Genomic DNA, 56,152 nt, shown 5'->3' with positions numbered 1-56,152 from the left:
TTCGCCGTCGTGACTCTGGAGCAGTCGGTCGCGCAGAGCCGCGACCGCGTCATCTTCTCGATCGGCTACGGCCGGACGCCCCACGGCCGCCTGCTGTCGAACTTCGGCGCGCTCGCGGAGCCGGGCGGAGAGCGTCTGCTAGCGGTCGGGATGACCCGTGCCCGCCGCTCGATGGACATCGTCTCGTGCTTCCGCCCGGGCGACATCGACGAGTCGCGCATGCGCTACGGCATGGTCGCGCTCGCGCAGGTGCTGCAGGAGGCGGAGGACCGCGTCCAGCCGAGCGACCGCGACGACTACTCGGAGCCGATGCTGGTGGATCTCGCCGCGCGCCTCGAGCGCCGTGGACTCCGGGTCAACATCGGGCACAAGGGCAAGCTGGCCCTCGTCGCCGCGCACGGGACCCGTGCCGTGGTGGTCGAGACCGACCGCGACGTGAGCACGCAGAGCCTGCGCGTGTCGCTGCGCCTGCGTCCGGAGCTGCTGCGCCGGCTGGGCTGGCACTACCTGCGGGTGCACAACTTCGAGCTGTTCGCCGACCCCGAGGCCGTGGCCGCGCGGGTGGCCGGGCTGATCGGTGCGACCGCGGGGGAGGAGCAGACCCCTGCTCCCGCCGCCGGCGAGGCTGCTGCTCCCACCGCTGCTGCTCCCGCCGCTCCTGCTGCCGCCGCCGCTCCGGCGTCGGGGGAGACGCAGCCCGTCGAGCCGCTGCCGCGCGACTGATCGTGGCGCAGGATCCCGACGCCCCCGCGGGTGCCGACCGCCCGTTGCGGCGCACCCGCGGCGGTCGGCGGGCGACGCTCCCCGCGAAGCCGGGCACCGATCCGTCCCCGCACGACGCTCCGATCGCCGACCCCTCCGCGCCGCCCGCGCGCCCCGACACCGGCCCGAACGACGCGCGCCTGCGCCAGGACGTCCCCCCGCACTACTGATTCCACCCGCGCGGCTGGCGGTCCGCGAGTCGACGCCGGTCCCGTCGACGACCTCGGGCCTCACCCCGGCACGCCCCCGCTCGACGAGCGGACACGTCACGCGGACGTCTGGCGACCGATCACGTCGGGCCCGTCCACGGTGGCCGACCGCTTCCCGACCGATGCCCGCTGACGACCGCACCCGTCCGGTGCCCGTTGACCGACCGCTTCCCGCCCGGTGCCCGCCGGTATCGAGGAGCGCGTGGAGACAGGGCCGATCAGCCCCCGTCGGAGACGCCGAAGGTCCCGTTCGGCGACCTCCCGAAGGTGCAGGCGCCGTCCGAAACGCGTGCCGACGTTTCGGACGCACCGTTCGCACAACGCTCTGCGAAGCATTCCCCGATCGGGAAGCCGACCGCGGTCCTCTTCCGCCTCCGGCGGAAGGAGACAGAGCGACTCAGTCGACGTGCTTGCCGGAGTTCGCGGTGGTGGCGGTGCCGTTGTTGGCGAGCAGGTCGCGGATGTCGGAGAGGAGCTCGAGCTCGGTGGGGGCCTTGTCCTCCGCGGCGGGGGCGTCGGCGGCCTTCTTGGCGAACGCGGCGTTCTTGAGGTGGTTGATCGGCAGGACGAACGCGAAGTAGAGGACGAAGGCGACGATCACGAACTGGATGAGGGCCGAGATGACCGAGCCGTAGGCGATGACGGTCGGGTCCTCGCCGTTCTCTCCCGGTCGGATGGGCCAGACCAGGGCCTCGAGGGAGGAGGCGTCGAAGATCACGCCGATGAGCGGGTTGAAGATCCCCGTCACGATCGCGTTGACGATGGTCGTGAAGGCGGCGCCGATGACCACGGCGACAGCCAGGTCGATGACGTTGCCGCGGAGGATGAACTCTTTGAAGCCGTTGATCATGATGGTTCCGTTTCTGCCGTGAGCGGTGGGTGGCGGGTCAGCTCCCGGAGGAGGAACCCGAGGAGGAGGACCCGGAGGAGCCCGAGGACGACGAGGAGGAGGACGATCCGGAGCCCGAGGACCCCGAGCCGGACGAGGAGCCGCCCGAGCCCGATGAACCCGAGGATCCGGAGGAGGAGCCGCCCGATCCCGAGGAGCCCGACGACGAGTCGGATGAGCCGGAGCCGGATGCGCCCGAGCCGGACGAGCCGGCACCCGAGGAGGAGGAGCCGCCCTCGCTCGACTTCCCGCCGGAGCGGGAGTCGGTGCGGTAGAAGCCCGAGCCGTTGAAGGTCACGCCGACCGCGCTGAACACCTTGCGCAGCGCCCCCTGGCAGCTCGGGCACTCGGTGAGCGTGTCGTCGGTGAACTTCTGCTGGATGTCGAAGGCGTTGCCGCACTGCGTGCAGCGGTAGGAGTAGGTGGGCACAGGGGGCTCCTCGGAGGCGGGTGGGGGAGAAGGAGGACGGGGTCAGTGGCGCAGGTCGACGATGCCGGAGGGAGTGACGACTCCGTCGACGGCCTGGTCGTGGACCTCGCTGGGCACCCGGTCGACGAGCTCGCTGTCGAAGACGACGGCGTAGACCGGCGGGCACTTCTCCATCGAGCCGAGGGTCTTGTCGAAGTAGCCGCGCCCCCAGCCCATCCGCATCCCCTGCCGGTCGACGGTGGCGGCCGGGACGACGATGAGGTCGACGTCGTTGATCGCGATGGGGCCGAGCAGCTGCCCGACGGGCTCGGGCATGCCGAACAGGCCCTGGGTCTCGGTGTGGCCGTCGCCGACCGCCCAGTCGAGCAGGCCGTCCTGGCGCGAGACGGGGAAGAGGACGCGGATGCCGTGGCTCTCGGCCCAGCCCAGGAACGGCCGGGTGCTCGGCTCGTCCGGAGCGGAGAGGTAGCACGCGAGGGAGCGGGCCCCCACGCGGGTGGCGAGCTCGATCAGGTGGGCGGTGATCTGCTCCGCGGCCTGGTCGCGAGCGGTCGAGGTCTGCGTGCGGCGGCGCTCGCGCAGCTCGGCGCGCAGCGCCCGCTTCTCGTGCGTGATGTCGGCTGGCATGCGCTCAGTCTAGAACCGGGCCCCGCGCCGGCCTCCGCACGGACGACCCTGAGGGACGCTCGTCCCGGACCGCCCCGGAACGGGGTCCGGCGCCTTCTGTCGCCGGTCCTGGCGCGAAACTCCCGCGACTTCCCCCGCCGCTAGGATGGCGCCCCATGGGCACTCGAATCCGCAAAGCAGTCATCCCCGCCGCAGGTCTCGGCACCCGCTTCCTGCCGGCGACGAAGGCCATCCCCAAGGAGATGCTGCCGGTCGTCGACAAGCCGGCGATCCAGTACGTGGTCGAGGAGGCGGCGGACGCCGGCCTCCAGGACGTGCTCGTGATCATCGGGCGCAACAAGAACGCGCTCGCCAACCACTTCGACTCGGTGCCCGAGCTCGAGCAGAACCTGTCCCAGAAGAAGGACGACAAGAAGCTCGAGCACGTCAAGTACGCCAGCGACCTCGCCGACGTGCACTTCGTCCGTCAGGGCGAGCCGAAGGGCCTCGGCCACGCGGTCTCCCGCGCGCAGCGCCACGTCGGCGACGAGCCCTTCGCCGTGCTCCTCGGCGACGACCTGATCGACGCCCGCGACCCGCTGCTCTCGCGCATGATCGACGTCGCCGAGCAGCGCGACACCACGGTGGTCGCGCTGCTCGAGGTCGACCCCGACCAGATCCACCTCTACGGCTGCGCGGCGGTCGAGGCGACCGACGAGGACGACGTGGTGCGGATCACCGGCCTGGTCGAGAAGCCCTCCAAGGAGGACGCCCCCTCGAACCTCGCGATCATCGGCCGCTACGTGCTGAAGCCCGACGTGTTCGGCGTGCTCGAGCACACCGCTCCGGGCAAGGGCGGCGAGATCCAGCTGACCGACGCGCTGGAGCGCATGGCCCAGGATCCGGCCGAGTTCGGCGGCGTCTACGGCGTCGTGTTCCGCGGCCGCCGCTACGACACCGGCGACAAGCTCGACTACATCAAGGCCATCGTGCAGCTCGCCTCCGACCGCGACGACCTCGGCAAGGACCTCAAGCCCTGGCTGAAGGACTTCGTCGCCGGCCTCTGAGCCCCGGCGAGCGCGCCTCCGGAACGGACGGGACCCCCTGCTGAGGCGGGGGATCCCGTCCGTTCCTCCGTTCCACGGAAGCACGGAATGCCCCGGAGTCCAGTCCCCCTCCCGCAGTGCGGCGGAGCAGTAGGGTCGCATCATGCCGCTCCCGATCCCGACGCTCACCGAGGGTCGTGTCACCGTCCGCCCCATCCGCGTGCGCGACGCCCGCCCTCTCGAGCGGGAGCTGATCGCGAACCGGTCGTGGCTGCGCCAGTGGGAGGCGTCCGACCCCCGGGGAGGCGCCGCGTTCGACGTGCGCGCCAGCATCCGCTCGCTGCAGCAGAACGCGCGGGCCGGCGGCGGAGTGCCGTTCCTCATCGACTGGGACGGCGAGCTCGCCGGGCAGCTCAACATCTCGAACATCGGGTACGGCTCGCTCTCCTCCGGGTCGATCGGCTACTGGGTGTCCGAGCGCTACGCCGGGCGGGGGATCACTCCGATCGCCGTGGCCCTCGCGGCCGACCACGCCTTCCTCGACCTGGGCCTGCACCGGATCGAGATCTGCATCCGCCCGGAGAACCGGCCGAGTCTGCGCGTCGTCGAGAAGCTCGGCTTCCGCTACGAGGGCCTGCGGCGGCGCTTCATCCACATCAACGGCGACTGGCGCGACCACTTCTGCTTCGCCCTCGTGGCGGAGGAGGTGCCCCGCGGCGTGCTCCGCCGCTACCTCGACGGGCAGGTCCCGTCGGAGGTCGGCGTGCCGACCGACGCGGACCTCCGCGCCTCCCGCCGCTCGGGTCTCTCCGGACCCTCCGACGGCGCCGGTGTCCCTCCGACGGGGCCCCGGCTGATCCGCGATCCGCACGGACACACCTACCCGTAATGACGGACGGGAGTGCCCGGTGCTCCTAGCGTTGTCCGCATGAGTAGCGACTGGCTGGGCGGGGGCGTCGTCTGGGCGCTCGCCGCCGTTCTGTGGGTCGCCTACCTGATCCCCACGTGGATGCGCAGGCGGTCGTACAACGCGACCGAGCGCAACGCGGTGAGGCTGCAGCAGACGCTGCGGATCCTCGCCGAGACCGCGGAAGTGCCCGAGCACGTGCGTGCGGAGGCGACGGCCCGCGAGGTGGCGCTGCAGCAGCGCCGGCTCCGGGTGACCGAGACACGACGACGAGCCGAAGAGAAGGCACAGGCGATGGAGCTGGCACAGGCGGAGAAGGCGGCGCGCGACGCGCTGCGACGGGCGACCGCGAGCGCACGGCGGAGCACGCGGTCAGGGCCCTCGGTCCTGCGCTGGCGCCAGGGCGCCGCGCTGGCCGTGCTGGTCGGGGCGGTCGCCGCGCTGGTCGGGCTCATGATGCTGCCCTTCGGCGGCACGGGTGCGGTGCCGCTCGTCGGCCTGCTCCTCGCCGTCGCGGGGCTCGGCACGCTGATCCTGCTGGCGCCGGGTCGCCGCCGCGCGGCCGCTCCGGCCGCGGCAGCGACGACGGCCGCCGCGACCGAGCGCCGGCGCGCCGAGGTCTTCGAGGCCGAGCTCGCAGAGGAGGCGGCGGACGACGCCTCCGAGGAGCTCGCCGAGGACCGTGCGAGCTGGACGCCGCAGCCGCTCCCCAAGCCGCTGTACCTCTCCCGGGGCACGGTCGCCGCCTCCGCGATGGCGTCGATCGACGCCGTGGAGCGCCTGCGCACCGCCGCGGCGGAGGCGGAGCTCGCCCAGCGCGCCGCCGCGACCGCTCCCGAGGTGGCGCCGCTGCGCGTCCCGCGTGCCGCCGCTCCCGCTCCCGAGGCTCCGCGTCCCTCCTCCCGCTTCGCCGCGATGGGCGTCGTGGACGGCGTCGACGCGATCGACCTCGACCAGGCGCTGCAGCGCCGCCGCGGGGCCTGACCCGAGTGCGAGGCGCCTGCTCGTCCGTGCTAGTGTGGACGAGTTGTTCGGGCCGGTGACGGCTCGGAAGGCACGGGTCCGTGGCGCAGTTGGTAGCGCGCTTCGTTCGCAATGAAGAGGTCAGGGGTTCGAATCCCCTCGGATCCACCACCACGGAAGGCCCGCTCGAGAGAGTGGGCCTTCTCCGTTCTCCCGGCGGCCCGCTCTGCGAGAACGTGCTGGTCGCGCTCGCCGTCTGCCCTGCCGTTCCCGCCCTGCGGCCGAAGGCCGGTCCTCCGCGGTGAGCAGCCGTCGTGCTCGCGGCCGCCCGCCTCTCCCCTCCCGGATCGCTCCCGCCCGACCGCCGACAGACGTCCTCCGCGTCCCCCATCCGGGCCGCGCCGGACGGGAGCCGTTCTCCTCCGGTCCGTCGGGGGATCCGCGGCGACGTACGCTCGCCCCTCGTGCTCTCGCAGCACGCGAGGCACTCGAACGATGGACGACCAGGGGACGGGACGACATGGGGACCACAGCACACAGGGCACGGCGGAGAGCGGCAGGGGTCGGCGCGGGGGCGATCGCGCTCCTGGCGGGGCTCCTGGCGGCACCGCCGGCGCAGGCGTCCGGGACGCAGACGCTGCTCGCGCTCGGCGACTCGATCACGCGCGCGGCGACGACCTGCGGGGTGAACCGCGACTGCGTCGAGAACTCCTGGGCGACGGGATCGGCGCCCGCGGTCGACTCGATCGCGAGCCGGATGGCGGCGGCGGATCCGCGGACGGCGGTCCGCGCGGTGAACTACGCGAAGTCGGGTGCGGTCATCAGCGGAGTCGAGTCGCGGATCGACGCCGCGGTCGCGGCCGGGGAGAAGCCGGACGTGGTCACGCTGCTGATCGGCGGCAACGACCTCTGCTCGCTGAGCCTCTCGCCCGACTCCCGCGACGGCTACGCGATGACGCCCGCGGCCTCCTTCGCCGCGTCGGCGACCCGGATCCTGCGCTCGATCGGCGAGGAGTGGCCGGAGGCGACGGTGCTCGTCGGCTCGGTCCCGGACATCGAGTCGGAGTGGGACGCTGTGAAGTCGACGCCGGGCGCCGCGATCTGGGCTCGGGGCGGGGTCTGCCGGACCCAGCGCGGAGTCGACGCCACGACCGGAGCCTCTCTGATCGGCTCGGCCTACACCGCCTCGCTCGCGGCGGCGGAGGACCGGGAGGCCGCCTTCAACGAGGCACTGGAATCGGCCTGCGCGTCCGCCGCGAACGACTGCGTGTGGGACGGCGGCGCCCTCACGGCGGCTCCGATCTCGCTCGACCAGCTCTCGACGGACGTCGACTACTTCCACCCGAACGTCGCCGGCCAGGCGATGATCGCGGAGGAGCTGTGGACGGCCTGGGGCCTCGGCGACGAACCGACTCCGGCTCCGACTCCCACCTCGGCGCCGACCGCGGCTCCTGCTCCGGCACCCACGGGCTCGCCCGCGCCGTCGCGCGACACGACGGCTCCGAAGACCGTCATCACCGCGCCGACGAGCGGATCGACGGTGCGCGGCTCTGTCACCCTGGTCGCCACCGCCAAGGACGACGTCGGCACGACGAAGCTGAGCTTCTGGAGCGGAGCCACGCGGCTGGGCGACGCGACGAGGGCGTCGGACGGCACGTGGCGCCTGACCGTCTCGGCCTCCTCCTACCCGGCCGGGCGGTACGCGATCGTCGCGCACGCCTCCGACGCCGCGGGCAACCTCGGGCGGAGCTCTTCGATCACCCTCAAGCGCTGAGCGGCTGAGGGGGCCGTCCGTCACCGGCCCCCTCAGCCCCGCGCGACGAGCAGCACGTCGGGACGATCCCAGTTCTCGACGGTCTGCAGCACCCAGAAGACCCCGAAGAGGGCGAGCGCGACGGCCTCGCCGAGCAGGAGCCACTGCTCGCCGAGCAGCTCCGCTCCCCGCCCCGTGAGCAGCAGGAGCACCAGCGCCGCATCGACCGCGGCGATCAGCACCGCGAGAACGGCGTAGCAGCGGGAGTAGAAGCGCGGCGTCCCCGGCCCGCTCGCTCCCTCCTCGCGCACCGCGACGGCGTGCAGACCGGCGGTGACGGCGATGAGGAGGAAGAAGACGCCGGCGGCGGCGTAGTGGCCGAGCCGCAGGAACGACGGGAGCGTGCTCCAGGCCGCCAGCGCGATCAGGAGGGCGGCGGCGATCGCGGTGCGGACGAGCGCCCAGCGGTCGAGGACCCGGTCGAGGGCGAGCAGGATCACGGAGGCGACGAGGACGGCCGCGGCCGTGACCAGGTAGGCGGGCAGGGAGGCGGCGACCTCATCCGCGGCCGTCGCGGGAAGGCACGACGCCCCTCCCGCCGGGCACGCCGCTCCCTCGAGGCGCTGCAGCTCCTCCGAGGCGAGGGGCACCGGCACGATCGCGATGACCGGCGCCGTCATGCCCGCCAGCAGCAGGAGGAAGCGCCGCACGCTCCTCCCGGCGAGGACGACCAACGCGACGCCGACCGCGAAGAGCACCCCGGTGAAGAGGGAGCGGACCGGGGTGTAGTACGAGGCGCTGATCGAGCGCAGCGGGCCTCCGACGACGAGCTGGTGGACGAGGCCGGCCGTGAGGAGCACCACGGCCGCCACCAGGGAGAGGCGGACATAGCGGTAGGTGCGGAGGGAGGAGACGGCACCGCCCCCGCCCAGCGCGTCGCCGCGGGCCACCCGGCTACTCCGCGCGCAGGCCGGAGGAGGCGAGGGCGAAGTCGACATCGATGCGGATGGCGACGCGGAGGGAGTTCGGGCGCGGGGTGCGGTAGCGCTGGGAGTAGAGCTCGACGGCGTGCTGCACGGCGTCCGGCTCCTCCTCGATCGTCGCCGGACCGCCCAGGCTCAGCCACCGGATGCCGTCGACCTGCCCGACCGTCGCGGTGCCGCCCCGCCGGACGTTGAGCACCTTCTGGCTCTCGCGGGAGGTGATGACGCGGACGACACCGTCCTCGTAGGTGAAGCCCACGGCGACCACGTGCAGGCGGCCCTGGCGGCCGGGGGTGGAGAGGGTGGCCAGGTGGCGCTCGGTGACGAAGGCGAGGCCGTCGGCGCTCAGGATGCTCATCCCGCGAGCGTAGCCGGAGGCGCCGACGCGCTCCTGGGGGCGGACCGCCGGTCAGCCCTCGAGGATCAGCGCCTCGCCCTGGCCGCCTCCGCCGCAGAGCGCGGCGACGCCCAGACCGCCGCCCCGGCGCCGGAGGGCCAGCGCCAGGTGCAGGGCCAGCCGTGCTCCGGAGGCGCCCACAGGGTGGCCGAGCGCGATCGCCCCGCCGTCGGGGTTGACCGCCTCGGGCTCGACGCCGAGATCGTCCGCCGACTGGAGGACGACGGAGGCGAACGCCTCGTTGATCTCGATCAGGTCCAGGTCGGACACCGCTGCACCGCGGCGGCCGAGCGCCCGGAGGATCGCCGCCGACGGCTGTGAATGCAGGGAGTTGTCCGGTCCGGCGACCTGCCCGTGCTCGGCGACGGTCGCGAGCCAGGGCAGTCCGCGCTCGCGGGCCCAGCCGCGGGACACGACGACCAGCGCGGCGGCGCCGTCCGTGATCGGGGACGAGCTGCCCGCCGTGATCGTGCCCTCGGGCGAGAACGCGGGGGCCAGCCGGGCGAGCGTCTCGACCGTGCTGTCCTCCCGGATCCCGTCGTCGGCGGACACGACGAGGTCCGGTCCGCGCCGCTGCGGAACCGCGACCGGCACGATCTCCTCGGCGAGCACGCCCGTGGACCGTGCCGCGGCGGCCCGCTGGTGCGAGAGCGCGGCGAAGGCGTCCTGGCGCTCGCGGCGGATGCCCCGTGCGGCGTTGCCGTCGTCGGTCACCCTCCCCATCAGGCGGCGGTCGAACGGATCGAGCAGGCCGTCGTGGAGGAGTGCGTCCTCGAGCGGACGCGGACCGACACCCAGGCCCGAGCGGGATCCGAGCAGGAGGTGCGGCGCGTTGGTCATCGACTCCTGCCCTCCGGCGACGACCACCTGCGCCTCGCCGAGCCGGATCATCCGCGCCGCGTCGATCACCGCGGTGAGACCCGACAGGCAGAGCTTGTTGATCGTGACCGCCGGGACGTCCCAGCCCAGGCCCGCGAGGACCGCGGCCTGCCGGGCGGGGCCCTGACCGGCTCCGGCCTGGATCACCTGGCCGAGCACGACCGCGTCGACGTCGGCCGCGGAGGCGCCCGAGCGCTCGAGACCCCCTCGGATGGCAGCGGCGCCGAGCTCGACGCCCGAGAGCGGCGCGAAGGCTCCGGAGAAGCGGGCGAACGGGGTGCGGGCGCCCCCCAGGATCACGGGGGTGGTGTCGTCAGTGGACACGGGGACTCCTTCTCGACGGTGAGAGCGGGGGAAGCGGTGGGGAGACGGATGCCGGGAGCCGGCCCGGCTCAGGGAACGAGAAGGATCTTCCCGCGGACGTGGCCGTCCTCGCTGAGCCGGTGCGCCTCTGCGGCCTGCTCGAGCGGGAGGCGCGGACCTGTCGCGACCGCGAAGCGCCCCTCGCTCGCCAGCCGGGCGGCCAGCGGCACCCCCTCGCGGCGGAGGCGCTGCTCCTCCTCGGTCAGCGGCACGGGACTGCCGCCGCTCCAGGCCCGGATGCCCAGCTCGGCCGCCCGAGGACCGGCGACCACCGTTCCGACGTGCTGCGGATCCTCCACCAGCGCGAGCGAGGCGGCGAGCGCCTCGTCCGTCCCGGCCGCGTCGAGCACGCGGTCGACGCCCTCGGGCGCCGCGGCACGCAGCCGCTCGAGCAGTCCGGGCCCGTAGGCGACCGGCACCGCTCCGAGCGCGCGCAGCGCCTCGTGATTCGCCGGGCTCGCCGTGGCGATCACCCGGGCTCCGCGGTCGACGGCGAACTGGATCGCCGCCCGGCCGACCGCTCCGGCGCCCGCGTGGACCACGAACGTCGATCCCTCCGCGACGCCGAGCGAGACCACCGCCTGGTGGGCGGTGGAGACCGGGATGCCGAGCGCGGCCGCCTCCTCGAAGCCGAGTCCGTCGGGGAGCGGATCGAGGGAGTCGGGGGAGACCGCGACGGCGGTCGCGTAGGTGCCGGTGGCGCCGCTGACGATCACCCGGTCGCCGACGCTCCAACCGGTCACTCCCGGACCGACGGCGGAGACCACGCCGGAGCCGTCCGACCCGAGCCTCCGCGGACCGTCGAACGGCGGGCTCGGGCGCAGGCCGGAGCGCACCTTCCACTCGATCGGGTTCACACCGGCCGCGCGGACGGCGACCACCACGATTCCGGGCCCCGCCTCGGGCTCCGGCGCCTCGACGGTCTCGAGCACCTCGGGCCCGCCGATCCGCTCGTACTGCACGATCCTCGCCATGTCGTCCTCCTCCTCGCGGGCCACCGCCCGCTCCGGTCGCCTCAGTCCAGCAGACTCTCGCGCACCTGGCGGCGCAGCACCTTGCCGATCAGCGAGGTCGGCAGCTCGTCCACCGGGACGATCCGCCTGGGCACCTTGTAGGGCGTCAGGTGCAGCCGGCAGAAGTCGCGCAGCGCCTCCGGATCCACGGCCGTCCCGGCCCGCAGGACCACGGCCGCCGCGACGCTCTCGCCGCCGTCCTCGCGGGGGAGCCCGACGACGGCCGCGCGCGTCACGTCCGGGTGCGACTCCAGCACTCCCTCGACCTCGGAGGGGGAGACGTTGAAGCCGCCGGTGATGATGAGCTCCTTGGCCCGGTCGACGATCGTCACGAAGCCGTCGGCCGAGACGGTCGCGATGTCACCCGTGCGCAGCCAGCCGCCGGGGAGGAGGGCCTCGGCCGTCTCCTCCGACCGCTTCCAGTACCCCTGGAACACCTGCGGCCCCCGGAGCAGGAGCTCGCCGGACTCGCCCGGGCCGCGGTCGACCGACGGATCGGCGGGGTCGACGAGGCGGATCGTCGTGCTGGGGAACGGCACGCCGACCGTGCCGGGCCGGCGGGTCGGGCCGACCGGGTTGCCGAGGGCGACCGGCGAGCTCTCGGTCATTCCGTAGCCCTCGACCAGGAGTCCCCGGCTCGCGCGCTCCCAGCGGTCGACCGTCGCGACCGGCAGGCTCATCGCTCCCGAGATCGCGAAGCGGATGCCGCGCAGGTCGAGCTCGTGGCGCTCGGAGGCGCGGGCCAGCGCGTCGTACACGGGCGGCACCGCGGGGAGGAAGGTGGGCGGCGACGACTTCGCGGCCGCCTTCACGAGGCCGACGTCGAAGGTCGGGAACAGCACGACCTTCGCGCCGATGCTGATCGCGAAGGTCAGGCACAGCGTCAGCCCGTAGGCGTGGAACAGAGGGAGCACCGCGTAGAACGTCTCGTCGCCCTCGCGCAGGCCCGGCACCCAGGCGCGGCCCTGCAGGGCGTTCGCACGGAGGTTCGCGTGCGAGAGGATCGCGCCCTTGGGCGTCCCGGTGGTGCCGCTCGTGTACTGCAGCAGGGCCGTGTCGCCGAGGACCGGGCGGGGGTGCGAGCGCGCGATGCGGCGGTTCTTCAGCAGCGACGCGAAGGGCACCAGGGAGCGGCTGCGGGGGGTCGCGGTCAGCTTCTCGCGCGACCGGCGCACCGACGGCAGGGGGAGCCGGAGCGCCAGGCGCTTGCCGAGCGGGAAGGAGCGGGTGAGGTCGACGGAGACGACGCGCTCGATGCCCAGGTCGGCGGGCATGGTCGCGACGACGTCGGCGATCTTGTCCCAGACGACCGCGAACCGGGCGCCGTGGTCCTCGAACTGCCGCCGCAGCTCGCGCGGCGTGTAGAGCGGGTTGTGCTCGACCACGATCGCTCCGAGGCGGAGAGCGGCGTAGAACGCCACCACGTGCTCCGGGCAGTTCGGGAGCACCAGCGCGACGCGGTCGCCGGCGCGCACGCCCAGGCGCCGCAGGCCCTCCGCCGCGCGCGCGACCTGCTCGCCGAGCTCGGCGTAGCTGGTCTCGGCGCCGAAGAACTCGAGGGCGGTGCCGCGGCGGTACCGCGCGACCGAGTCCTCGAGCAGGTCGACGAGGGTCTGGGTGGGAGGGTCGATCTCGGCGGGCACGCCCTCCGCGTAGGAGGTCAGCCACGGCTTCGTCGCCAGGTTCGAGGATCCGGAGGTCACGGGCCGAGTATCGGGCACCCGCCTCCGCACTTCCTCCGAGGCGCGCGGAGGGGGTGCCGCACCGGGCGCGGGAGCGGCAGGCTGGCGGCATGAGCGCAGCCATCGACCTCCTCCGCGACGCCTTCGGCCGGGTGCACGAGAACGTGCACGCCGTCCTCGACGACAGCACCCCCGATCAGCTCGTGTTCCGCGCGGACGCCCGCTCGAACTCGCCCGCCTGGCTCGTCTGGCATCTCGTCCGGGTGCAGGACGACCACCTCGCCCCGCTCGCCGGCCACGAGCAGGTGTGGACGGCCGACGGCTTCCACGGCCGGTCCGGCCTGCCCTTCGGGCCCGACGAGACCGGCTACGGGCAGGAGCCGGCCGAGGTGGCGGCGCTCGCCGCGGTGCCGGCCGCGCTGCTCGCGGAGTACGCCGACGCCGTGCACCGGCAGACGCTCGCCCTCCTCGACACGCTCGGCGACGAGGACCTCGAGCGCGTCGTCGACGAGCAGTGGGATCCGCCGGTGACCCTCGGGGTGCGGCTGGTCTCGGTGATCGACGACGACACGCAGCACGTCGGCCAGGCCGCGTACGCGAAGGGTCTCGCCGAGCGCTCGGCGCGCTGAGCCCGGCCTCTACGCTGGCGTGATGCGCGCGCTCCGGACCCTGCCCGCGAGCGCGGTCCTCGCCCTTGCCACCGCGCTGACCCTCGTCGGCTCCTGGATCCCCTCCTACTGGAACGACGAGGCCGCGACCCTCCGCCTGGCGCGGCTCCCGGTGGGGGAGCTCCTCGCCTTCGTGCAGGAGAAGGACGCGGTGCACCTGGTCTACGGCCTGATGATGCACGGCTGGATCGCGATCGCCGGGGAGTCGGAGCTCGCGTTGCGGGCGCCGTCCGCTCTCGCCACGGGAGCGGCGGCGGCGGGCGTCGTCGTCCTGCTGCGATCGTTCGACCGGCCCCGGGCGGCACTCCTCGCCGCCGCGGTGCTCGTGCTGCTCCCGCGGTCCTCGTTCTCGGGGACCGAGGCGCGGTCCTCCGCTCTGGCCACCGCGCTCGTGGTGGGAGCGGCGGTCCTCGTCGTGCGGGCGGCCCGCTCCGGAGGAGCCCTGCGCTGGATCGCGTTCGCGGCCGTCGCGGGTCTGGCGGACGCGGTGTTCCTCTACTCCGTGCGGGTGCTGCCGGCTCTCGTCGCGCTCGCCGCGGCCGCGGCGCCCCGGGGTGCCGTGCGGGCTCTCCCGGCGAGCGCCCTCTCTGCACTGGGCGCCGTGCCGGTGCTGCTCCTCGCCGCCGGGCAGAGCGGCCAGGTCGGCTGGCTCCGCTCGCAGCCGGTGACCGCGTTCACCGTCCTGGTCGAGCCGTTCTTCGGATCCGCGTGGTGGCTGGCCGGGATCGCCGTCGCGCTCCTCGCGGTCGCCGCGGTGCGGGGCGGCCTGCGCGGGCCGCTCCTGCCGGCCCTCGTCCTCTGGATCGTGCTGCCGACGGCGGTGCTGGTGCTCGGGACCCTCCTCGTCGAGCCGATGTTCACTCCGCGCTACCTCGCGTCGAGCACGCCCGCTCTTGCGGTCCTCCTCGGCCTCGCGCTCGACTCGTTCAGGGCCCGGACGGGCGTCGCCCTCCTCGCCCTGATCGCGGTGGCCGCCCTGCCGGTCCTGGTGCAGATGCGCACGGTCACCGGGAAGCCGGCCGGGCAGGACCTCCGCGGTCTGGCGGCCGCCGTCGAGGAGCGGGCCCGTCCGGGCGACGCCGTCCTCCTCGGCTCCTCCGGGACGGTCTCGCTCCGGCCCCGCCTGGCGCTCGCCGCCTACCCGGAGGCGTTCGCGGGCGTGGACGACGTCGCCCTCGCCGCTCCGTACGGGACGACGGGCACGTACTCCGACGTGCTCCTGGAGGGCGAGGCCCTGCTCGCCGCGCTCGCCGGGGAGGACCGGGTCTGGCAGGCGCTGCCGGAGGGCGAGGCGGACACGGTGCTCGCTGAGGCGGGGTTCGTCACGCGCGAGCGGATCCGGGTGCCGACAACGGTGCTGACGCTGTGGGAGCGCCCGGAGGGCCGCTGATCCGGAGCGCTCGGGGCGTCGCAGCCCCGGAGTGGAGAGACGCCGGAGTGCCCGGAGCCCCGCCGACGGGGAGCCGCTACCCTTGTCCCCGGCGCCGTCGCAGAGCGGTGGCGTCCGCGGAGCGAGGACCGCGCCACCGAGAGGACCCGAACGTGACGTTGCCCGAGACCACCACCACCGCCATCGCGAAGCGGAAGGGGCGCGACGTCGCCCCCGAGATCGCGCGCTCCTGGCTGCTGGTGAACGCCACCCGCACCGAGACGTTCGACGCCGCGCACGCGTCCCGCGCCGACCAGATCGTCCTCGACATCGAGGACGCGGTCGACCCCAAGGCGAAGCCCGACGCGCGGACCGACGTCGCGGAGTGGCTGACCGGCGAGAAGCGCGCCTGGGTCCGCATCAACGACCACTCCACCCCGTTCTGGTCCGACGACGTCGACGCGCTGAAGGGCCTGCCCGGCCTCGCCGGCGTCATGCTCGCCAAGACCGAGGCCGCTGAGCACGTCACCGAGACCTTCGATCGCCTCGGCGGCTCCACCCCGGTGCTCGCCCTGGTCGAGTCCGCCCTCGGCATCGAGGAGGCGGTCTCGATCGCCCGCGCCCGCGGCACCTTCCGCCTCGCGTTCGGCAGCGGCGACTACCGCCGCGACACCGGCACCAGCGCCGACGACCTCGCGATGGCCTACCCGCGCTCGCGCCTGGTCGTCGCCTCGCGCATCGGCGACCTGCCCGGCCCGATCGACGGCCCGACCGTCTCGAACAGCCACCCCGTGCTGCGCGAGCAGTCCGCGCTCACGGTCTCGCTCGGCCTCACCGGGAAGCTCTGCCTCGACACCGAGCAGCTCGCCGTGATCAACGAGGTCATCAGCCCGACGCCGTCCGACGTCGCCTGGGCCCGCGACTTCCTCGACGACTTCGAGGCCCGCGGCCGCGTCATCCGCGACGGCAGCGACCTGCCCCGGCTGGGCCGCGCCAAGAAGATCGACAAGCTGGCCACGGCGTTCGGCGTCAACCCGCTGTGATCCGTCGCGGGGAGCGCGCCTCCGCGGCACACTGAGGGAGCCGCGGAGACCCTCCCGCGCAGGACGGAGACTCCGATGGGCGCGGTCAGCACCTTCCTCTGGTTCGACGACGGCGCGGGGGAGGCGGCGCGTTTCTACACGGAGCTGGTGCCGAACTCGCGGATCACCGGAAGCCAGGTGCTGCCGGAGGGCTCCCCGTCGCCCGGCGAGGTGCTGTCGGTGACGTTCGAGCTCGACGGGCAGCGGTTCCAGGCGATCAACGCCGGGCCGCGGTTCCCGTTCACCGAGGCCGTCTCGATCGTCGTGACCGTCGGCGGCCAGTCCGAGCTCGACCGGCTGTGGGACGCCCTGATCGCGGACGGCGGCGAGGAGAGCCGGTGCGGCTGGCTCCGCGACCGCTCGGGGCTGTCCTGGCAGATCGTGCCGGAGGTCCTCCCGCGTCTGCTCGGAGGCGCCGACCCCGAGGCGTCCGCGCGCGCTCTGCAGGCGATGCTCGCGATGAGCCGCCTCGACATCGCGGAGCTGGAGCGGGCCCATGCCGGCGCGTGACTCCGCCCGCCCGCGCCGCTCGACCTCGCTGCGGCGCGCGTATCTCCGCGACTACCGCTACGCCTACGGCTCGCGCTTCGTGCACCTCCGGGAGGGCTGGGACGTGTCGCGGTACGCGTCCGGCGACGGCGCTCCGGTGCTGCTCATCCCCGGGATCTACGAGACGTGGCAGTTCCTCCGGCCCATCGCCGAGAGGCTGCACGCGGCGGGCCATCCGATCCACGTGCTGCCCGCGCTCGGCTACAACACGCGGCCGATCGTCGCGTCGGCCGGACTCGGCCAGGACTACCTGCGCGAGCACGATCTGCGCGGAGTCGTCGTCGTCGCGCACAGCAAGGGCGGCCTGATCGGCAAGCACATGATGGTCGTCGACGACCGCGAGGACGGGCGGATCGAGCGCATGATCGCCGTCTCGACCCCGTTCAACGGCTCGTCGCTCGCACGGATCGCCCCGGCGCGGGCGCTCCGGGAGTTCGCGCCCCACCGCCCGCTGATCCGCACCCTGCTGGCCGAGCGCGAGGCCGACGCGCGCATCACGTCGATCTACGGGATGCGCGACCAGTACATCCCCGGAGGGAGCCGCCTCGCCGGGGCGCGCGAGAACATCGCGGTCTCGGTGGTCGGCCACTTCGCGCTGCTCTCGAGCCCGAAGGTGCTCGACCTCATCGCGGCCCGGGTCTGAGGCCGGACCGGATCCGCTGGGCTCGCCGCCCGTGTGAGGTGCCCGCCGTGCGGCGCGACCTCGACCGGAGGACGGCCGCCTCAGCGACGGGCCGAGCCGCCCGCCGCGCTCAGGACCAGGGAGTGAGCAGCACGAGCGGGATCTGCCGCTCGGTCTTCGTCTGGTACTCGGCGTAGTCCGGCCACGCGGCGACCGCGCGCTCCCACCAGGCCGCGCGCAGATCGCCCTCGAGCACGCTCGCGGCGTAGTCCTTCTTCACGGGCCCGTCCTGCAGCTCGACGTGCGGCTCCTTGAGCATGTTGCCGTACCAGACGGGGTGCTCGGGCGCGCCGCCCTTGGACGCGACAACCACGTACTCGCCCTCGTGCTCGACGCGCATCAGCGCGGTCTTGCGGAGCTTCCCGCTCTTCGCGCCGACGGTGGTCAGGACGATGATGGGGCGGCCGCGGAGGAGGTTCCCCTCGGCTCCGCCGGTCCGCTCGTAGAGCTCCGCCTGCTCGCGGGCCCACTCGGACGTGCTGGGTTCGTACTCTCCGGTCAGCGGCATGCCTCCGATCGTACGGCCGCGGCGGCCCCGGTGGCCGACCCGTGTGCAGGAGGATGGAGCGGTGTTCTCCGCAGACCCGTTCGACCGAGCCCGTATCGCCCTCCTGCGCGACGACCTGATCCGCGCCCGCTACGGCGTGGACGCCGTGCGGGGGCTCTGGGGCGACGAAGCGGCCGAGGCGCTGCACCGCGGCGACCGGGTCCCCGCCCGCCGCGCCCTCGAGCGCAGCGGCGACCACGACGCGCTGGCCACCCTCGCCCGCCTGTTCCTCCTGGCCGATCCCGTCTCGGCCGACGACGCGGACGAGGCGTTCGGCGCTCTCGCGCTGGAGGGGGCGGTGGAGCTCGGCCTGGTGCGCGTCGAGGCCGGAGCCGTCGTCACCGCGGCCCTCGACCTGCGCCCCTACGACGTGGTCGACCAGCGCGGCGCTGCCTCCTGGTGGATCGCCTCCGACCTCGGGGAGCTCGCCCTCGGCCGCGCGCTCGACGAGGACCACGTGCTCGGCGTCGGCGGCGCGAGCCTCACGCTGACCGGCCTGATGATCCAGCGACCCGTCGGCCGCGTGCTCGACCTGGGGACCGGCTGCGGGATCCAGGCGCTGCACGCCTCCCGCCACGCCGAGCAGGTGGTCGCCACCGACATCTCCGAGCGCGCGCTCGCGCTCGCCTCCTTCACCGCGGCGCTCAACGGGATCGAGAACATCGAGTTCCGCCTCGGCAGCCTCTACGAGCCGGTCGCGGGGGAGCGCTTCGACCACATCGTCACGAACCCGCCGTTCGTCATCACGCCGCGAGCCGAGGGCGTCCCCTCCTACGAGTACCGCGACGGCGGGCTGGAGGGCGACGAGATCGTGCGCCGCGTGATCCTCGGAGCAGCCGAGCACCTGGTGCCCGGCGGTATCGCGCAGCTCCTGGGGAACTGGGAGTACCGGGAGGGCGCGGACGCCTTCGACCGGATCGCGGACTGGCTCGCCGACGCCCGCAGTCCGCTGGAGCAGGCGCTCGAGGCGGGGCCCGAGGGGCTCGACGCCTGGATGGGCGGGACCGCCTCTCCGCTGGACGTCTGGGTCGTGGAGCGCGAGCGTCAGGATCCGGCGGTCTACGCCGAGACCTGGATCCGGGACGGCGGCACGACCCGCGGCCCCGCGTTCGACGCGCTGGTCGACGCCTGGCTGACCGACTTCGAGCGGCGCGGGGTGACCGGCGTCGGCTTCGGCTACGTCACGCTCCGCCTGCCCGAGCAGCCCCGCCCGCCGATCCGCCGCCTCGAGCGCATCACCACGCCGGTCGCGACCGCGGGCCTGGGCGGCCACCTCGCCGCCTGCCTCGACTCGGCCGAGGCCCTCGCGTCGCTCGACGATCGCGCTCTGGCGGGTCTCGCCCTGGTCGTCGCCGGAGACGTCACGGAGGAGCGGCACTACTGGCCGGGCAACGACGATCCGACGGTGCTGCGGCTGCGCCAGGGCGGCGGCTTCGCCCGGGTCGAGGAGGTCGACACGGCGCTCGCCGCCGTGGTCGGCGCCTGCGACGGCGAGCTCTCGGTGGCGGCGATCGCGGCGGCGGTCGCCTCGCTCCTCCAGGTCGAGGAGGAGGCGGTGTCCGACTCGGTGCTGCCGCGGGTGCGCGAGCTGGTGGCGACGGGGCTGCTGCGGCTGCCCCAGGGGGAACGCGGCTAGAAGAGGGTGGCGGAGTCCTCGACGGGGGGCGCAGCGGCCGCGGCGGGCGCGGCGGCGGCCGTCGGCCATCCGGGTCCGGCGTCGACGGGCTGCCGGCGCTGGTAGGCGGTCGCGGCGCTCCGGGCGCGGACGTCGGCGGCCTCGTTCATCCGGTGGTTGGCGTGCCCCTTCACCCACTCGAAGGTGACGGCCCGGCCCTGCAGCTCCTCGTCGAGCGCCTTGATGATCTCGACGTTCATCACCGGCTTGCCGTCGGCCTTGCGCCAGCCCTTCCGCTTCCAGCCCGGCAGCCACTCGGTGCAGGCCTTGATGGCGTACTGGCTGTCGCAGAGGATGTGCAGCGGCTCCTCCTCCTGCGCGGTCGCGCGCAGCAGCTCGAGCACCGCGGTGAGCTCGCCGATGTTGTTCGTGCCGTGCGACCAGCCGCCCGCGGCCCAGCGCTCGTCGTCGACGTACCAGGCCCAGCCGGCGGGGCCGGGGTTGCCCAGTGCGGACCCGTCTGCGGCGGCGATGATGCTCACGTGCGTCTCTCCTCGTGCTCTCGGTGCTCGCGCCGGTGCGGCGCCCTCCGAGGGTAGTCGGCGGGCGGGGCGGTCCGCGGCGGGCAGCGCGGAGTCAGGCGGAGGAGGAGCGGCGCGCGATCGTCACGCGCGTCGAGTACGGCATCGCGACGGTCCCGCTCCCGCCCGACTCCTCGTCCACCACGGCGTCGACCGCCGCGAGGACCGCGGCGCGCTCCTCGTCGGGCATCGCGATGACGGAGCTGCGGGACGCGAACATGTCCCGCACCCCGGCTCGGTCCAGCTCGAAGGACCACTCGAAGGCCGCGAACGCCACCCGCTCGAGAGCGGAGCCGAGCGGCGGCCGGAGCGTCTCGAAGCGCTCGGCGGTGGAGGCTCCGGCGACCTCGCCGAGCCGGCGCACCCAGGGGACCGACTCGTCGCGGATGTTCCACACCAGCGCGAGCACGCCCTCCGGCACCAGGACGCGGGCGACTTCGGCTCCCGCGCGCTCGGCGTCGACCCAGTGCCACGACTGCGCGGCGGTGACGAGCTCCGCGGAGGCGTCCGCGGCGGGGATCGCCTCGGCCGTCCCCTCCTCGGGGCGGACCCCCGGCAGATTCGAGGCGAGACGCGCGAGCATCTCCGCGTCGGGCTCGACCGCGGTCACGGCGAGGCCGCGGGACGCGAGCGACGCGGTGAACTTGCCCGTTCCCGCGCCGAGGTCCACGGCGCGCAGCCGATCGGAGGCGTCGGCTCCCGCCGCGCGGGCCCGCTCCGGGACGAAGGCGCCCGCCACCCGCGCGGGGGCGTGCCCCACGATCCAGTCGACGGCGTCGTCGGGGTAGCCGGGCCGCCCGCGGTCGTAGGCGTCGACCGCGCTGCCGAAGGAGCGTCCGAGGCCGCTCATCGCTTCTCCGCCGCTCGCGCGAGCACGTCCACCGCGTAGCCGTAGCCGGCGATCCCCGCGCCGACGATCACGGCGATCGCGACGTCCGAGAGGTAGGAGTGCTGCCGGAACGGCTCGCGCCGGTGCACGTTGCTCACGTGGACCTCGACCATCGGCAGCTCGGTCGCGAGGACGGCGTCGCGGATCGCGATCGACGTGTGCGTGTACGCCCCGGCGTTGAGCACCACTCCCGAGACGGAGCCGCGAGCCGCGTGCAGCCGGTCGACGATCGCGCCCTCCGAGCTGCTCTGGAAGGTCTCGACCGTGAAGCCGTGCCGCTCGGCCGCCTCCGCCGCCAGCGCCTCGGCGTCGACGAGGGTGTCCGAGCCGTAGAGCTCGGGCTCGCGGGTGCCGAGCAGGTTCAGGTTCGGGCCGTTGAGGACGAGGATCGGCAGCTTCACGCTCCGACCCTAGCGCCGGCCGTCCCCGCGAGCGGGAGCGGCGGCAGCGCCGCGCGCAGGAGGATCAGCTCGCGCGCATGGGCGTCCAGACGCCGGTCCTCCTCGGTCCGCAGCTCGAGAGGCGGGACCGGCTCGGCCGCCCCGTCGGAGCCCCGCACCACGAAGACGCTCCGGCACTGCGTGGTCAGCTCCAGCTCGCCGGTCCGCGGGTCCCCGGAGCGCACGTGCACCGCCAGGTGCATGCTCCGGGCGCTCGTGTGGATGAGGCGCGCCTCCACCTCGACGAGGTGCCCGATGCGCACCGGACGGTAGAAGTGGATCCCGCCGGAGTAGACGGCCACCGCGTCGCGGCCGGTCCAGCGCTGCGCGACCGCGTCGGCCGCCTCGTCGATCCAGCGCATCACGATCCCGCCGTGGGCGTTGCCGCCCCAGTTGACGTCGCCCGGCGCCGCGAGGAAGCGGAACACGATCCGCGGACCGGTGCCCTCCTCGGTGTACTCCTGGGCGCGCATCACGTCGTGCAGCCGTCGGCGGCCCTCGATGCGCGCGGCGGCGCCCTCGGCGAGGGACAGGTCCTCGATCGAGCGGGGCCGCCACTCCGGGACCGACCGCGGCCTCTTCTCGTCGTCGACGGCCACGAACACGAGGAGGCAGTGCGTGGCGTCCTCGTAGAGGCCGGTCCGCGGATCCGCCTGCGCGACCTGCACCAGCACGTGCATGCTCGTGCGCCCGGTGTGGATGACGCGGGCGGTCGCCTCGATCAGGTTGCCGACCGAGATGGGCCGGGTGAAGTGGACGTTGCCGACGTACGCCGTCACGCAGTAGCCGCCGCTCCAGCCCACGGCGCAGGCGTAGCCGGCCTTGTCGATCCACTCGAGGACGCGGCCGGCCTGGGCGCTGCGGCCGTCGGCGGTGGCGTCCTGCGGGGCGGCGAGGAAGCGGAGCGTGATGCGGTCGGTCATGGTGCCCGTCGTCGTGGGAGCGGAAGGGGGGAGTGGACCCGCGGGGGTGCGAGGAAAGGGGGATGATCCGCCCGCGGGCCACAGGGGTGTCCGGCAGGAGCCGGCTCGGTCAGGGGGATCAGGCCGCCAGCGGCAGCTTCTCGGCGAGGAGCCGGAGCCGCAGGGCCTGGAGCTCGGCGGTCAGCTCGGGCGGCAGCCGGTCGCCGAACCGCGTGAAGAACTCCTCCGTGAGCGCGCACTCCTCCAGCCACGCCTCCACCGGGACGGAGAACAGCTCCTCCTTCTGGGCCGCGGAGAGCAGGAGCCCGTGCGTGTCGATCGCGACCGGCAGGTCGCCGAGGGGGCTCCGCTGCGCCTCCGCCAGCCCCTCCAGGCGGCGGACGAGCCACTGCAGCACCCGCGCGTTCTCGCCGAAGCCGGGCCAGAGGAACTCGCCGTCCGCGTCCTTCCGGAACCAGTTGACCTGGAACACCGCCGGCGCCGCATCGCCGAGCTCAGCGCCGATCGCGAGCCAGTGCGCGAAGTAGTCGGCCATGTTGTAGCCGCAGAAGGGGAGCATCGCGAACGGATCGCGGCGCATCTCCCCGACCGTGCCCTCCGCGGCCGCGGTCTTCTCGGAGGCGACGGTCGCACCCAGGAAGACGCCGTGCTGCCACGAGGTGGCCTGCGTGACCAGCGGGACGTTGCTCGCCCGTCGGCCACCGAAGACGATCGCGTCCAGCGGCACGCCTTCGTGGGCGTCCCAGTCGGCGGAGAGCGACGGGCACTGCGCGGCCGGCGCGGTGAAGCGGGAGTTGGGGTGCGCGGCGGGCGTGCCGGACGCCGGCGTCCACGGCTGCCCGCGCCAGTCGGTCAGCCGCTCCGGGACCTCGTCGGTCAGGCCCTCCCACCACACGTCGCCGTCCTCGCGGAGCGCGACGTTGGTGAAGATCGTGTTGCCCCAGAGCGTCTGCACGGCGTTCGGGTTCGAGCTCTCCCCGGTGCCGGGAGCGACGCCGAAGAAGCCCGTCTCGGGGTTCATCGCCCAGAGGCGTCCGTCCTCCCCGCGGCGCATCCAGGTGATGTCGTCGCCCAGCGTCTCGACCCGCCAGCCGGGGATCGCGGGCTGCATCATCGCGAGGTTGGTCTTGCCGCACGCGCTCGGGAAGGCGGCGGCGACGTGGTAGCGCCGTCCCTCGGGCGAGACGATGCGGATCAGCAGCATGTGCTCGGCGAGCCAGCCCTCCTCGCGCCCCATCGCCGAGGCGATGCGCAGGGCGAAGCACTTCTTCGCCAGCAGGGCGTTGCCGCCGTAGCCGGAGCCGTACGAGACGATCTCGCGCGTCTCCGGGAACTGGGTGATGTACTTCACGGGGCTGCACGGCCAGGCGACGTCCTCGCGGGTGACGCCGTCCGCGTCGCGGAGGGGCATCCCCACGGTGTGCACGCCGCGGACGAACGGGGTCTCCTCGGTGAAGGCGGCCAGCGGCTCGGAGCCCACGCGCGCCATGATCCGCAGGTTCAGCACCGCGTAGGCCGAGTCGGTGACCTGGACGCCCAGCTGCGAGAGCGGACCGCCGACGGGCCCCATCGAGAACGGGACGACGTACATCGTCCGTCCGCGCATCGCTCCGTCGAGGAGGGGAGCGAGCTCGGCCCTCATCGCGGCGGGCTCGCGCCAGTTGTTGGTCGGTCCCGCGTCGGCCTCGTCGGTCGTGCAGATGAAGGTGCGGTCCTCGACCCGGGCGACGTCGTCCGGGTCGGTGCGGGCCAGGAACGAGCCGGGCCGCCACTCCGGATTGAGCGGGAGGAGCGTGCCGGAGGCGACGAGCCGCTCGGTCAGGCGGTACCACTCCGCGGGGGAGCCGTCGCTCCACTCGATCACATCGGGCTGGAGGATCGCGGCGGTCTCGCGCACCCAGCGGCGGAGGGCGAGGGGCGCCGGCGGCACGACGGGCGCGGGGACGGACGTCGGCGCGGTCATGGTGCTCGGCTCGAGTCGGACGGTGTTGCTGTAGATGCTCATGCTGGCTCCGCTTTCGGTGGTCGTCGTCGACGGGGGTGGGGAGTCGCCGGCCGCAGCCGGGAAGAGGCCGGCCGGGGCGGGAGGGGCGCTCAGTGGCGCCTGAAGCCAGGATGGAGGAGGATCAGGAGGTATTCCCGGCGCTCAGGCGGTCAAGAAACCGCGTTTTTGCGCTTCCGTCACAACCGACCGCTGGAGCTCGCCGTGACCGATCCCTCGACACCCGCCCCAGGCTCCGACGCCGTGCTGCTCGGGCAGCGCCTGCGCCACTTCCGCACCCGCCGCGGACTGACCCTCGGGCAGCTCGCCGAGCGCGTCGACGTGTCGGGGAGCCAGCTCTCGCTGATCGAGACGGGCCGCCGCGAGCCGCGCCTCTCCCTCCTGCAGCGCCTCGCGGCCGCGCTCGGCGTCGAGCTGGCGGCGCTGCTCTCGGACGAGCCGCCGAGCGAGCGGGCCGCGCTCGAGATCGAGCTGGCGCGCGTGCAGAAGGGATCGCTGTACCGCTCGCTCGGCCTGCCCGAGTTCAAGGTCAACAAGGGGCTGAGCACGCCCGTGCTGGAGGCGTTCCTCGGCGTCTACCGCGAGCTCGCCCGTCGCCGGAGCGAGGCGAGTGCCACACCGGAGGAGGCGCGCCGGGCCAACACCGCCCAGCGGCTCCAGCTGCGCGAGCGCAGCTCCTACCTGCCCGAGATCGAGGAGGTGGCGGGCGAGATGCTCCGCACCGTCGGGCACCGCGGAGGAGCACTGACCCACAGCTCCGTCTCGAAGATGGCCCGGCACCTCGGCTTCGAGATCATCCACGTCGGCGACCTGCCGCACTCCGCCCGCTCGGTGATCGACCTCGCGAACGGCAGGATCTACCTCCCGCCCGCCTCGATCCCCGGGGGCCACGGCCTGCGGGCGCTGGCGCTGCAGGCGATGGCGCACCGCCTCCTCGGGCACGAGCGGCCGGTGACCTACGCCGACTTCCTCCGCCAGCGCCTCGAGATCAACTACTTCGCCGCCGCGTGCCTGATGCCGCTGGAGCCGGCGGTCGCGTTCCTCCAGGAGGCGAAGCGCGAGCGGGACATCTCGGTGGAGGACTTCCGCGACGGCTTCGGCGTCACCCACGAGGCCGCCGCCCTGCGCTTCACGAACCTGCTCACCTCGCACCTCGACATCCGGATGCACTTCCTGCGGGTGCTGGGAGACGGCTCGATCCAGAAGGCCTACGAGAACGACGGGCTGCCGCTGCCGACCGACGTCACCGGGGCCGTCGAGGGCCAGGTCGTCTGCCGCTACTGGTCGGCGCGCTCCGCGTTCACCCGGACCAACCGGACGACGGAGTACTACCAGTACGTCGACACTCCGGCGGGCACCTTCTGGTCGGCGTCGCAGACCGGCACGACCGCCACCGAGGAGTTCTCGATCACCGTGGGCGTCCCGTTCGCCGAGGCCCGCTTCTTCCGAGGCCGCGACACCGACCGCCGCGAGCTCTCCCGCTGCCCCGACGAGTCCTGCTGCCGACGCGCCCCGTCGGAGCTCGCCGCGCGCTGGGACGGCAACGCCTGGCCGAGCGCGCGCCTGCACGCGCACGTGCTCGCGCCGCTGCCGTCGGGGACCTTCCCCGGCATCGACGACGCCGAGGTCTACGAGTTCCTCGACGCGCACGCTCGCGAGTCCTGACCGCTCCCGCGAGACGCCGCTCCGGTGCGCCTGGGTCGGCGTGCCGCGTACCCGAGCGCGTCCCGCGGAAGGGCGGGAGTCGTCAGTCCGAGATGAGGGCGCGGGCCGTTCCCTCGTCGAGGATGAGGTCGGTGATGAGGCCGGCCGCCAGGGCGCCGCGCAGGCCCGGCAGCTTCGAGGCGCCCGACACGACGCAGATCCGGCGCGACGCGCGGCGCACCGTGGAGAGGTCCGGACCGCTTGCACGTTCGTTCATGGGGATGTCGTCCCAGCTGCCGTCGGACCGGTAGAACACCGTCGCGACGTCGCCGACGACCCCGGAGCCGCTGAGCGAGGTGAAGTCGCTCGGCTCCAGGTAGCCGCCGATGTAGACCTTCGAGGGGACCGCCGCGAACGGCGACCCAAGCCCGAACAGCGCCACGTCCATCCGCTGCTGCAGCTCCAGGACCCGTCGGGTGGAGCGCTCGCGCCACACCGCCTGCTTGGTGGTCGGGTCGTCGAAGAACGCCGGCACCGGGAACTGCTGGACCTTCGCCGCGTAGGCGTCACCGAAGCGGCGGAGGATCTCGCTCGAGTAGTTGATGCCCGTGGTCTCGGTGTTGCCGGCGCCGTTCAGCTGCACGATCTGCGTGTTGTGCGTCTCCTTGGCGATCAGGTGGCGGCTGATCGCGCTCATCGTGGAGCCCCAGGCGATGCCGACGATCATGTTCGAGTCGATGAACTGCCCGAGGATCCTCGCTGCGGACAGGGCGACCCGCTCGAGCCGGTCGATCTCGCTGGTGTGGTCCGGCACCGGCACGATGTGCGCCGTGATGTCGAAGTGGGACCGCACCTCGGCCGAGAGGGCGCTCGCCCGGTCGAGGGGGGAGCGGATCTGGATGTCGACCAGGCCGGTCGCGCGGGCGTGCGAGAGCAGGCGCGAGACGGAGGAGCGCGACGTGTGCAGCTCGTGCGCGATCGCGTCCATCGTCAGATCCTGCATGTAGTACAGCTGGGCCGCACGCAGCGCGTCCCGCGTCTTGTCGGGATGGGTCGCGTGGGTCGTCTCGTCGAGTTCGACGACCGGTCTCACCGGGGTCATAGCGCTCCCTGCACGGATTTCCACCCGTCTTGACCGGATGTGTTGTCGGGTCAAGGATGGCTGTATTCCTCCGCGAAATCAATCGGTCATCTCCCCGGTGCACGCTGGTGCGGAGGCCTCGACGACACCCCTACGACACGAAGGCGAGTACGAAGTGGCACAGTCCGACGGAACTCCCGGAAACTCCGCTCTGCGCGAGAGCGTCGCTGCTCTCCGCGACAACCCCCGCGCCACGGTCCTGGTCATCGGCGGTGGCATCAACGGCATCGGGACCTTCCGCGAGCTCGCGCTCAACGGCGTCGACGTCGCCCTCGTCGAGCGCGGCGACTACGTCTCCGGTGCCTCGAGCGCCTCGAGCCACATGATCCACGGCGGCATCCGCTACCTCGAGAACGGCGAGTTCCGACTCGTCAACGAGGGCGTGCACGAGCGCAACGGCCTGCTGAAGATCGCTCCCCATTACGTGAAGCCGCTGCAGACGACGATCCCGATCTACTCGACGTTCTCGGGCATCCTCGCGGCTCCGCTGCGCTTCCTGACCCACAAGTCGGGCAAGCCGCAGGAGCGCGGTGCGCTGCTGATCAAGGTCGGCCTCACGATGTACGACTTCTTCTCCCGCGACGGCGGCACGGTCCCGCGCCACCAGTTCCACGGGCGCAAGCGCTCGCTGAACGAGCTCCCCAAGCTCGACCCGAAGATCAAGTACACCGCCACCTACTTCGACGCCTCCGTGCACGAGCCCGAGCGCCTCGCGCTCGACGTGCTCCACGACGCGCTGATCGGCGGCAGGAAGGCCCGCGCGGCCAACTACGTCGAGGCCGTCGGCGCCGACGAGAAGGGCGTCGTCCTCCGCGACCGCGAGTCCGGCGAGGAGTTCACCTTCGCGGCGGACGTCGTCGTCAACGTCTCCGGACCGTGGACCGACTTCACCAACACGGCCCTCGGCACGTCCACGAAATTCATGGGCGGCACCAAGGGCTCGCACATCGTGCTCGACAACCCCGAGCTGGTCGAGGCCTGCGAGGGTCGCGAGATGTTCTTCGAGCACAGCGACGGACGCATCGTCCTCATCTACCCGCTCAAGGGCCGCGTGATGGTCGGCACGACCGACATCGACGCCGACCCCACGAAGCCGGCGGTGTGCACGGAGGAGGAGATCGACTACTTCTTCGAGCTCGTCAACCACGTCTTCCCGGCCATCCGCGTGGACCGTTCGCAGATCGTCTTCAAGTTCTCCGGCATCCGCCCGCTGCCCCGCCACGACGACGAGGCCCCGGGCTTCGTCTCCCGCGACTACCGCATCGAGCCCTCGACGCTCCCCGGCAACGGCTCGCCCGTGCTCAGCCTGGTCGGCGGCAAGTGGACGACGTTCCGCGCCCTGTCGGAGCACCTCTCGAACGAGGTCTTCAAGCGGATCGGCGTGACCCGTCGCGTCTCCACCGTGAGGACCCCCATCGGAGGCGGCAAGGGCTTCCCGCGCACCGACGCGTCCCGCGCGCAGTGGATCAGCCAGCACCGCTCCGGGCTCTCCTCGGCCCGCACGGGCCAGCTGCTCGAGCGCTACGGCACCCGCGCGCAGGAGGTCATCGAGGCCCTGGCCGACGGACACGACGAGGCGCTCGACTTCGACAAGGACTTCACCACCGGTGAGATCCGCTACCTCGCCCAGCGCGAGAGCGTGGTGCACCTCATCGACCTGGTGATGCGCCGCACCAACCACGCCTTCACGGGCGGCCTGAGCCGCGAGCTCCTCGAGGAGCTCGCCGAGCACACGGGCGCCGTGCTGGGCTGGGACGACGCCGCCCGCGCGTCGGAGGTCGACGCGACCATCGCGCACCTCAAGGAGTACAACGGCGTCGACGTCGGGGGCACCTCGGTGCAGACCCCGACGGCCGTGCCCGCCTCCTGATCGGCGATCAGGCGCGGATCGACGGAAGCCCCGGACCGAGGACCACCTCGACCGGGGCTTCCGTCGTGACAACGCACAAACGTGCACGCGCCGTTCCTTGTCGCTAGGACAGGGCGCCGATAACTTCACACCGTCGGGCATCGAAGCCCGCCGCGGACGCCTGTGCGCGTCCGTCTTACGAAAAGGAAAAGGTCAACGTGGACAATCTCGGAGTGGTCTTCCTCGCCGAAGTCGTGGGAACGGCCATGCTCGTGCTCCTCGGCTGCGGTGTCGTCGCCAACGTCGCGCTCGTGAAGAGCAAGGGTCTCAACGGCGGAACCCTCATGGTCAACATCGGCTGGGGCTTCGCGGTCTTCGCCGGTGTGATCGTCTCGTACAACTCGGGGGCGCACCTCAACCCCGCGGTCACCCTGGGCCTCGTCGCGAGCGGAGCGACCGAGTTCGGATCCGGCGTGCCCGTCAACATCGTCTCGATCCTCGTCTACATCCTCGCCCAGATGATCGGTGCGATCCTCGGTGCCGTCTTCTGCTGGCTCGCCTACAAGCAGCACTTCGACGAGGAGCCCGACGCGGCGAACAAGCTCGGCGTCTTCTCGACCGGCCCGGCGATCCGCTCGTACGGCTGGAACTTCGTCACCGAGGTCATCGGCACCTTCGTCCTCGTCTTCGTCGTCATCGGCTTCGGCGGCGGACGTCAGGGCGACGGCGGTCTGGCCGCGCTCGGCGCGCTGCCCGTCGCCATCCTGGTGATCGCGATCGGCGCCTCCCTCGGCGGCCCGACCGGCTACGCCATCAACCCCGCCCGCGACCTCGGCCCCCGCATCGCGCACGCTCTCCTGCCGATCAAGGGCAAGGGCTCGAGCGACTGGAGCTACGCCTGGGTGCCCGTCGCCGGCCCGATCGTCGGTGGAGTGCTCGCGGGCCTCGCCTCGCTCGTGCTGCTCCCGGTCCTCTAGACCGCCGCGCTTCCTTTCACCCCCGTTACGAAGGAGTAATCATTCATGGCTGACTACGTCATCGCTATCGACCAGGGGACCACGTCGTCCCGCGCGATCATCTTCGACAAGAAGGGATCGATCGTCTCCACCGGCCAGAAGGAGCACGAGCAGATCTTCCCGCGCGCCGGCTGGGTCGAGCACGACCCGATCGAGATCTGGAACAACGTCCGCGAGGTGATCGGCCAGGCTCTCTCCCGCGCCGACCTGACCCGCCACGACATCGCCTCCGTCGGCATCACCAATCAGCGCGAGACCGCTGTCGTCTGGGACAGGACGACCGGCAAGCCCGTCTACAACGCCATCGTCTGGCAGGACACCCGCACCCAGTCGATCGTCGACCGCCTCGCCGGCGACGAGGGCGCGGACCGCTTCAAGTCGATCGTGGGCCTCCCGCTCGCGACCTACTTCTCCGGCACCAAGATCGTCTGGATCCTCGAGAACGTCGAGGGTGCTCGCGAGAAGGCCGAGGCGGGCGACCTGATCTTCGGCACGACGGACACCTGGGTCCTCTGGAACCTGACCGGCGGCATCGACGGCGGCGTCCACAAGACCGACGTCACCAACGCCTCCCGCACCCTGTTCCTCGACCTCGAGACCCTCGAGTGGCGCGACGACATCCTCGAGGCCTTCGGGGTCCCGAAGTCGATGCTCCCCGAGGTCTGCTCCTCCTCCGAGGTCTACGGCCACGTCGAGTCCTCGTCGCTGCTGCGCGAGGTCCCGATCGCCGGCATCCTCGGCGACCAGCAGGCCGCGACCTTCGGCCAGGCGGCGTTCGACCCGGGCGAGGCGAAGAACACCTACGGCACCGGCAACTTCCTGATCTTCAACACGGGCACCGAGATCGTCCACTCGAAGAACGGTCTGCTCACCACCATCGGCTACAAGCTCGGCGACGGCGAGGTGCACTACGCGCTCGAGGGCTCGATCGCGGTCTCCGGCTCGCTGATCCAGTGGCTGCGCGACAACCTGGGCCTCATCGGCTCGGCCCCCGAGGTCGAGGCGCTGGCCGCCACCGTCGAGGACAACGGAGGCGCGTACTTCGTCCCCGCCTTCTCGGGTCTGTTCGCCCCCTACTGGCGCTCCGACGCCCGCGGAGCCCTCGTCGGCCTCACCCGCTACGTCAACAAGGGCCACATCGCCCGCGCCGCGCTCGAGGCGACCGCCTTCCAGACCCGCGAGGTCCTGGACGCGGTCAACGCCGACTCCGGCGTCCCCCTGCAGGAGCTCAAGGTCGACGGCGGAATGATCGCCAACAACCTGCTCATGCAGTTCCAGGCCGACATCCTCGGCGTCCCGGTCGTCCGACCGGTCGTCGCGGAGACCACCGCGCTCGGAGCGGCCTACGCGGCCGGTCTCGCGGTCGGCTTCTGGGAGAACCTCGACGACCTGCGCCAGAACTGGCAGGAGGACTCGCGCTGGACCCCGCAGATGGACCAGGACGAGGCCGCCCGCCAGTACCGCCTCTGGAAGAAGGCCGTCACCAAGACCTTCGACTGGATCGACGAGGACGTGCAGTAGTTTTCTCCGCGGCAGTCCCTGCCTGCCGCGGCGCGGTCGGCTCATCGAGGTGGTCGCGTCTCGGGGAGCGGGTCGCGTCCGGCTAGGGGACGACGCTGACACGCGTCCTCCCCGTTCGCCTTGCGCAACGAGCGGATGGCGTGAGTCCGTTCACGGTGAAGCGCCCTGTCCGACCCTCGGGTCGGGTGGGGCGCTTCGTCGTTCCGACGACGGTGCAACGGGAATCGCAACGGGGTGGTTCGGGGACACCCATGCTGGTCGAGTGGTCGCCGCAGACGGCTCATCGAGACCCGGCAATTCGGACCTGCATGCTGGTCGCTTAGTCGCTGCAGGCGGCTTATCGAGACCAGACCCGGGCGGGGCCTCAGTCCGCCGACAGCCCGAGCTGCGCGTCCAGCTCGTCCAGGGAAGCGATCCGGCGCACGCCCAGCTCGACCGCCTCGGGCGGCAGCTCGCGGCCGTGCTCGGGACCGCCAACGCGGTCGAGCCAGACGCCGCGCAGGCCCGCAGCGGCCGCTCCGACGGCGTCGGTGCCGAGCCGGTCGCCGACGTAGAGGGCCTCCTCCGGAGAGACCCCGAACCGCTCGCAGGCGATCGCGAAGATCCGCGCGTCCGGCTTGGCGACGCCGACGTCGCCGGAGGCGATCACGTGCTCGAAGCGACCGGAGAGGCCCGTGCGCTCGATCTTCCCCCGCTGGAAGTCGAGCACGCCGTTGGTGATGACGCCGAGGCGGACTCCGGCGGCGTCGAGCCGGTCGAGGACGGGCAGCGCGTCGTCGTGGAGGGTCCAGGCGGCGACGTAGTGCTCGAGGTACCCGCGGAACCAGGAGCTCGCCTCCTCGGGAGTCAGCCCGACTCCGGCCTCCGCGGCGAAGTCCGTGGCGCGCGCCCGGCGCTGGCCCTCGTAGTCGAGCTCGCCCGCGAGGTAGCGGTGGTAGTGCTCCTCCTCGAGCAGGTGCCAGCGGCGCTGCACGTCGGCCGGCTCGCCGGCGTAGGCGGCGCCGAGCGAGGCGGCGTACGCGACGATCCCCTCCCGCACAGCGCGGGCATGGGCGAAGAGGGTGTCGTCGAGGTCGAAGAGCGCGAGCCGCAGCACGGCCGCCTCAGCGGACGCGGCGGAGGAGGCCGACGGAGTCGTAGACGGCGGCGAGCGTGCGCTCCGCGGTCTCGGACGCGCGGTCGGCGGCGAGGGAGAGGACCCGGTCGAGCTCGGCCGGGTCGGCGAGCAGCTCCGCGGTCCGCGCGCGGATCGGGTCGAAGGTGGCGGCGACCACCTCGACGAGGCCCTTCTTGAGGTCCCCGTAGCCGCGGCCCGCGTACTCCTGCTCCAGCGACTCGACGGAGCGGTCGGCGAGGACCGAGTAGATCGTCAGCAGGTTCGAGACGCCGGGCTTCGCCGCCCGGTCGAAGCGCACCTCCGACTCGGTGTCCGTCACGGCGCGCATGATCTTCTTCGCGGTCGCCTTCGGCTCGTCGAGCACGCTGAGCAGGCCCGCGTCCGACTCCGCCGACTTCGACATCTTGGCGCCCGGGTTCTGCAGGTCGAAGATCTTCGCGGTCTCGCGCACGATGTGGGGCTCCGGCACGGCGAAGGTCTCGCCGAAGCGCGAGTTGAAGCGCGCGGCGAGATCGCGGGTGAGCTCCAGGTGCTGGCGCTGGTCCTCGCCGACCGGCACCGCGTCCGTCTGGTACAGCAGGATGTCGGCCGCCATCAGGATCGGGTAGGTGAACAGGCCCACCGAGGCGGCCTCAGCGCCCTGCTTCGCCGACTTGTCCTTGAACTGCGTCATCCGGCTGGCCTCGCCGAAGCCGGTCAGGGTGTTGAGGACCCAGGCGAGCTCGGCGTGAGCGGGTACGTGGGACTGGATGAAGAGGGTCGAGCGCGCTGGGTCGATGCCCGCGGCGATGTACTGCGCGGCGGTCGCGCGGGTGCGCTCGCGGAGCTGCTGCGGGTCCTGCGGGACCGTGATCGCGTGCAGGTCGACGACGCAGAAGTAGGCGTCGAAGTCCTCCTGCATCGCGACCCACTGGGTCAGCGCGCCGATGTAGTTGCCGAGGTGCAGCGACCCGGAGGAGGGCTGCATGCCGGAGAAGATGACGGGCTTGGCGCCCGGGGTGCTGGGAGTCATGGGTGGCCTCGAGGGGTCGGGATCGCGGGGAGAGGGTCAGAGCTCGTAGTCGACGACCACGGGGGAGTGGTCGGACCAGCGGGTGTCGTAGGAGGCGGCGCGGTCGACCTCGTAGCTGCGGGCGAGGTCGGCGAGCGCGGGCGTGGCGAGCTGGTAGTCGAGGCGCCAGCCGGTGTCGGTGTCGAAGGCCTGGCCGCGCTGCGACCACCACGTGTACGGTCCGGGCACCTCGCCCGCGAACCGGCGGCCGAGGTCGACCCAGCCCAGTCCGGCACCGGCGTTGTAGTCCGGGTCGCCCTCGGCGCCGACGAAGCGGTCGACGTAGGCGCGCTCCTCCGGGAGGAAGCCGGCCTTCTTGACGTTGCCCTTCCAGTTCTTGATGTCGAGCGTGCGGTGGCCGACGTTGAGGTCGCCCATCACCACGGCGAGCTCGCTGTGCGCCCGGATCTCGGGCAGGCGCGCCTCCATCGCATCGAGGAAGCGGTACTTCTCGACCTGCTTGGGGGTGCCGACCTCGCCGGAGTGGACGTAGGTGGAGACGACGGTGAGCGAGCGGCCGCCGACCTCGTAGTCGGCCTCGAGCCAGCGTCCGGCCGAGTCGAAGTCGTCGGCGCCGAAGGTCACGCGGTGGATCGTGGCGCGCCTGCGCGAGGCGAGAGCGACTCCGGCGCGCCCCTTGGCGGTCGCCTCGTCGTGCAGCACGTCCCACTCGTCCCCGAGGAGCCCCGTGAGGTCGTCCGTGGAAGCGCGGACCTCCTGCAGGGCCAGGACGTCGACGTCGCGCGCGGCGAGCCAGTCGCCCATCCCCTTGCGGTAGGCGGCGCGGACGCCGTTCACGTTGACGGAGGCGATGCGGAGGGTGCTGCGAGTCACCGGAGCAGTCTATTCGGAGCCGCGGAGCGGGCCGCCCGGCCGCGCTCGCACCCCGGAACGCGGAAGCCGGCGGCCGCCTCGCGCCACTCCCTCGGAGAGGGGGAGGAGCGCGGAGGCGACCGCCGGCGGGACCGCTCAGGACGGTCGGTCGGAGGGGATCAGGCGGGGACGGCCTGCGCGGTGGCGGGCTCGGGCACCTCGGCGACCACCGGGGGGCGCTTGATGCTCTTCGCGATGATCACGCAGACGGCCGTGACGACCATGCCCACCAGGATGGCGACCAGGTAGAGGATCGGCTGCCCGACGAGACCGGTGACCCAGACGCCGCCGTGCGGGGCGCGGAGGGTGGAGCCGAAGAGCGCGACGAGCGCACCCGTGACGGCCGAGCCGACCATGGCGGACGGGATCACGCGCAGCGGGTCGACCGCGGCGAACGGGATGGCCCCCTCCGAGATGAAGGACGCGCCCAGCAGGTAGGCGGCCTTGCCGTTCTGGCGCTCGGCGTCGGTGAACAGGCGCTTGCGGAGCGTCGTGGCCAGGGCCAGACCCAGCGGCGGGGTCATGCCGGCGGCCATGACGATCGCCATCACCTTGAACTGCACGGAGTTCGGGTCGCCGTCGGCGGGGACGGAGGCGAGGCCGGTGGTCGCGAAGGCGTAGGCCACCTTGTTGACCGGACCGCCCATGTCGAACGCCATCATGAGGCCGAGGATGATCCCCAGGATGATCAGGTTGCCGCCCGAGAGGCCCGAGAGCCAGGACGACAGGCCCTCGCTCAGTGCGCGGAGCGGCGCTCCGAGCACCACGAACATCAGGAAGCCGGTGATGAAGGTGGCGATCAGGGGGATGATCACGACGGGCATCAGCGACTTGAACGCCGCGGGGAGCTTGATCCGCGAGATGTAGAGGGCCGCGTAGCCGGCGATGAAGCCGGAGGCGAGGCCGCCCAGGAAGCCCGCGCCGACGGTGACCGCGACCGCGCCGCCGAGGAAGCCCGGCGCGATGCCGGGACGGTCGGCGATGCCGAAGGCGATGAAGCCCGAGAGCACCGGCACCAGGAACGCGAAGGTCGCGCTTCCGATGAGGAACATCACTCCGGCCCAGTCGGTGATGTTCGCGACGTTGAAGCCGTCGTCGATGATCTGCTGGGCCGTGAAGTCGACGATGCGGTAGCCGCCGAACAGGAACGACAGCGCGATCAGCAGACCGCCCGCCGCGACGAACGGGATCATGTAGGAGACGCCGGTCATCAGGTTCTGGCGGATGCGCGTGCCGACGCCGACCTTCTTCGGCGCGGCGGGGGCCGCGGCCGGAGTCGAGCGGGCGGGGGCGGACGCGGCGGAGCCGGAGCCGCGGAGGGCCAGAGCGCGGTCGAGGACCTCGTCCGGCTTGGACAGGGCCTCGGCGACGCCCACCTGGAGGATCGGCTTGCCGGCGAAGCGGTCCTTGCCGCGGACCTCGAGGTCGGCGGCGAGGATGACGACGTCCGCGGCGGCGATGTCGGCCGCGGTCATCTCGTCCGAGCCGGCCGCGCCCTGGGTCTCGACGTGGATCGGGTAGCCGCGCTTCTTCGCGGCCTGCTCGAGCGCCTCCGCGGCCATGTAGGTGTGGGCGATGCCCGCGATGCAGCTGGTCACGGCGACGAAGCGCGGGCCGGAGGCGGGGCTCGCGGCGGGCGCGTCCTGCACCTTCGCGACGGCGCGGTCGATGACGTCCGCCGCCTTCGCGAGCGCCTCCGACGTGCCCACCTCGAGGGTGGGCTTCCCGGCGAAGCGCTCCTTGCCGCGGACCTCGAGGTCGGCGGCGAGGATAACGACGTCGGCGTCGGCGATGGTCCGGTCCGACATGGGATCGGACCCCGCGGCGCCCTGGGTCTCGACCTGGATCTCGTACCCCTTCTTCTTCGCGGCCTGCTCGAGGGCCTCGGCCGCCATGTAGGTGTGCGCGATGCCGGCGATGCAGCTCGTGACGGCGACGATCCTCATGAGACGACGACCTCTCGGGCGATGATGTCCGCGACCTCCTGGCCGCTGGCGGCGGCGCGGAGGGAACCGGTGAAGGACTCGTGGATCAGCTTGCGGGCGAGCTGGGCGAGGATCTTGAGGTGCGCCTGGTCGGCGCCGTCCGGAGCCGCGATCAGGAAGATCAGGTCGGCCGGGCCGTCGGGGGCGCCGAAGTCGACGCCCTGCTTCGCGATGCCGACCGCCACGCTGGGCGAGACGACGTGGGAGGAGCGGGCGTGGGGGATCCCGATTCCGCCGGGCATGCCGGTCGCCATCTGCGACTCGCGGTCGCGGACGTCGGCGAGGAAGCCGTCGAGGTCGGTGACGCGGCCGGCGTCGGCGAGCGTCTTCGCGAGCTGCGCGGTGGCCTCGTCCTTCGTGGCGGCGGTGAGGTCGACGATGACCGTCGACGCCTCGGTGAGAGCAGTCATGCGCTCAATTCTCCAATCGGGAGGGTGGGGTCGGGGTTCTCGACGACGGAGACGTCGTCGAGGCGGAGGGAGTCGGGACCCGGGGCTTCGCTGCCCGGGAGCTGGACGGCGGCGGTACCCCACGCGACTGCTGTCGCGAGGCGCTCCGCCTCCGTGGCGTCGACGGCCGAGAGGTAGCCGGCGAGCGTGCTGTCGCCGGCGCCGACGGTGCTGAGGGGCACGACGGCGGGGGCGCCCGCCCACCACGACGCGTGCGCCGTGACGAGGAGGGCGCCGTGCTCTCCGAGGCTGACGAGCGCTCGCGCGTCGGGCAGCTGCAGGAGTTCACGGGCTCCGGCGACGACGTCTCCGACCGTCGTCAGGGAGCGGCCGAGGAGCTCCTCGAGCTCCTCGAGGTTGGGCTTCACCAGGGTGGCGGTGCCGGCCGCGATGATCGCGGTCAGGGGGGCTCCCGAGGTGTCGACGGCGAGGGGGACGCCGAAGTGCAGGGCGAGGCGGCCGAGAGCGGGGTAGAAGTCCGCTCCCAGTCCCGGGGGGACGCTGCCGCAGGCGACGAGCCAGCGGGGCGAGGCCGAGACGTGCTCGCCGATCAGCGCGGAGAGGGCGTGAGCCTCCTCCTCCGTGACGGCGGGGCCGGGCTCGTTGATCTTGGTGGTGCGGCCCGTCCGGTCGTCGACCACGGTGATGTTGGTGCGGATCGGGTGAGCGATCGCCGCACTGGCCGAGCGGACTCCGGCGGCCCGGAGCATCGTGGACAGGTCGACGCCGGTGGAGGCGTCGGCCGGGTAGACCGCGGTCGCCTCGACGCCGTTGCGCGCGAGGGCACGGGCGACGTTGACGCCCTTGCCGGCCGGGTCGCGCCGCACGTCGTGCGCGCGGTTGACCTCGCCGACGGCGAAGCCGCTCGTGGAGAGGGTGACGTCGATGCTCGGGTTGGCGGTGACGGTGACGATCATGCGCGGACGACCTCCGGGCCGGCCGACTCGATGTCGTCGGCGAGCTCGTCGTCGACATCGGCGTCGGTGATGACGGTGTCGACCGCGGACAGCGGAGCGACGTGCCCGAAGTCCTGCCGGCCGAACTTCGAGTGGTCGGCGAGGACCACGACCCGGCGCGCGGAGGCGATGATCGCGGACTTGACGACGGCCTCGTCGAGATCGGGGGTGGTGAGCCCGCGCTCGAGGCTGAGGCCGTTCGTGCCGATGAAGGCGACGTCCACCGAGACCGTGGAGAGGGCCTGGGCGGCCCACGGCCCGACGGCGGCCTGCGTGACTCCGCGCAGGTGCCCGCCGATGAGGTGGAGGTCGATGTTGGGCCGGCCGACGAGCGCCATCGCGACGGGGAGGGAGTGGGTGACGACCGTCAGCCGGCGGTCCAGGGGGAGCAGCTCCGCCAGCCGCACCGTGGTGGTGCCGGCGTCGATGGCGATCGAGCCGCCGTCGGGCACCTCGGCGAGGGCCGCGGTGGCGATGCGGTCCTTCTCGCCGGCGAGGTGTCCCTCGCGGGCGGCGACCTCGGGCTCGATGCCCAGCCGCTCGACGGGGATGGCGCCGCCGTGCGCACGGCGCAGCAGGCCCCGCTTCTCGAGGCTGGTGAGATCGCGGCGGATCGTCTCCGGCGTCACGGCGAGGGAGAGGGCGAGGTCGCGGACCTCGACGCGCCCGTCGGTGCGGGCGCGGTCCAGGATCGCCTGGTGCCGCTCCGGTGCGTACATGTGGACTCCGTCGTCTCGCCGTGGGTGGTGCGCCGGATCCGCGGTGTCGTTTCCGACCTTGGATCTGCGTTTACCTCTTTTTAGACCCGTTCGGGAGGGAAGTCAACAGAAACGGACGGACTCGGCAGGCGGAATCGGGCGCGGCGACGCCGGGAGGGACGCGAAGTAGTCCGCCGGGTCAGGCGGCGAGCTGCTCGAGCTCCTCCTCGAGCTGCGCGAGCTGGCGCTCCAGGCGCCGTCGTTTGAGGAGGGACGCCTCCGGCAGCGCGGCGCGAAGCCGCTCGCGCTCGGCCTCGGCGAGGGTGCGGCGGGCGGTGCGCAGCTGCTCCTCCCGCTCCTTCTCGCGCTCCTCCGGCGTGAGCTTGCGCGCCGAGATCCCGGCGTCGCTCATCCCGACGGAGATCCACGACGCGGCGATCAGGATCACCTGGCAGACGAGGTTGAACCAGATCAGCAGACCGATGAGGACCGCGAACGAGGCGAGCAGCGGATTGCGGGAGGCGCCGCCCAGCAGCTGCGTCCCGAGGACCTTGAGCGCGCCGAGAGCGATCCCGCCGAGCAGCGAGCCCGCCCAGAGGTTCTTCCAGGGGATCGAGATGCCCGAGAGGATGCGGAAGGAGCCGGCGAGCGTGCCCGTGTCCAGGGCGAGCATGATCAGCAGGCCTACCGCGCTGCCGGCGAGACGGGCCGGCATCGACTCGCTGCCGATCCCGAGGAAGCCGAACGCCACGTCCACCAGCGAGGTCGAGAACACGGAGAGACCGGCCGAGACCAGCAGCACCGCCCCGAAGACCAGGGCGAGCCCCGCGTCCTTGAGCTTGAGCAGGACGAAGAGGGTCGTGGGTCCGGGGAGCGAGAAGAGCAGCCGGACCGCCTGGCGCAGGCTCCCCAGGAAGTTGAGCGCCGTCCAGAGCAGGCCGGCGGCCGCGATCGCACCCGTCCAGCCGAGGATCGACGAGTCGAGCAGGTCGTCGACCGACACGAGGGCGTTCTTCCCGCCGATCAGGCCGGGGACGGAGCGGGTCACCAGGTCGAGGAGGGAGTCGCGCAGCACCGAGTCGTCGCGCACCCAGAAGCCGAAGACGGCGAAGAAGACGAAGAGCGCCGCGAAGACCGCGAACAGGGCCTGGAAGGCGAGTCCGGAGGCGAAGAGGGGCCCGCCGGTCTCGGAGTAGTGGAGCATCACCCGCACCGGCCGCGTCCGCATGACCCGCTCGAACAGGCCCGGGATCCCGCGGGGAGTGTCGGCCGCCTCGGTCATTCCTCCAGCGTACTGAGGCCTCGCGGCGCTCCCGTGCACGCGCCCGCCTGCACGCAGGAACGCGTCCGGCCCGCGGGATCCGAGGATCCCGGCGGGCCGGACGCGTTCGCGAGGGGGAGGATCAGGCGCGGCCGCGGATGACGGCCTGCTTCACCTCGGCGATCGCCTGCGTGATCTGGATGCCGCGCGGGCACGCCTCCGTGCAGTTGAAGGTCGTGCGGCAGCGCCACACGCCCTCCTTGTCGTTGAGGATGTCCAGGCGCGCTCCACCGGCGTCGTCGCGCGAGTCGAAGATGAAGCGGTGGGCGTTCACGATCGCCGCGGGGCCGAAGTACTGCCCGTCGGTCCAGAACACGGGGCAGGACGACGTGCACGCGGCGCAGAGGATGCACTTCGTGGTGTCGTCGAAGCGGGCGCGGTCGGCGACCGACTGCACGCGCTCCTTGCCCTTGGGCGCCGGGGTGTTGGCGACCAGGAACGGCTGCACCTCGCGGTAGGAGGCGAAGAACGGCTCCATGTCGACGACGAGGTCCTTCTCGAGGGGCAGTCCCTTGATCGCCTCGATGTAGATCGGCTGCGAGATGTCGAGATCCTTGATCAGCGTCTTGCAGGCCAGGCGGTTGCGGCCGTTGATCCGCATCGCATCGGATCCGCAGATGCCGTGCGCGCACGAGCGGCGGAAGGTCAGCGATCCGTCCTGGTCCCACTTGATGCGGTGCAGGGCGTCGAGGACGCGGTCGGTCGAGTACATCTCGACGTCGAAGTCCTGCCAGCGCGGCTCGGCGTCCACCTCGGGGTCGAAGCGGCGGATGATGAACGTGACGGTGAACGCCTCCGGGGCCGCGGGGGCGGCGGGCGGCTGCTCGAGGGTAGCGGTCGACATGGCTAGTACTTCCTCTCCATCGGCTGGTACCGGGTGATCACGACGGGCTTCCAGTCGAGCCGGATGTGGTCACCGGCGTCGGAGGAGTGGGCGTCACCGGAGAGGTACGCCATCGTGTGCTGCATGTAGTTCTCGTCGTCGCGCTTCGGGAAGTCGTCGCGCATGTGGCCGCCGCGGCTCTCCTTGCGGTTGCGCGCCGAGTAGACGACGACCTCGGCGAGGTCGAGCAGGAAGCCCAGCTCGACGGCCTCGAGGAGGTCGGTGTTGAAGCGCTTGCCCTTGTCCTGCACCGAGATGTTGCGGAACCGGTCGCGCAGGCGCTGGATGGTCCCGGTGACGGCCTCGAGGGACTCGTCGGTGCGGAACACCTGGGCGTTCTTGTCCATCTCGTCCTGCAGCTCCTTGCGGATCGACGCGATCCGCTCGGTGCCGGTCGCGGAGCGGAGCGAGGCGAGCATGTCGCGGATCGCGCCGGCCGGGTCGGCGGGCAGGGGGGTGAAGTCGACCGTCTTGGCGTAGTCGGCGGCGTTGTTGCCGCTGCGCTTGCCGAAGACGTTGATGTCGAGGAGGGAGTTGGTGCCGAGGCGGTTGGAGCCGTGCACCGAGACGCACGCGCACTCGCCGGCGGCGTAGAGGCCCGGGACGACGGTCGTGTTGTCCGAGAGCACCTCGGCCTTGACGTTGGTCGGGATGCCGCCCATCGCGTAGTGCGCGGTCGGCATGACGGGGACCGGCTCGACGACGGGGTCGACGCCCAGGTAGGTGCGGGCGAACTCGGTGATGTCGGGGAGCTTGGTCTCGAGGACCTCGGCGCCCAGGTGGGTGCAGTCCAGCAGCACGTAGTCCTTGTGCGGTCCGGCGCCGCGGCCCTCCGCCACCTCCTGGACCATGCAGCGGGCGACGATGTCGCGCGGCGCGAGGTCCTTGATGGTGGGGGCGTAGCGTTCCATGAAGCGCTCGCCCGAGGCGTTGCGGAGGATCGCACCCTCTCCTCGCGCTCCCTCGGTGAGGAGGATGCCGAGGCCGGCGAGGCCGGTCGGGTGGAACTGGAAGAACTCCATGTCCTCCAGGGGGAGGCCCTTGCGCCAGATGATGCCGACGCCGTCGCCGGTGAGGGTGTGCGCGTTGGAGGTGGTCTTGTAGATCTTGCCGAAGCCGCCGGTCGCGAAGATGATCGCCTTCGCCTGGAAGACGTGCAGCTCGCCCGTGGCCAGCTCGTAGGCGACGACGCCGGAGGGCTTGGCCACTCCGTCGACCTCGGTCATCACCAGGTCGAGGACGTAGAACTCGTTGTAGAAGTTGATGCCGAGCCGGACGCAGTTCTGGAACAGCGTCTGCAGGATCATGTGGCCGGTGCGGTCGGCCGCGTAGCAGGCCCGGCGGACGGGCGCCTTGCCGTGGTCGCGGGTGTGGCCGCCGAAGCGGCGCTGGTCGATCTTGCCCTCCTCGGTGCGGTTGAAGGGCAGGCCCATGTTCTCGAGGTCGATGACCGCGTCGATGGCCTCCTTCGCGAGGATCTCGGCCGCGTCCTGGTCGACGAGGTAGTCGCCGCCCTTGACGGTGTCGAAGGTGTGCCACTCCCAGCTGTCCTCCTCGACGTTCGCGAGGGCGGCGGCCATGCCGCCCTGCGCCGCTCCGGTGTGGGAGCGGGTCGGGTACAGCTTCGAGATCACGGCCGTCCTCGCCTTGGGGCCGGCCTCGATGGCCGCGCGCATCCCGGCACCGCCGGCGCCGACGATGACGACGTCGAACTGGTGGTAGTGGACGCCGTCGGGTCCGACGGTCTGCGCGAAGGCGCTCTGGTCGGCGCCGGTGTGGGTGTGGCCTGGTGTGCTCACGGGGTGGGTGCTCCGTCGTACGGGGATGGGAGGGGGAGGTGCCGGGACGCGGTGCCGCGGACCGGGAGGGGCGCGGGCCCCTCTCCGATCCGCGGCACCGTGGTCACGCTGCGCAGAAGGAGGGCAGCAGGTCCGCGGCGGTGCCGGCGGGGCACGGGTCGAACGCGAAGACGACCCAGGTGCCGAGCGCGATCAGCGCGACGACGGCGACGAGGATCCCGCCCTTGAAGGCCTTGGCGAGCAGAGGCGAGGTCGCATAGTCGTTGACCAGCGTGCGCATGCCGTTGCCGCCGTGGATCAGCGCGAGCCACAGCATGAGGACGTCCCACCACTGCCAGAACGGGTTCGCCAGCTTGCCGCCGACGAAGCCGAAGTCGATGGCCTTGATGCCGTCGCCCAGCAGCAGGTTGTAGATGAGGTGCCCGAAGATCAGGACGATCAGCACGACGCCGGAGGCGCGCATGTAGATCCAGCCCCACTTCTCCCAGTTGGTGCCGGAGGAGCGGGTCGGGGTGTGCGGGGTCCGCGGTGCGGCGACGGTGCTCAATGCGCACCCCCCTCGCTGAAGACGTTGATCAGGTGGCGCGGCGCGAAGCCGAGCATCAGCACGACCCAGAGGCCCATGACGACCCAGAAGAGGACGCGCTGATTGCGGGTCGCCCAGCTCCAGAAGTCGACCAGGATGATCCGCAGGCCGTTCAGCGCGTGGAACGCGATGGCGCCCACGAGCCCGGTCTCGCCGAGTCCCATGATCGGGTTCTTGTACGTCCCGATGACCGCGTTGTACGCCTCGGGGCTCACGGCGATGAGAGCGGAGTCGAGGACGTGGACGAGGAGGAAGAAGAAGATGGCGACACCGGTGATCCGGTGGAGCACCCACGACCACATGCCTTCGCGACCGCGGTACAGGGTGCCGGCCGGACGCCGGATCTTCCCCTGCTTCCGGGGTGCGAGGGTTTGAGCAGCTTGAACTGACACGAACAACCCTCCCTGGTTGTGCTCCGACGGCCTGACCTGTTCCCACGTCGCGTGGACGGGGACGGGGCGGGGAGCGACGAGAAACTCGCCCTCCGATTCTAAGCGCGCTCGCAGGCGGGCGCGGCTTAGGCGAGCCTTAGCTGCGGGGCAGGGCGAGGGCGGGTGCCCCCGCGGTCGCGTAGTGCGCGAGGAGCTCGTCGGTGAGTGCGCTCCAGGTGCGGTGGAGCACGCGGCGGCGGCCCGCCTCGCCGAGCCGGGCGCGCAGTGCGGGATCTCGGACCAGGCGCTCCACCTGCCGGCGGAGGTCGGAGTCGCTCTCGGGCGCGTAGAGCAGGCCGTCCACGCCGTGCTCGATGAGGTCGGTGGGGCCGCCCGCGTGCGGCGCGACCACCGCGGTGCCGGACGCCTGCGCCTCCTGGACCGTCTGGCCGAACGTCTCCTCCGTGCCGGTGTGCACGAAGACGTCGAGCGCGGCGAAGACCGCCGGCAGCCGGTCGCCGTCGAGCCGGCCGAGCATCCGCGCCGCCGGGCCGAGGGCGGCGGCGACCCGGGCGGAGGAGGGGCCGTAGCCGCCCACGACCAGCTCCGCGTGCGGGAGGGAGGCGAGTGCCGCCATCCGCTCCACCCTCTTCTCGGGGGAGAGGCGCCCGATGTAGCCGACGAGCGCGTCGTCGGCGCCGAGTCCGGCGCGGACGGCCTGCGCGTAGGGGGAGGAGCGGCGGCGCGGGTGGAAGCGCTCGCTCTGCACGCCGCGGCCCCACAGCGCGGTGCGCTCGATGCCGGCGGCGGCGAGGTCGTCGAGGGCGCTCGTGGAGGGGGCGAGGGTCAGGTCCGCCCCGGCGTGGATCTGGCGGATCACCCGCCAGGCGAGGGCGCGGGCGCCGCGGATGCCGTAGCGGGCCGCGAATCGCGCGACGTCCGTCTGGTAGATCGCGACACTCGGCACCCCGAGCCGGCCGGCCGAGGCGATGGCGCGGGCGCCGAGGAGGAAGGGCGAGGCGACGTGCACAACGTCGGGCTCGAAGTCGGCCAGCTCCCGGGTGAGGGCGAGCGTGGGGATCCCGACCGGGAAGTCGCGGTACGCGATCGCCGGGTGCTCCACGACGCGGTGGCCCGCGTAGTGGCCCGGCGCCCCCGCGGCCGGGCAGACGACGAGCGCCTCGATCCCGCGCTCCGCGAACTCGTCGAGCACCCGCAGGACGCTCGTGGTCACGCCGTTCAAGGACGGCAGGAAGCTCTCGGTGACGACCGCGACTCTCACGCCCCGGACGCTACGGCGGCGGGATGAACGGCGGCGCGCGCTCGGGTGAACGGACGGTCGCGCTCGGGCTCCCTTGTATCCTGCGGACATGACATCACCTGAGACCGATGGCCGCGCCCCGCTCGACCGCTTCTACAGCGTGATCCCCGCCGGCGGGATCGGCTCGAGGCTGTGGCCGCTCTCCCGGGCCGACGCCCCGAAGTTCCTGCACGATCTGACGGGATCGGGACAGACCCTCCTCCGCGACACCTGGGACCGCCTCGCGCCCATCTCGGGCGCCGACCGGATCATGGTCGTGACCGGGCGCGCGCACCGCGCCGCCGTCGAGGAGCAGCTCGAGAGCCTCGAGGACCTCAACGTCGTCCTCGAGAGCGAGCCGCGCGACTCGTCCGCCGCGATCGGCCTGGCCGCCGCCATCCTCGAGCGCCGCCAGCCGGGCGTGATCATCGGCTCGTTCGCCGCCGACCACGTCATCAGCGGTCAGCAGCTGTTCCACGACGCGGTCGCCGAGGCTGTCGTCGCGGCGGACGCGGGCTACATCGCGACCATCGGCATCACGCCGACCGAGCCTGCCGTGGGCTTCGGCTACATCCGCACGGGGAAGCACCTCGGGATCGACGGGGCGACGCACACGCTCGCCGTCGACTCCTTCGTCGAGAAGCCCGACGCCGACACCGCGCGCGCCTATCTCTCCAGTGGTCAGTACCTCTGGAACGCGGGCATGTTCATCGCCCGCGCCGACCGCCTCCTCGAGGAGCTCGGCCGCGCCAAGCCGAAGCTGCTCGCCGGACTGCTCGAGCTCGCCGCCGCGTGGGACACCCCGGAGCGCGGCGCGGTCGTCGACCGCATCTGGCCGGGCCTGGAGAAGATCGCGATCGACTACTCCGTCGCCGAGCCGGCCGCGGCCGCGGGCAAGCTGGCCGTCGTGCCCGGCCACTTCTCCTGGGACGACGTGGGCGACTTCGCCTCGATCGCGAAGCTGCACTCGAGCGGACTCCGCTCTGACCTCGCCATCCTCGGCGAGGACGCGCGTGTTCTGGCCGACTCCGCGACGGGCATCGTCGTCAGCGGCGGCAACCGCACCATCGCCCTCATCGGAGTGAAGGACATCGTCGTCGTGGACACCCCCGACGCGCTCCTGGTGACCACGACCGAGAACGCCCAGAAGGTCAAGGGCGTCGTCGACGCCCTGCGCCTCTCCGGCCGCACCGACGTCCTCTAGCCCTCCGTCCCACCCGTCGAAGCGCGGCCCTCCCCTCGGAGGCGCCGCGCTTCGCCGTTCCGCCCCTCGCCTCATGCGCGTGCGGCGGTCCCGATACGCCGTTCGCGCGGCGACTCGACCACCCTCGATGAGGGCCTCGGCCGTCCCGCTCGGTGCTGGCGGGCGGGTCTCCGCTCGCGCGGCAACTCGACCACTGTGGAAGCACCCGTCCGTGCCCGACCGCGCGCAGCGCGGAGCTCCCCCGAGCACTCTCGACGTCCGGCAGCAGGGGAGAGGGCCGCGAGCCGCAATCGCGTACCAAGCGATTCAGGCCAGCCCGACGCGACCCGCTCTGCGGAACGCACCCGTCGCGAAGCCGACCGCGCCGAGCCGCTCCGCGGCTCGGAATCGAGCCCAGCCGACCGCGCCGAGCCGCTCCGCGGCTCGGAATCGAGCACAGCCGACCGCCCCGCGACACGCTCCGATGTCGCGAAGATCAACACTGTGTAACTCTTCCTGACCACCACCGTCCGGGCGGCTGAGCGGCTTGTCACATTGGGTAACGTGTGGGAATCGACGCCCTGCTGCGCTCGTCGCGCGGGGCCGCATTCCTGGAGGACGACATCTTGACTATCACCTCGCGTAAGGCCGCGTTCGGCGGTCTCGCCGCCCTCGGCGTCACCGCGCTTCTCGCCGGTTGCGCCTCCGCCCCCGAGGAGAGCGGCTCCAGCGCCGCCGCCGGTGGCGACTTCCTGCCCTGCATGGTCTCCGACGCGGGCGGGTTCGACGACAAGTCGTTCAACGAGCTCGGCTACAACGGCCTCGTGAAGGCCTCGGAGGACCTCGGCGTCACGCCGAAGACCGTCACCTCGGAGTCCGAGACGGACTACGCCCCGAACCTGACCAGCCTCGTCGACCAGGGCTGCAACCTGATCATCACCGTCGGCTTCGCGCTGGCCGAGGCCACGTCGGCCGCGGCCGAGGCGAACACGGACATCGACTTCGCGATCATCGACGACGCGTCGATCGACCTGCCGAACGTCAAGCCGATCACCTTCGACACCTCGCAGGCGGCGTTCCTCGCCGGCTACGCGGCCGCGTCGTACTCCAAGACCGGCGTCGTCGGCACCTACGGCGGCCAGCAGTTCCCGACCGTCACGATCTTCATGGACGGCTACGCCGACGGCGTGAAGTACTACAACGAGCAGAAGGGGAAGGACGTCAAGGTCGTCGGCTGGGACGTCGACGCGCAGACCGGCTCCTTCACCGGCGGCTTCGCGGCGGGCGTCGAGGCCAAGTCGGCCGCGCAGTCGCTGATCGACCAGAACGCGGACGTCATCCTCCCCGTCGGCGGTCCGATCTTCCAGTCGGCGATCGAGGCGATCCGCGACTCCGGCAAGGACATCGCGATGGTCGGCGTGGACGCGGACCTGTACGAGACCTACCCCGACGGCGCCGACCTGTACCTGACCTCGATCCTCAAGGGCATCGAGGCCGGCACGACCGACGTCACCAGCTCCGCCGGAGCCGACGACTTCGACCCCACTCCCTTCGTGGGCACCCTCGAGAACGACGGAGTCGGCATCGCGCCGTTCCACGACTTCGAGTCGAAGGTCTCGGGCGACCTGCAGGGCGAGCTCGACACCATCAAGGCGGGCATCATCGACGGCTCCATCACCGTCACCTCCCCGTCCGCTCCCGCGGCGTCCTAGCCGCTTCCTCGAAGAGGCCGGCGGGCCCGAGCACACCTCGGGCCCGCCGGCCTCTTCGTCGGTCCGGCGGGCCGATCGGCTCCGCTGCGTCCCTCGATCCCGGCCGACGGCGCATCGTGGCGCGAACCGAAAGTTAGATTGGTCCCATGAAGCTCGAACTGCGTGGCATCACGAAGCGCTTCGGCGCGCTCGTGGCCAACGACCACATCGATCTCACCGTCGAACCAGGTGAGATCCACTGCCTCCTCGGCGAGAACGGCGCGGGCAAGTCGACGCTCATGAACGTGCTCTACGGCCTGTACCAGGCCGAGGAGGGGGAGATCCTGCTGGACGACGCGGTCCAGCACTTCTCCGGTCCGGGTGACGCCATGAAGGCGGGCATCGGGATGGTCCACCAGCACTTCATGCTCGTCCCCGTGTTCACCGTCGCCGAGAACGTCATGCTGGGCCACGAGGAGACGAAGGCCGGCGGGCGCCTGGACCTCTCCGCCGCGCGCGCCCGGGTGCGCGAGATCTCGGACCGCTTCGGCTTCGACGTGGATCCCGACGCCCTGGTCGAGGACCTCCCCGTCGGCGTGCAGCAGCGGGTCGAGATCATCAAGGCGCTCTCGCGCGACGCCCGGGTGCTCGTGTTCGACGAGCCGACCGCGGTGCTGACCCCGCAGGAGACCGACGAGCTGATCGCGATCATGCGCCAGCTGCGTGCGGCCGGGACCGCCATCGTCTTCATCACGCACAAGCTCCGCGAGGTGCGCGAGGTCGGAGACCGCATCACGGTCATCCGCCTCGGCAGAGTCGTGGGGGAGGCGTCGCCGACGGCGAGCAACGCCGAGCTCGCCTCGCTGATGGTGGGCCGCGCCGTCGAGCTGACGGTGCAGAAGGAGCAGGCGGTGCCGGGCGACGAGGCCCTCGTCGTCTCGAACCTCACCGTGCGCGACGCCAACGGTCAGGCCGTCGTCGACGACGTCTCCTTCGAGGTCCGCCGCGGCGAGATCCTCGCGATCGCGGGCGTGCAGGGCAACGGCCAGACGGAGCTCACCGAGGCGATCATGGGCCTGCAGGAGCGGGTCGAGGGCTCGGTGACCCTGGACGGGCGCCGCCTCGACGGGCTGTCCGTGCGCCGCGTCCTCGAGTCGGGGGTCGGCTTCGTCCCCGAGGACCGCACCGAGGACGGTCTGGTCGCCGAGTTCACGATCGCCGAGAACCTCATGCTCGACCGCAGCGACCGCGGTCCGTTCGTGAAGGGACTGGGCCTGCGGCTCAAGGAGCTCGAGCGCTTCGCCGAGGAGCGGGTGCGCGAGTTCGACGTGCGCGCCCAGGGGATCGGCACCCACGTCGGCCGCCTCTCCGGAGGCAACCAGCAGAAGGTGGTGCTCGCGCGCGAGCTCAGCCGGGAGCTGCGGCTGTTCATCGCGGCGCAGCCCACTCGCGGCATCGACGTCGGCTCCATCGAGTTCGTCCACAAGCGCATCGTCGAGACGCGCGACACCGGGGTCCCCGTGATCGTGGTGTCGACCGAGCTCGACGAGGTCGCGGCGCTCGCCGACCGCATCGCGGTCATGTACAAGGGCGGGATCATCGGCATCGTCCCCGCCGACACGCCCCGCGAGGTCCTGGGGCTCATGATGGCCGGGCAGACGCCCGCCGAGAAGGGAGCGGCGGCGTGAGCGACGCGCAACTGCCCGCGGTCGATCCCGACGCGGAGACCGAGAAGGCGTCCGGGCTCGAGCCCGGCCAGAAGCCGGATCAGGAGGTGCGCACCGGCCCGCTCGAGAGCGGCGCCTCCCGCGTCCTGCGCGAGATCCTCTCCGGCACCGCGCTGATGTCGGTGCTCGCCGTGCTGCTCTCCCTCATCGCGGGCGGCGTGCTGATCGCCGCGACCGACAAGGACGTCCAGGCGGCGTCGGGCTACTTCTTCGCCCGGCCGCTCGACACCCTGCAGGCGATCTGGCAGTCCGTCTCCGGTGCCTACTCCTCGCTCTTCCAGGGCTCGGTCTACAACTTCCGCCGCGAGGGCTTCGCCAACGGCATCAAGCCACTGACGGACACCCTGGCCTTCGCGACCCCGCTGATCGCCGGCGGCCTCGGAGTGGCGCTGGCCTTCCGCGTCGGCCTGTTCAACATCGGCGGCCGCGGCCAGATGCTGATCGCCGCCGCCTGCGCGGGCTGGGTCGGCTTCTCCTTCGACCTCCCATGGGGCGTGCACCTGATCGTCGCGCTCGCCGCCGGCATCCTGGGCGGCGCGCTCTGGGGCGGACTCGTGGGACTGCTCAAGGCCCGCACCGGCGCGCACGAGGTGATCCTCACGATCATGCTCAACTACGTCGCGTTCTACCTGATCTCCTACCTCCTGCGGACGCCCGGCGCGCTGCAGGCGCCCGGCTCGAACAACCCGAAGTCGCCCGGGATGAAGGAGACCGCGGTCTTCCCGGCGCTCCTCGGCCCCGGCTACTCGCTCACGCTCGGCTTCGTCTTCGCGGTCCTCGCGACCGTGTTCGTCTGGTGGCTCCTGAACCGCTCGACGATCGGCTTCAAGTTCCGCGCGGTGGGGGAGAACCCTCACGCGGCCCGGGTCGCGGGCATCGACGTGAAGAACAGCTACGTGTACGCGATGCTCCTCTCCGGCGGCCTGCTCGGCCTCGCCGGCAGCGCCCAGGTGATGGGGACGGTCACGACCGGATTCACCTCCGGGATCGACGCGGGCATCGGCTTCGACGCGATCACGGTCGCGCTGCTGGGCCGCTCCCGACCCTGGGGCGTGTTCTTCGCCGGCATCCTCTTCGGCGCCTTCAAGGCGGGCGGCTACTCGATGCAGGCCGCCGAGGGCGTGCCGATCGACGTGGTCCTCGTCGTCCAGTCGCTGATCGTCCTCTTCATCGCCGCACCGCCGCTGGTGCGCGCGATCTTCCGCCTCCCGACGCCCGGGGCAGCCCCGAAGCGCCGCACCCGCCGCACCTCGGAGGTGTCCGCATGAGCACCGCCGTCGCCACCGCCCCCGACCGCGTCGTGATCCGCAGCTGGAAGGCGCCGATCGCGTTCGGCGTCTTCGCGCTGCTCGCCGTCGTCCTCTTCGTGGCCCTCGGCCGCGACGGGACGAGCTCGTTCCGCCTCGCCGCGGGGACCGACTTCTTCGCGCTGCCGGACATCCCGTTCCCGACGCGGGGGACGGGCGTGGTCGTCGCGATCCTCCTGGTCGCCCTGGCAGTCGCGTCGGCCGCGCTCACCCGCGCCGGCCGCCGGATCCCGCTCTGGCTCTCGGCGGTCTTCGCCCTGGTCTTCCTGATCGGGTTCCTCGTCTGGGCGTCGGCCGGTGCCGCCCTGCCCGTCTCGGGGCTGCTGCTCGGGACCGTCGGGCTCGCCACTCCGCTGATCTTCGGCTCGCTCGGCGGCGTCATCTCGGAGCGGGTCGGAGTCGTCAACGTCGCGATCGAGGGTCAGCTGCTCGCCGGCGCCTTCACCGCGGCGATGGTCGGCTCCCTCACCCGCCAGCCGGTGCTCGGCCTGCTCGCGGCGATGGTCGCGAGCGTCCTGGTGTCGTTCGTGCTGGCCGCCTTCGCGATCAAGTACCTGGTCGACCAGGTGATCGTCGGAGTCGTGCTGAACGTGCTGGTGACCGGCCTGACGAGCTTCCTCTACTCCCAGGTCCTCTCCGCCGACGCGTCGACGTTCAACTCGCCGGTGAAGTTCGACCGCCTCCCGATCCCGGTGCTCAGCCAGGTGCCGATCGTGGGCGCCGTCCTGTTCAACCAGACGGTGATCGTCTACCTGATGTACTTCGCGATCTTCGCGGTGTGGTGGGGCCTGTTCAAGACCAAGTGGGGCCTCCGCCTGCGCGCCGTCGGCGAGCACCCGCAGGCCGCGGACACGGTGGGCATCGATGTCGCCCGCACGCGCTTCTGGAACGTCTCCCTCGCCGGGGCGATCGCCGGAGTCGGCGGCGCGTACTACACGCTCGACGCGGTCGGCGCGTTCGGCAAGGAGATGACCGCGGGTGCGGGCTTCATCGCCCTGGCCGCCGTCATCTTCGGCCGCTGGGACCCGATCAAGGCGACGCTCGCGTCGCTGCTGTTCGGCTTCGCGACCAACCTGCAGAACGTGCTCGGCGTCATCGGCTCGCCCGTGCCCAGCGAGTTCATGCTGATGCTGCCGTACGTCGTGACGATCTTCGCGGTGGCCGGTCTCGTCGGCCAGTCCCGCGGACCGGCCGCCGCCGGCAAGCCGTACCTGAAGTCCTGAGAGGAGCCGTCGTGACCGACATCGACTGGGAGGCGCTGCGCGAGGCCGCCCTGGAGGCCATGAGCCACGCCTACGTCCCGTACTCGAAGTTCCCCGTCGGGGTCGCCGCGCTCGTGGACGACGGCCGGACGATCTCGGGCTGCAACGTCGAGAACGCCTCCTACGGGCTCACGCTCTGCGCCGAGTGCGCGCTGGTGTCCTCGCTGCACATGACGGGCGGCGGCCGGCTCGTCGCCTTCACCTGCGTCGACGGGAAGGGCGGCGTCCTGATGCCCTGCGGGCGCTGCCGCCAGCTGCTCTTCGAGCACTCGGCCGAGGGCATGCTCCTCCAGACCGTGTCGGGCGTGAAGACGATCGACGAGGTCATCCCCGACGCCTTCGGCCCGCGCACGCTCGAGGCCTACGCCGCCTCCTAGCGCCGCCGTCACCGCTCCCACTCCCGAACCGAGGACTCCGCATGACCCGCACCACCCCCGTCGAGGACTTCGACGCCGTCGACATCATCCGCACCAAGCGCGACCGCGGCACGCTCTCGACCGCGCAGATCGACTGGCTGATCGACGCCTACACCCGCGGCTACGTCGCCGACGAGCAGATGGCGGCCTTCGCGATGGCGGTCCTGCTGAACGGGATGGAGCGCGACGAGATCCGCGACCTCACCCTGGCGATGATCGCCAGCGGCGAGCGCATGCGCTTCGACGGACTCGGCAAGCGCACGGTCGACAAGCACTCCACGGGCGGGGTCGGCGACAAGCTCACGCTGCCGCTGATGCCGCTGGTCGCCTCCTTCGGCGTGGCGGTGCCCCAGCTCTCGGGACGCGGGCTCGGCCACACGGGCGGAACGCTCGACAAGCTGGAGTCGATCCCGGGCTGGCGGGCCGACCTCGGCAACGAGGAGATGCTGGAGCAGCTGCGGACGGTCGGCGGCGTGATCTGCGCCGCGGGCTCGGGTCTGGCCCCCGCCGACAAGAAGCTCTACGCGCTCCGGGACATCACCGGGACCGTCGAGGCGATCCCGCTGATCGCGTCCTCGATCATGTCGAAGAAGATCGCCGAGGGGACCGACGCCCTGGTGCTCGACGTGAAGTTCGGCTCCGGCGCGTTCATGGTCGACATCGAGCGCTCGCGGGAGCTGGCGCGGGCGATGGTCGACCTCGGCAACGACGCGGGGGTGCGGACCACCGCGCTGCTGACCAACATGAACGTGCCGCTCGGTCTGGCCATCGGCAACGCGAACGAGGTGCGGGAGTCGGTCGAGGTGCTCGCCGGCGGCGGCCCCTCGGACGTCCGGGAGCTGACGCTGGCCCTGGCCCGCGAGATGCTGGCTCTCGCCGGGCAGCCGGACGCGGACGTCGAGCGCGCCCTCGACGGCGGCGCGGCGATGGACACCTGGCGCGCGGTCATCCGCGCTCAGGGAGGGGATCCGGATGCGGCGCTCCCCGAGGCCCGCGAGACCCACGTCGTGGTCGCCGAGCGCGACGGCGTCCTGGTGGAGCAGCAGGCGCTGCCGTTCGGCATCGCCGCCTGGCGCCTGGGCGCCGGACGCGCGCGCCAGTCCGACGCGGTGCAGCACGCGGCGGGGATCGACCTGCACGCGAAGCCGGGCGACCGAGTCCGCGCGGGCCAGCCCCTGATCACCCTCTCGGCAGACGAGCCGGAGCGCTTCGCCCGGGCGCTCGAGGCGCTCGACGGTGCCTTCCGGATCGGCGACGACGGCGACGAGGTGCTCGACGGCGGCCCCCTCGTGGCGGAGCGCGTCTCCTAGCCCCGCGCCGCCCAGCACGGAGGAGGCGCCGCCCGGCGAGCCGCTCCCGCCGACCCTCTAGGGTGGTCGGCGAACCACCGCCGACCCGCGAGGAGCACCGTGACCGATCAGACCGAGGAGTACCTCCTTCCGGGCGAGGGCGTCCTCATCGACGAGCTCCCCAAGGTGTCGCTGCACGACCACCTCGACGGAGGGCTGCGGCCCGGGACGGTCCTCGAGATCGCCCGCGAGACGGGCGTGCCGCTCCCGGCCGAGGAGCCGCATGCCCTCGCCGAGTGGTTCCGCGCCACGGCCGACTCCGGCTCCCTCACCGACTACATCGCCACCTTCGAGACGACGGTCGCCGTGATGCAGACCGCGCCGGCGCTCGAGTGCGTGGCCCGCGAGTTCGTGCTCGACCTCGCCGCCGACGGAGTCGTGCACGGCGAGGTGCGCTGGGCGCCGGAGCAGCACCAGCGCGCCGGGCTCTCGCTCGACGCGGCTGTCGAGGCGGTCCAGGAGGGACTGCAGCAGGGCGTGCAGGAGGCGGCGGCGCAGGGACACCGCATCCGCGTCGGCCAGCTGATCACCGCGATGCGGCACGCCGACCGCTCGCTCGAGGTCGCCGAGCTGGCGCTGCGCCACCGCGAGCGCGGTGCGATCGGCTTCGACATCGCCGGAGCCGAGGCGGGCTTCCCCGCCTCGCGGCACCGTCCCGCCTTCGAGCTGCTCGCGGCGGCTCACTTCCCGACCACGGTCCACGCGGGGGAGGCGGACGGCCTCGACAGCATCCGCTCGGCCCTGCTCGACGGCCGCGCGCTGCGACTGGGCCACGGCGTCCGGATCGCGGAGGACATCCGCATCGAGCGCCAGGACGACGACGCGAGCTACGTGACCCTCGGCGAGCTCTCGGAGTGGGTGAAGGACCGCGAGATCGCCCTCGAGCTCAGCCCCTCCTCCAACCTGCAGACCGGCGCCGTCGCGGCGTGGGGTGCCGAGCTCGCCGACCACCCCTTCGACCTGCTCTACCAGCTGGGCTTCCGCGTCACGGTGAACACCGACAACCGCCTGATGAGCGCGACGACCCTCAGCCGCGAGCTCGCCCTCCTGTCCGACGCGTTCGGGTACGACCTCGACGACTTCGAGGCCTTCCAGCTGAACGCGGCCCACGCCGCCTTCCTGCCGCTCGACGAGCGCCGCGAGCTCGTCGAGACGATCAGCGTCGGCTTCGAGGCGGCCTGACGGTGCCGCTCGACGCGCTCCCCGAGGAGGCGGTGGCCCTCCGCCACTCCGCCGGATCGTGGCGGGAGGCCGTCCTCGAGGCGGGCCGTGCGCTCGAGCGGACCGGCGCGGTCGACGCCGCCTACTCCCGGCGCATGGTCGAGCAGGTCGACGTGCTCGGGCCGTACATCGTCATCGCGCCCGGGCTCGCCCTCGCGCACGCCCGGCCCGGCAACGACGTCCTCGCGGACGGCCTCTCCGTCGTCACGCTGGCCGAGCCCGTCGCCTTCGGGCACAGCACCAACGACCCGGTGTCGGTCGTCATCGGGATCGCCGCCACCCAGGCGCACGGACACGTCGGCTTCGTCTCCGGGCTCGCTGACGTGCTCAGCCGTCCGGACGCGGTCGGCGCCCTCGCCGCCGCCCGCACCGTCCGCAGCATCAACGCCGTCCTCACCGACAGCACCCCGCACCACCCGCACCACGGAAGAAGCGCATGAAGATCGTCACCCTCTGCGGCGCCGGAATCGGCACCTCCGCCATCCTCAAGCTCGGCGCCGAGCGCGCCCTCGAGACCCTCGACCTCGAGGCCGAGGTGATCGCCTCCGACCTGGCCTCCGTCGACGCGCTCGCCGCCGACGCGCAGGTCATCCTCACCTCCGGCGAGCTCGTCGACCGCATCGGCCGCACCTTCGCCGAGGTCGTCGTCATCGACAACTACCTCGACCAGACCGAGATCACGGAGAAGATCGAGCGGGCGCTGGGCTGAGTCCGTTTCTGAGCCGCTCCCTGCGCGGCTCAGCGCGGTCGGCCTCCCGACGGGGCGCGTTCCGCAGAGCGTATTCCGTCGGGCTGCCTCGAATCGCTGCCACGCGCGGTGCTCGACTCTGAGCCGCTCCCTGCGCGGCTCAGCGCGGTCGGCCTCCCGACGGGGCGCGTTCTCAAGAGCGGGTCACGTCGGGCTGCCTCGAATCGCTGCCACGCGATTCTCGGACGCGCCCTCCACCTTGCGGGGAGAGGGCGCCCCTGCCCCTGCTGGTCGAGTGGCCGCGGAGCGGCGTGCCGAGAGCCGGGTTCCCGCGCGGACGGCTGCTCGGACCTCGGGGGGTCAGCGGGCGGCGAGCTGAGCGAGGACGGTGCGGATCAGGCGGCGGGCGCGTCGACGGAGGCCAGGTCGAGGGTCTCGAGGGCGCGCTCGGCGCCGAGCTTGAGGATGGCGGAGGTGCCGATTCCGGCGCCGCAGAGGGTGACGATCTTCATGCGCTTC

55 protein-coding genes and 1 tRNA gene (1 of these 56 cut by a window edge) are annotated in these 56,152 nt (G+C 72.4%); 27 read left to right on the top strand and 29 right to left on the bottom strand.

Annotated elements, in window-relative coordinates:
* Positions 1–723, top strand: the 3' portion of a protein-coding gene (locus C5D04_RS03000) for a DEAD/DEAH box helicase (protein WP_374954312.1). The gene continues 3,114 nt to the left of window position 1, outside the view; 723 of the gene's 3,837 nt are visible here — the last part of the coding sequence; its start codon lies off the left edge, out of view; the stop codon is at positions 721–723.
* Between the two features lie 2 nt (positions 724–725).
* Entirely contained in the window at positions 726–932 is a 207-nt protein-coding gene (locus tag C5D04_RS02995) for a hypothetical protein (RefSeq protein ID WP_104347214.1), read from the top strand.
* Between the two features lie 436 nt (positions 933–1,368).
* Here the strand turns inward: C5D04_RS02995 and mscL are convergent, their stop codons facing one another.
* Genes mscL through C5D04_RS02980 form a run of 3 tightly spaced genes read right to left on the bottom strand, consistent with a single transcriptional unit; the run spans position 1,369 to position 2,917 of the window.
* A complete protein-coding gene (gene mscL / locus C5D04_RS02990; RefSeq protein ID WP_181065648.1) occupies positions 1,369–1,821 on the bottom strand; it encodes a large conductance mechanosensitive channel protein MscL in 453 nt (150 codons plus the stop codon).
* 37 nt (positions 1,822–1,858) lie between these two features.
* Positions 1,859–2,290: an FmdB family zinc ribbon protein gene (locus C5D04_RS02985; RefSeq protein WP_104223220.1), complete on the bottom strand. Its 432-nt coding sequence runs from the start codon at positions 2,288–2,290 to the stop codon at positions 1,859–1,861.
* A gap of 42 nt (positions 2,291–2,332) precedes the next feature.
* Positions 2,333–2,917, bottom strand: a complete 585-nt coding sequence (locus C5D04_RS02980; protein ID WP_104223219.1) for a 5-formyltetrahydrofolate cyclo-ligase — start codon at positions 2,915–2,917, stop codon at positions 2,333–2,335.
* A gap of 155 nt (positions 2,918–3,072) precedes the next feature.
* On the opposite strand from C5D04_RS02980, the gene galU reads away from it, so the two are divergent.
* The 5 genes from galU to C5D04_RS02955 all read left to right on the top strand — a co-directional run bounded on the left by galU (position 3,073) and on the right by C5D04_RS02955 (position 7,586).
* Entirely contained in the window at positions 3,073–3,963 is an 891-nt protein-coding gene (galU, locus tag C5D04_RS02975) for a UTP--glucose-1-phosphate uridylyltransferase GalU (RefSeq protein WP_104223218.1), read from the top strand.
* A gap of 142 nt (positions 3,964–4,105) precedes the next feature.
* Entirely contained in the window at positions 4,106–4,831 is a 726-nt protein-coding gene (locus C5D04_RS02970; protein ID WP_104223217.1) for a GNAT family N-acetyltransferase, read from the top strand.
* 39 nt (positions 4,832–4,870) lie between these two features.
* Complete coding sequence (locus tag C5D04_RS02965; protein WP_104347213.1) at positions 4,871–5,833, top strand: hypothetical protein; 963 nt, start codon at positions 4,871–4,873, stop codon at positions 5,831–5,833.
* A gap of 74 nt (positions 5,834–5,907) precedes the next feature.
* A tRNA-Ala gene (locus tag C5D04_RS02960) sits at positions 5,908–5,983 on the top strand.
* A gap of 349 nt (positions 5,984–6,332) precedes the next feature.
* Positions 6,333–7,586, top strand: coding sequence for a GDSL-type esterase/lipase family protein (locus C5D04_RS02955; RefSeq protein ID WP_104347212.1), 1,254 nt, complete (start codon positions 6,333–6,335; stop codon positions 7,584–7,586).
* A gap of 32 nt (positions 7,587–7,618) precedes the next feature.
* Here C5D04_RS02955 and C5D04_RS02950 read toward each other — a convergent pair whose 3' ends face one another.
* The 5 genes from C5D04_RS02950 to C5D04_RS02930 all read right to left on the bottom strand — a co-directional run bounded on the left by C5D04_RS02950 (position 7,619) and on the right by C5D04_RS02930 (position 12,903).
* Positions 7,619–8,515, bottom strand: coding sequence for a hypothetical protein (locus C5D04_RS02950; RefSeq protein ID WP_104347211.1), 897 nt, complete (start codon positions 8,513–8,515; stop codon positions 7,619–7,621).
* A 4-nt stretch (positions 8,516–8,519) separates the two neighbouring features.
* On the bottom strand, positions 8,520–8,906 hold the full coding sequence (locus tag C5D04_RS02945) for a pyridoxamine 5'-phosphate oxidase family protein (protein WP_104226440.1): 387 nt from the start codon (positions 8,904–8,906) through the stop codon (positions 8,520–8,522).
* A 51-nt stretch (positions 8,907–8,957) separates the two neighbouring features.
* Positions 8,958–10,148: an acetyl-CoA C-acyltransferase gene (locus tag C5D04_RS02940; protein ID WP_104325780.1), complete on the bottom strand. Its 1,191-nt coding sequence runs from the start codon at positions 10,146–10,148 to the stop codon at positions 8,958–8,960.
* Between the two features lie 68 nt (positions 10,149–10,216).
* Positions 10,217–11,161, bottom strand: coding sequence for an NADP-dependent oxidoreductase (locus C5D04_RS02935; protein WP_104325798.1), 945 nt, complete (start codon positions 11,159–11,161; stop codon positions 10,217–10,219).
* Positions 11,162–11,202: 41 nt separating this feature from the next.
* On the bottom strand, positions 11,203–12,903 hold the full coding sequence (locus tag C5D04_RS02930) for a long-chain-fatty-acid--CoA ligase (RefSeq protein WP_104325781.1): 1,701 nt from the start codon (positions 12,901–12,903) through the stop codon (positions 11,203–11,205).
* 89 nt (positions 12,904–12,992) lie between these two features.
* Between C5D04_RS02930 and C5D04_RS02925 the strand changes: the two genes are divergently transcribed.
* From C5D04_RS02925 to C5D04_RS02905, 5 genes are all read left to right on the top strand, one after another.
* Positions 12,993–13,511, top strand: coding sequence for a DinB family protein (locus C5D04_RS02925; protein ID WP_104347210.1), 519 nt, complete (start codon positions 12,993–12,995; stop codon positions 13,509–13,511).
* 22 nt (positions 13,512–13,533) lie between these two features.
* On the top strand, positions 13,534–14,940 hold the full coding sequence (locus C5D04_RS02920) for a glycosyltransferase family 39 protein (RefSeq protein WP_104347209.1): 1,407 nt from the start codon (positions 13,534–13,536) through the stop codon (positions 14,938–14,940).
* Positions 14,941–15,098: 158 nt separating this feature from the next.
* Positions 15,099–15,962, top strand: a complete 864-nt coding sequence (locus C5D04_RS02915; protein ID WP_208543400.1) for a CoA ester lyase — start codon at positions 15,099–15,101, stop codon at positions 15,960–15,962.
* A gap of 75 nt (positions 15,963–16,037) precedes the next feature.
* A complete protein-coding gene (locus C5D04_RS02910) occupies positions 16,038–16,511 on the top strand; it encodes a VOC family protein (RefSeq protein WP_104347208.1) in 474 nt (157 codons plus the stop codon).
* Positions 16,498–17,193, top strand: coding sequence for a triacylglycerol lipase (locus C5D04_RS02905; protein ID WP_104223206.1), 696 nt, complete (start codon positions 16,498–16,500; stop codon positions 17,191–17,193). Before C5D04_RS02910 ends, C5D04_RS02905 begins: the two co-directional genes overlap by 14 nt.
* Positions 17,194–17,302: 109 nt before the next feature.
* Here the strand turns inward: C5D04_RS02905 and C5D04_RS02900 are convergent, their stop codons facing one another.
* Positions 17,303–17,740 (bottom strand): nitroreductase family deazaflavin-dependent oxidoreductase, encoded by a 438-nt coding sequence (locus tag C5D04_RS02900; RefSeq protein ID WP_104347207.1) that lies wholly within the window; start codon positions 17,738–17,740, stop codon positions 17,303–17,305.
* A 61-nt stretch (positions 17,741–17,801) separates the two neighbouring features.
* Here C5D04_RS02900 and C5D04_RS02895 point away from each other — a divergent pair, with 61 nt between their 5' ends.
* On the top strand, positions 17,802–19,415 hold the full coding sequence (locus tag C5D04_RS02895; protein WP_258059989.1) for a methyltransferase: 1,614 nt from the start codon (positions 17,802–17,804) through the stop codon (positions 19,413–19,415).
* Here C5D04_RS02895 and C5D04_RS02890 read toward each other — a convergent pair.
* From C5D04_RS02890 to C5D04_RS02870, 5 genes are all read right to left on the bottom strand, one after another.
* Positions 19,412–19,936: a ribonuclease H gene (locus tag C5D04_RS02890; RefSeq protein WP_104223203.1), complete on the bottom strand. Its 525-nt coding sequence runs from the start codon at positions 19,934–19,936 to the stop codon at positions 19,412–19,414. The genes C5D04_RS02895 and C5D04_RS02890 overlap by 4 nt on opposite strands.
* 94 nt (positions 19,937–20,030) lie before the next feature.
* Positions 20,031–20,825, bottom strand: coding sequence for a class I SAM-dependent methyltransferase (locus C5D04_RS02885; protein WP_104337272.1), 795 nt, complete (start codon positions 20,823–20,825; stop codon positions 20,031–20,033).
* On the bottom strand, positions 20,822–21,265 hold the full coding sequence (gene aroQ / locus C5D04_RS02880; protein WP_104226430.1) for a type II 3-dehydroquinate dehydratase: 444 nt from the start codon (positions 21,263–21,265) through the stop codon (positions 20,822–20,824). Before aroQ ends, C5D04_RS02885 begins: the two co-directional genes overlap by 4 nt.
* The gene (locus C5D04_RS02875; protein WP_104347205.1) at positions 21,262–22,227 is read right to left on the bottom strand and encodes an acyl-CoA thioesterase; all 966 of its coding nucleotides are present in this window, start codon (positions 22,225–22,227) and stop codon (positions 21,262–21,264) included. The genes aroQ and C5D04_RS02875 overlap by 4 nt, the downstream gene beginning before the upstream one ends.
* A gap of 118 nt (positions 22,228–22,345) precedes the next feature.
* Positions 22,346–24,190 (bottom strand): phosphoenolpyruvate carboxykinase (GTP), encoded by a 1,845-nt coding sequence (locus C5D04_RS02870; protein WP_104347226.1) that lies wholly within the window; start codon positions 24,188–24,190, stop codon positions 22,346–22,348.
* A 243-nt stretch (positions 24,191–24,433) separates the two neighbouring features.
* Here C5D04_RS02870 and C5D04_RS02865 point away from each other — a divergent pair, with 243 nt between their 5' ends.
* Positions 24,434–25,894 carry a helix-turn-helix domain-containing protein gene (locus tag C5D04_RS02865; protein WP_104223199.1) on the top strand — a complete coding sequence of 487 codons (1,461 nt, stop codon included), beginning with the start codon at positions 24,434–24,436 and terminating at the stop codon, positions 25,892–25,894.
* A gap of 82 nt (positions 25,895–25,976) precedes the next feature.
* On the opposite strand, the gene C5D04_RS02860 is transcribed toward C5D04_RS02865, so the two are convergent.
* Positions 25,977–26,975, bottom strand: a complete 999-nt coding sequence (locus C5D04_RS02860) for a sugar-binding transcriptional regulator (RefSeq protein WP_104223198.1) — start codon at positions 26,973–26,975, stop codon at positions 25,977–25,979.
* Between the two features lie 154 nt (positions 26,976–27,129).
* Here C5D04_RS02860 and C5D04_RS02855 point away from each other — a divergent pair, with 154 nt between their 5' ends.
* The 3 genes from C5D04_RS02855 to glpK all read left to right on the top strand — a co-directional run bounded on the left by C5D04_RS02855 (position 27,130) and on the right by glpK (position 31,400).
* On the top strand, positions 27,130–28,884 hold the full coding sequence (locus tag C5D04_RS02855; RefSeq protein ID WP_258068821.1) for a glycerol-3-phosphate dehydrogenase/oxidase: 1,755 nt from the start codon (positions 27,130–27,132) through the stop codon (positions 28,882–28,884).
* A 245-nt stretch (positions 28,885–29,129) separates the two neighbouring features.
* Entirely contained in the window at positions 29,130–29,840 is a 711-nt protein-coding gene (locus C5D04_RS02850) for an MIP/aquaporin family protein (RefSeq protein ID WP_374952909.1), read from the top strand.
* Between the two features lie 45 nt (positions 29,841–29,885).
* Positions 29,886–31,400, top strand: coding sequence for a glycerol kinase GlpK (gene glpK, locus C5D04_RS02845; protein WP_104226427.1), 1,515 nt, complete (start codon positions 29,886–29,888; stop codon positions 31,398–31,400).
* A gap of 364 nt (positions 31,401–31,764) precedes the next feature.
* Here glpK and C5D04_RS02840 read toward each other — a convergent pair whose 3' ends face one another.
* The 13 genes from C5D04_RS02840 to C5D04_RS02775 form a co-directional block, all read right to left on the bottom strand.
* Positions 31,765–32,496, bottom strand: a complete 732-nt coding sequence (locus C5D04_RS02840; RefSeq protein WP_104337275.1) for an HAD family hydrolase — start codon at positions 32,494–32,496, stop codon at positions 31,765–31,767.
* Between the two features lie 7 nt (positions 32,497–32,503).
* A complete protein-coding gene (gene trpS / locus C5D04_RS02835) occupies positions 32,504–33,529 on the bottom strand; it encodes a tryptophan--tRNA ligase (protein WP_104232840.1) in 1,026 nt (341 codons plus the stop codon).
* 36 nt (positions 33,530–33,565) lie between these two features.
* The gene (locus tag C5D04_RS02830) at positions 33,566–34,402 is read right to left on the bottom strand and encodes an exodeoxyribonuclease III (RefSeq protein WP_104263197.1); all 837 of its coding nucleotides are present in this window, start codon (positions 34,400–34,402) and stop codon (positions 33,566–33,568) included.
* Positions 34,403–34,560: 158 nt separating this feature from the next.
* On the bottom strand, positions 34,561–36,387 hold the full coding sequence (locus C5D04_RS02825; RefSeq protein WP_258068820.1) for a PTS fructose-like transporter subunit IIB: 1,827 nt from the start codon (positions 36,385–36,387) through the stop codon (positions 34,561–34,563).
* Positions 36,384–36,836 carry a PTS sugar transporter subunit IIA gene (locus tag C5D04_RS02815; protein WP_097166616.1) on the bottom strand — a complete coding sequence of 151 codons (453 nt, stop codon included), beginning with the start codon at positions 36,834–36,836 and terminating at the stop codon, positions 36,384–36,386. Before C5D04_RS02815 ends, C5D04_RS02825 begins: the two co-directional genes overlap by 4 nt.
* On the bottom strand, positions 36,833–37,792 hold the full coding sequence (locus C5D04_RS02810; protein ID WP_104327108.1) for a 1-phosphofructokinase family hexose kinase: 960 nt from the start codon (positions 37,790–37,792) through the stop codon (positions 36,833–36,835). Before C5D04_RS02810 ends, C5D04_RS02815 begins: the two co-directional genes overlap by 4 nt.
* Positions 37,789–38,550, bottom strand: a complete 762-nt coding sequence (locus C5D04_RS02805; RefSeq protein ID WP_104226423.1) for a DeoR/GlpR family DNA-binding transcription regulator — start codon at positions 38,548–38,550, stop codon at positions 37,789–37,791. The genes C5D04_RS02810 and C5D04_RS02805 overlap by 4 nt, the downstream gene beginning before the upstream one ends.
* A 178-nt stretch (positions 38,551–38,728) precedes the next feature.
* On the bottom strand, positions 38,729–39,811 hold the full coding sequence (locus C5D04_RS02800; RefSeq protein WP_104223189.1) for a YhjD/YihY/BrkB family envelope integrity protein: 1,083 nt from the start codon (positions 39,809–39,811) through the stop codon (positions 38,729–38,731).
* Positions 39,812–39,932: 121 nt separating this feature from the next.
* Positions 39,933–40,694 carry a succinate dehydrogenase iron-sulfur subunit gene (locus tag C5D04_RS02795; protein ID WP_068254543.1) on the bottom strand — a complete coding sequence of 254 codons (762 nt, stop codon included), beginning with the start codon at positions 40,692–40,694 and terminating at the stop codon, positions 39,933–39,935.
* A gap of 2 nt (positions 40,695–40,696) precedes the next feature.
* Positions 40,697–42,433 carry a succinate dehydrogenase flavoprotein subunit gene (gene sdhA / locus C5D04_RS02790; protein WP_244230709.1) on the bottom strand — a complete coding sequence of 579 codons (1,737 nt, stop codon included), beginning with the start codon at positions 42,431–42,433 and terminating at the stop codon, positions 40,697–40,699.
* Positions 42,434–42,635: 202 nt separating this feature from the next.
* Positions 42,636–43,079 carry a succinate dehydrogenase hydrophobic membrane anchor subunit gene (locus C5D04_RS02785; RefSeq protein WP_104223187.1) on the bottom strand — a complete coding sequence of 148 codons (444 nt, stop codon included), beginning with the start codon at positions 43,077–43,079 and terminating at the stop codon, positions 42,636–42,638.
* Positions 43,076–43,510 carry a succinate dehydrogenase, cytochrome b556 subunit gene (gene sdhC, locus C5D04_RS02780; protein ID WP_374952907.1) on the bottom strand — a complete coding sequence of 145 codons (435 nt, stop codon included), beginning with the start codon at positions 43,508–43,510 and terminating at the stop codon, positions 43,076–43,078. Before sdhC ends, C5D04_RS02785 begins: the two co-directional genes overlap by 4 nt.
* A 136-nt stretch (positions 43,511–43,646) precedes the next feature.
* Complete coding sequence (locus C5D04_RS02775; RefSeq protein WP_181065415.1) at positions 43,647–44,771, bottom strand: glycosyltransferase family 1 protein; 1,125 nt, start codon at positions 44,769–44,771, stop codon at positions 43,647–43,649.
* Between the two features lie 88 nt (positions 44,772–44,859).
* Between C5D04_RS02775 and C5D04_RS02770 the strand changes: the two genes are divergently transcribed.
* The 10 genes from C5D04_RS02770 to C5D04_RS02725 all read left to right on the top strand — a co-directional run bounded on the left by C5D04_RS02770 (position 44,860) and on the right by C5D04_RS02725 (position 55,654).
* Entirely contained in the window at positions 44,860–45,993 is a 1,134-nt protein-coding gene (locus C5D04_RS02770) for a mannose-1-phosphate guanylyltransferase (RefSeq protein WP_104223184.1), read from the top strand.
* Between the two features lie 605 nt (positions 45,994–46,598).
* Positions 46,599–47,684 (top strand): BMP family protein, encoded by a 1,086-nt coding sequence (locus C5D04_RS02765; protein ID WP_104246690.1) that lies wholly within the window; start codon positions 46,599–46,601, stop codon positions 47,682–47,684.
* 146 nt (positions 47,685–47,830) lie between these two features.
* Positions 47,831–49,351, top strand: a complete 1,521-nt coding sequence (locus tag C5D04_RS02760) for an ABC transporter ATP-binding protein (protein WP_104325791.1) — start codon at positions 47,831–47,833, stop codon at positions 49,349–49,351.
* The gene (locus C5D04_RS02755; protein ID WP_208543314.1) at positions 49,348–50,658 is read left to right on the top strand and encodes an ABC transporter permease; all 1,311 of its coding nucleotides are present in this window, start codon (positions 49,348–49,350) and stop codon (positions 50,656–50,658) included. Before C5D04_RS02760 ends, C5D04_RS02755 begins: the two co-directional genes overlap by 4 nt.
* Positions 50,655–51,920 carry an ABC transporter permease gene (locus tag C5D04_RS02750; RefSeq protein WP_104232837.1) on the top strand — a complete coding sequence of 422 codons (1,266 nt, stop codon included), beginning with the start codon at positions 50,655–50,657 and terminating at the stop codon, positions 51,918–51,920. Before C5D04_RS02755 ends, C5D04_RS02750 begins: the two co-directional genes overlap by 4 nt.
* 11 nt (positions 51,921–51,931) lie before the next feature.
* On the top strand, positions 51,932–52,336 hold the full coding sequence (locus tag C5D04_RS02745; protein ID WP_104223180.1) for a cytidine deaminase: 405 nt from the start codon (positions 51,932–51,934) through the stop codon (positions 52,334–52,336).
* A 41-nt stretch (positions 52,337–52,377) separates the two neighbouring features.
* A complete protein-coding gene (locus C5D04_RS02740) occupies positions 52,378–53,685 on the top strand; it encodes a thymidine phosphorylase (protein WP_104347202.1) in 1,308 nt (435 codons plus the stop codon).
* A gap of 99 nt (positions 53,686–53,784) precedes the next feature.
* Positions 53,785–54,906, top strand: coding sequence for an adenosine deaminase (locus C5D04_RS02735; protein ID WP_104347201.1), 1,122 nt, complete (start codon positions 53,785–53,787; stop codon positions 54,904–54,906).
* A 2-nt stretch (positions 54,907–54,908) separates the two neighbouring features.
* Entirely contained in the window at positions 54,909–55,385 is a 477-nt protein-coding gene (locus C5D04_RS02730; protein WP_104255398.1) for a PTS sugar transporter subunit IIA, read from the top strand.
* Positions 55,382–55,654: a PTS sugar transporter subunit IIB gene (locus C5D04_RS02725; RefSeq protein WP_104347200.1), complete on the top strand. Its 273-nt coding sequence runs from the start codon at positions 55,382–55,384 to the stop codon at positions 55,652–55,654. Before C5D04_RS02730 ends, C5D04_RS02725 begins: the two co-directional genes overlap by 4 nt.
* Positions 55,655–56,028: 374 nt before the next feature.
* Here the strand turns inward: C5D04_RS02725 and C5D04_RS18855 are convergent, their stop codons facing one another.
* Entirely contained in the window at positions 56,029–56,145 is a 117-nt protein-coding gene (locus C5D04_RS18855; protein ID WP_146087833.1) for a hypothetical protein, read from the bottom strand.
* Positions 56,146–56,152 lie beyond the last annotated feature (7 nt).

It is taken from the genome of Rathayibacter sp. AY1D2, assembly GCF_002932695.1.
Classification (GTDB): Bacteria; Actinomycetota; Actinomycetes; order Actinomycetales; family Microbacteriaceae; genus Rathayibacter.
Note: the sequence above shows the minus strand (reverse complement) of the source record. Positions and strands in the feature narration are given on the sequence as shown.

Bases quoted from the DNA above. Each gene is read 5' to 3' on its own strand.
- mscL (WP_181065648.1), bottom strand. From the start codon at position 1,821: ATGATCAACGGCTTCAAAGAGTTCATCCTCCGCGGCAACGTCATCGAC.
- C5D04_RS02980 (WP_104223219.1), bottom strand. From the start codon at position 2,917: ATGCCAGCCGACATCACGCACGAGAAGCGGGCGCTGCGCGCCGAGCTG.
- galU (WP_104223218.1), top strand. From the start codon at position 3,073: ATGGGCACTCGAATCCGCAAAGCAGTCATCCCCGCCGCAGGTCTCGGC.
- C5D04_RS02970 (WP_104223217.1), top strand. From the start codon at position 4,106: ATGCCGCTCCCGATCCCGACGCTCACCGAGGGTCGTGTCACCGTCCGC.
- C5D04_RS02965 (WP_104347213.1), top strand. From the start codon at position 4,871: ATGAGTAGCGACTGGCTGGGCGGGGGCGTCGTCTGGGCGCTCGCCGCC.
- C5D04_RS02955 (WP_104347212.1), top strand. From the start codon at position 6,333: ATGGGGACCACAGCACACAGGGCACGGCGGAGAGCGGCAGGGGTCGGC.
- C5D04_RS02945 (WP_104226440.1), bottom strand. From the start codon at position 8,906: ATGAGCATCCTGAGCGCCGACGGCCTCGCCTTCGTCACCGAGCGCCAC.
- C5D04_RS02935 (WP_104325798.1), bottom strand. From the start codon at position 11,161: ATGGCGAGGATCGTGCAGTACGAGCGGATCGGCGGGCCCGAGGTGCTC.
- C5D04_RS02925 (WP_104347210.1), top strand. From the start codon at position 12,993: ATGAGCGCAGCCATCGACCTCCTCCGCGACGCCTTCGGCCGGGTGCAC.
- C5D04_RS02920 (WP_104347209.1), top strand. From the start codon at position 13,534: ATGCGCGCGCTCCGGACCCTGCCCGCGAGCGCGGTCCTCGCCCTTGCC.
- C5D04_RS02910 (WP_104347208.1), top strand. From the start codon at position 16,038: ATGGGCGCGGTCAGCACCTTCCTCTGGTTCGACGACGGCGCGGGGGAG.
- C5D04_RS02905 (WP_104223206.1), top strand. From the start codon at position 16,498: ATGCCGGCGCGTGACTCCGCCCGCCCGCGCCGCTCGACCTCGCTGCGG.
- C5D04_RS02900 (WP_104347207.1), bottom strand. From the start codon at position 17,740: ATGCCGCTGACCGGAGAGTACGAACCCAGCACGTCCGAGTGGGCCCGC.
- C5D04_RS02885 (WP_104337272.1), bottom strand. From the start codon at position 20,825: ATGAGCGGCCTCGGACGCTCCTTCGGCAGCGCGGTCGACGCCTACGAC.
- C5D04_RS02875 (WP_104347205.1), bottom strand. From the start codon at position 22,227: ATGACCGACCGCATCACGCTCCGCTTCCTCGCCGCCCCGCAGGACGCC.
- C5D04_RS02870 (WP_104347226.1), bottom strand. From the start codon at position 24,190: ATGACCGCGCCGACGTCCGTCCCCGCGCCCGTCGTGCCGCCGGCGCCC.
- C5D04_RS02860 (WP_104223198.1), bottom strand. From the start codon at position 26,975: ATGACCCCGGTGAGACCGGTCGTCGAACTCGACGAGACGACCCACGCG.
- C5D04_RS02850 (WP_374952909.1), top strand. From the start codon at position 29,130: ATGCTCGTGCTCCTCGGCTGCGGTGTCGTCGCCAACGTCGCGCTCGTG.
- glpK (WP_104226427.1), top strand. From the start codon at position 29,886: ATGGCTGACTACGTCATCGCTATCGACCAGGGGACCACGTCGTCCCGC.
- trpS (WP_104232840.1), bottom strand. From the start codon at position 33,529: ATGACTCCCAGCACCCCGGGCGCCAAGCCCGTCATCTTCTCCGGCATG.
- C5D04_RS02825 (WP_258068820.1), bottom strand. From the start codon at position 36,387: ATGAGGATCGTCGCCGTCACGAGCTGCATCGCCGGCATCGCGCACACC.
- C5D04_RS02815 (WP_097166616.1), bottom strand. From the start codon at position 36,836: ATGACTGCTCTCACCGAGGCGTCGACGGTCATCGTCGACCTCACCGCC.
- C5D04_RS02810 (WP_104327108.1), bottom strand. From the start codon at position 37,792: ATGATCGTCACCGTCACCGCCAACCCGAGCATCGACGTCACCCTCTCC.
- C5D04_RS02805 (WP_104226423.1), bottom strand. From the start codon at position 38,550: ATGTACGCACCGGAGCGGCACCAGGCGATCCTGGACCGCGCCCGCACC.
- C5D04_RS02800 (WP_104223189.1), bottom strand. From the start codon at position 39,811: ATGACCGAGGCGGCCGACACTCCCCGCGGGATCCCGGGCCTGTTCGAG.
- C5D04_RS02795 (WP_068254543.1), bottom strand. From the start codon at position 40,694: ATGTCGACCGCTACCCTCGAGCAGCCGCCCGCCGCCCCCGCGGCCCCG.
- C5D04_RS02770 (WP_104223184.1), top strand. From the start codon at position 44,860: ATGACATCACCTGAGACCGATGGCCGCGCCCCGCTCGACCGCTTCTAC.
- C5D04_RS02760 (WP_104325791.1), top strand. From the start codon at position 47,831: ATGAAGCTCGAACTGCGTGGCATCACGAAGCGCTTCGGCGCGCTCGTG.
- C5D04_RS02750 (WP_104232837.1), top strand. From the start codon at position 50,655: ATGAGCACCGCCGTCGCCACCGCCCCCGACCGCGTCGTGATCCGCAGC.
- C5D04_RS02740 (WP_104347202.1), top strand. From the start codon at position 52,378: ATGACCCGCACCACCCCCGTCGAGGACTTCGACGCCGTCGACATCATC.
- C5D04_RS02725 (WP_104347200.1), top strand. From the start codon at position 55,382: ATGAAGATCGTCACCCTCTGCGGCGCCGGAATCGGCACCTCCGCCATC.
- C5D04_RS18855 (WP_146087833.1), bottom strand. From the start codon at position 56,145: ATGAAGATCGTCACCCTCTGCGGCGCCGGAATCGGCACCTCCGCCATC.